The 56276-nt window shown below is 65.7% G+C and carries 50 protein-coding genes and 1 riboswitch (1 of these 51 running past the window's edge); of the genes, 32 read left to right on the top strand and 18 right to left on the bottom strand.

All coding sequences use genetic code 11. From position 1 onward, the window contains the following. Positions 1–10: 10 nt before the first annotated feature. Together A9975_RS16470 and A9975_RS16465 are read right to left on the bottom strand one after the other, a co-directional pair. Positions 11–523, bottom strand: a complete 513-nt coding sequence (locus tag A9975_RS16470; protein ID WP_183033764.1) for a 6,7-dimethyl-8-ribityllumazine synthase — start codon at positions 521–523, stop codon at positions 11–13. Between the two features lie 87 nt (positions 524–610). Beyond that, a riboswitch (FMN riboswitch) is annotated at positions 611–774 on the bottom strand. 108 nt (positions 775–882) lie between these two features. After that, complete coding sequence (locus A9975_RS16465; RefSeq protein WP_183033763.1) at positions 883–1971, bottom strand: MBL fold metallo-hydrolase; 1089 nt, start codon at positions 1969–1971, stop codon at positions 883–885. Positions 1972–2138: 167 nt separating this feature from the next. Here A9975_RS16465 and A9975_RS16460 point away from each other — a divergent pair, with 167 nt between their 5' ends. Then, positions 2139–2756 (top strand): TetR/AcrR family transcriptional regulator, encoded by a 618-nt coding sequence (locus A9975_RS16460; protein WP_183033762.1) that lies wholly within the window; start codon positions 2139–2141, stop codon positions 2754–2756. A gap of 31 nt (positions 2757–2787) precedes the next feature. On the opposite strand, the gene A9975_RS16455 is transcribed toward A9975_RS16460, so the two are convergent. Next, the gene (locus tag A9975_RS16455; RefSeq protein WP_183033761.1) at positions 2788–4230 is read right to left on the bottom strand and encodes a PLP-dependent aminotransferase family protein; all 1443 of its coding nucleotides are present in this window, start codon (positions 4228–4230) and stop codon (positions 2788–2790) included. 209 nt (positions 4231–4439) lie between these two features. Between A9975_RS16455 and A9975_RS16450 the strand changes: the two genes are divergently transcribed. The 4 genes from A9975_RS16450 to A9975_RS16435 all read left to right on the top strand — a co-directional run bounded on the left by A9975_RS16450 (position 4440) and on the right by A9975_RS16435 (position 8917). Beyond that, a complete protein-coding gene (locus A9975_RS16450; RefSeq protein ID WP_255503259.1) occupies positions 4440–5588 on the top strand; it encodes a pyridoxal phosphate-dependent aminotransferase in 1149 nt (382 codons plus the stop codon). A gap of 45 nt (positions 5589–5633) precedes the next feature. After that, complete coding sequence (locus tag A9975_RS16445) at positions 5634–6584, top strand: PhzF family phenazine biosynthesis protein (protein WP_370564777.1); 951 nt, start codon at positions 5634–5636, stop codon at positions 6582–6584. Between the two features lie 198 nt (positions 6585–6782). Further along, positions 6783–8378: an MFS transporter gene (locus A9975_RS16440; protein WP_183033760.1), complete on the top strand. Its 1596-nt coding sequence runs from the start codon at positions 6783–6785 to the stop codon at positions 8376–8378. Between the two features lie 74 nt (positions 8379–8452). Next, a complete protein-coding gene (locus A9975_RS16435) occupies positions 8453–8917 on the top strand; it encodes a MarR family winged helix-turn-helix transcriptional regulator (RefSeq protein ID WP_150987357.1) in 465 nt (154 codons plus the stop codon). Between the two features lie 53 nt (positions 8918–8970). On the opposite strand, the gene A9975_RS16430 is transcribed toward A9975_RS16435, so the two are convergent. Further along, entirely contained in the window at positions 8971–9864 is an 894-nt protein-coding gene (locus A9975_RS16430; protein ID WP_183033759.1) for a DMT family transporter, read from the bottom strand. 126 nt (positions 9865–9990) lie between these two features. Here A9975_RS16430 and A9975_RS16425 point away from each other — a divergent pair, with 126 nt between their 5' ends. Next, positions 9991–10785 carry a helix-turn-helix domain-containing protein gene (locus A9975_RS16425; RefSeq protein ID WP_183033868.1) on the top strand — a complete coding sequence of 265 codons (795 nt, stop codon included), beginning with the start codon at positions 9991–9993 and terminating at the stop codon, positions 10783–10785. 9 nt (positions 10786–10794) lie between these two features. Here A9975_RS16425 and A9975_RS16420 read toward each other — a convergent pair whose 3' ends face one another. The 3 genes from A9975_RS16420 to A9975_RS16410 all read right to left on the bottom strand — a co-directional run bounded on the left by A9975_RS16420 (position 10795) and on the right by A9975_RS16410 (position 14400). Next, positions 10795–12072: a cobyrinate a,c-diamide synthase gene (locus A9975_RS16420; protein ID WP_183033867.1), complete on the bottom strand. Its 1278-nt coding sequence runs from the start codon at positions 12070–12072 to the stop codon at positions 10795–10797. A 260-nt stretch (positions 12073–12332) separates the two neighbouring features. After that, positions 12333–13034 (bottom strand): response regulator, encoded by a 702-nt coding sequence (locus A9975_RS16415; RefSeq protein ID WP_183033758.1) that lies wholly within the window; start codon positions 13032–13034, stop codon positions 12333–12335. A gap of 412 nt (positions 13035–13446) precedes the next feature. Next, the gene (locus tag A9975_RS16410) at positions 13447–14400 is read right to left on the bottom strand and encodes a LysR family transcriptional regulator (RefSeq protein ID WP_183033757.1); all 954 of its coding nucleotides are present in this window, start codon (positions 14398–14400) and stop codon (positions 13447–13449) included. Between the two features lie 851 nt (positions 14401–15251). Between A9975_RS16410 and A9975_RS16405 the strand changes: the two genes are divergently transcribed. After that, positions 15252–15542, top strand: a complete 291-nt coding sequence (locus A9975_RS16405; RefSeq protein WP_150987366.1) for a transposase — start codon at positions 15252–15254, stop codon at positions 15540–15542. 140 nt (positions 15543–15682) lie between these two features. Then, positions 15683–16051, top strand: coding sequence for a hypothetical protein (locus tag A9975_RS16400; RefSeq protein ID WP_255503257.1), 369 nt, complete (start codon positions 15683–15685; stop codon positions 16049–16051). A 3-nt stretch (positions 16052–16054) separates the two neighbouring features. On the opposite strand, the gene A9975_RS16395 is transcribed toward A9975_RS16400, so the two are convergent. Continuing rightward, entirely contained in the window at positions 16055–16585 is a 531-nt protein-coding gene (locus tag A9975_RS16395; RefSeq protein WP_183033755.1) for a hypothetical protein, read from the bottom strand. A 137-nt stretch (positions 16586–16722) separates the two neighbouring features. Further along, on the bottom strand, positions 16723–17550 hold the full coding sequence (locus A9975_RS16390; protein ID WP_183033754.1) for a Crp/Fnr family transcriptional regulator: 828 nt from the start codon (positions 17548–17550) through the stop codon (positions 16723–16725). Positions 17551–17819: 269 nt separating this feature from the next. Between A9975_RS16390 and A9975_RS16385 the strand changes: the two genes are divergently transcribed. Further along, positions 17820–18992: a PHB depolymerase family esterase gene (locus A9975_RS16385; protein WP_183033753.1), complete on the top strand. Its 1173-nt coding sequence runs from the start codon at positions 17820–17822 to the stop codon at positions 18990–18992. A gap of 106 nt (positions 18993–19098) precedes the next feature. Here the strand turns inward: A9975_RS16385 and A9975_RS16380 are convergent, their stop codons facing one another. Continuing rightward, positions 19099–20409, bottom strand: a complete 1311-nt coding sequence (locus A9975_RS16380; RefSeq protein WP_183033752.1) for an MFS transporter — start codon at positions 20407–20409, stop codon at positions 19099–19101. A gap of 408 nt (positions 20410–20817) precedes the next feature. Between A9975_RS16380 and A9975_RS16375 the strand changes: the two genes are divergently transcribed. Next, a complete protein-coding gene (locus A9975_RS16375; protein ID WP_183033751.1) occupies positions 20818–24777 on the top strand; it encodes a DUF748 domain-containing protein in 3960 nt (1319 codons plus the stop codon). A gap of 134 nt (positions 24778–24911) precedes the next feature. After that, positions 24912–25097, top strand: a complete 186-nt coding sequence (locus tag A9975_RS16370; RefSeq protein ID WP_150987378.1) for a rubredoxin — start codon at positions 24912–24914, stop codon at positions 25095–25097. Between the two features lie 85 nt (positions 25098–25182). Here A9975_RS16370 and A9975_RS16365 read toward each other — a convergent pair whose 3' ends face one another. Then, positions 25183–25341 carry a hypothetical protein gene (locus tag A9975_RS16365; RefSeq protein ID WP_170301920.1) on the bottom strand — a complete coding sequence of 53 codons (159 nt, stop codon included), beginning with the start codon at positions 25339–25341 and terminating at the stop codon, positions 25183–25185. Between the two features lie 44 nt (positions 25342–25385). Beyond that, positions 25386–25568, bottom strand: coding sequence for a hypothetical protein (locus tag A9975_RS16360; RefSeq protein WP_006163669.1), 183 nt, complete (start codon positions 25566–25568; stop codon positions 25386–25388). A gap of 311 nt (positions 25569–25879) precedes the next feature. On the opposite strand from A9975_RS16360, the gene A9975_RS16355 reads away from it, so the two are divergent. From A9975_RS16355 to A9975_RS16275, 17 genes are all read left to right on the top strand, one after another. Continuing rightward, positions 25880–26647: a FadR/GntR family transcriptional regulator gene (locus tag A9975_RS16355; RefSeq protein WP_183033750.1), complete on the top strand. Its 768-nt coding sequence runs from the start codon at positions 25880–25882 to the stop codon at positions 26645–26647. Continuing rightward, positions 26647–27675, top strand: a complete 1029-nt coding sequence (locus A9975_RS16350) for an L-idonate 5-dehydrogenase (protein WP_183033866.1) — start codon at positions 26647–26649, stop codon at positions 27673–27675. Before A9975_RS16355 ends, A9975_RS16350 begins: the two co-directional genes overlap by 1 nt. A gap of 79 nt (positions 27676–27754) precedes the next feature. Next, the gene (locus A9975_RS16345; RefSeq protein ID WP_183033749.1) at positions 27755–28756 is read left to right on the top strand and encodes a sialic acid TRAP transporter substrate-binding protein SiaP; all 1002 of its coding nucleotides are present in this window, start codon (positions 27755–27757) and stop codon (positions 28754–28756) included. Between the two features lie 67 nt (positions 28757–28823). Continuing rightward, on the top strand, positions 28824–29456 hold the full coding sequence (locus tag A9975_RS16340; RefSeq protein WP_220810783.1) for a TRAP transporter small permease: 633 nt from the start codon (positions 28824–28826) through the stop codon (positions 29454–29456). Positions 29457–29517: 61 nt separating this feature from the next. Further along, the gene (locus A9975_RS16335) at positions 29518–30921 is read left to right on the top strand and encodes a TRAP transporter large permease (protein WP_183033748.1); all 1404 of its coding nucleotides are present in this window, start codon (positions 29518–29520) and stop codon (positions 30919–30921) included. Next, entirely contained in the window at positions 30918–32024 is a 1107-nt protein-coding gene (locus tag A9975_RS16330) for a mandelate racemase/muconate lactonizing enzyme family protein (RefSeq protein WP_183033747.1), read from the top strand. Before A9975_RS16335 ends, A9975_RS16330 begins: the two co-directional genes overlap by 4 nt. A 52-nt stretch (positions 32025–32076) precedes the next feature. Further along, positions 32077–32832 (top strand): SDR family oxidoreductase, encoded by a 756-nt coding sequence (locus A9975_RS16325; RefSeq protein ID WP_183033746.1) that lies wholly within the window; start codon positions 32077–32079, stop codon positions 32830–32832. Positions 32833–32880: 48 nt separating this feature from the next. Next, positions 32881–34428 carry a UxaA family hydrolase gene (locus tag A9975_RS16320; protein WP_183033745.1) on the top strand — a complete coding sequence of 516 codons (1548 nt, stop codon included), beginning with the start codon at positions 32881–32883 and terminating at the stop codon, positions 34426–34428. 49 nt (positions 34429–34477) lie between these two features. Then, positions 34478–35689: a D-mannonate dehydratase ManD gene (manD, locus tag A9975_RS16315; protein WP_183033744.1), complete on the top strand. Its 1212-nt coding sequence runs from the start codon at positions 34478–34480 to the stop codon at positions 35687–35689. 49 nt (positions 35690–35738) lie between these two features. Next, complete coding sequence (locus A9975_RS16310) at positions 35739–37274, top strand: mannitol dehydrogenase family protein (RefSeq protein ID WP_183033743.1); 1536 nt, start codon at positions 35739–35741, stop codon at positions 37272–37274. Positions 37275–37497: 223 nt separating this feature from the next. Further along, entirely contained in the window at positions 37498–38001 is a 504-nt protein-coding gene (locus A9975_RS16305) for a hypothetical protein (protein WP_183033742.1), read from the top strand. Between the two features lie 353 nt (positions 38002–38354). After that, complete coding sequence (locus A9975_RS16300) at positions 38355–39533, top strand: cytochrome c oxidase subunit II (RefSeq protein ID WP_183033741.1); 1179 nt, start codon at positions 38355–38357, stop codon at positions 39531–39533. A 41-nt stretch (positions 39534–39574) separates the two neighbouring features. After that, complete coding sequence (gene ctaD / locus A9975_RS16295) at positions 39575–41332, top strand: cytochrome c oxidase subunit I (protein ID WP_183033740.1); 1758 nt, start codon at positions 39575–39577, stop codon at positions 41330–41332. Further along, positions 41329–41967: a bb3-type cytochrome oxidase subunit III gene (locus A9975_RS16290; RefSeq protein ID WP_183033739.1), complete on the top strand. Its 639-nt coding sequence runs from the start codon at positions 41329–41331 to the stop codon at positions 41965–41967. Before ctaD ends, A9975_RS16290 begins: the two co-directional genes overlap by 4 nt. Positions 41968–42000: 33 nt before the next feature. Further along, positions 42001–42684 (top strand): heme-copper oxidase subunit III family protein, encoded by a 684-nt coding sequence (locus A9975_RS16285; protein ID WP_183033738.1) that lies wholly within the window; start codon positions 42001–42003, stop codon positions 42682–42684. A gap of 8 nt (positions 42685–42692) precedes the next feature. After that, on the top strand, positions 42693–43106 hold the full coding sequence (locus A9975_RS16280; RefSeq protein WP_255503255.1) for a cytochrome C oxidase subunit IV family protein: 414 nt from the start codon (positions 42693–42695) through the stop codon (positions 43104–43106). Positions 43107–43176: 70 nt separating this feature from the next. After that, positions 43177–44382, top strand: a complete 1206-nt coding sequence (locus A9975_RS16275) for a DUF2252 family protein (RefSeq protein ID WP_183033737.1) — start codon at positions 43177–43179, stop codon at positions 44380–44382. A gap of 75 nt (positions 44383–44457) precedes the next feature. Here A9975_RS16275 and A9975_RS16270 read toward each other — a convergent pair whose 3' ends face one another. Further along, positions 44458–45885 carry an NAD-dependent succinate-semialdehyde dehydrogenase gene (locus tag A9975_RS16270; protein ID WP_174424238.1) on the bottom strand — a complete coding sequence of 476 codons (1428 nt, stop codon included), beginning with the start codon at positions 45883–45885 and terminating at the stop codon, positions 44458–44460. 218 nt (positions 45886–46103) lie between these two features. After that, a complete protein-coding gene (locus A9975_RS16265) occupies positions 46104–46904 on the bottom strand; it encodes an IclR family transcriptional regulator (protein ID WP_150987414.1) in 801 nt (266 codons plus the stop codon). A gap of 165 nt (positions 46905–47069) precedes the next feature. Here A9975_RS16265 and A9975_RS16260 point away from each other — a divergent pair, with 165 nt between their 5' ends. Genes A9975_RS16260 through A9975_RS16250 form a run of 3 tightly spaced genes read left to right on the top strand, consistent with a single transcriptional unit; the run spans position 47070 to position 49659 of the window. Then, positions 47070–48257 carry a CaiB/BaiF CoA-transferase family protein gene (locus A9975_RS16260; RefSeq protein ID WP_183033736.1) on the top strand — a complete coding sequence of 396 codons (1188 nt, stop codon included), beginning with the start codon at positions 47070–47072 and terminating at the stop codon, positions 48255–48257. Positions 48258–48283: 26 nt separating this feature from the next. Then, positions 48284–48907 carry a cysteine dioxygenase gene (locus A9975_RS16255; protein ID WP_183033735.1) on the top strand — a complete coding sequence of 208 codons (624 nt, stop codon included), beginning with the start codon at positions 48284–48286 and terminating at the stop codon, positions 48905–48907. A gap of 2 nt (positions 48908–48909) precedes the next feature. Then, the gene (locus A9975_RS16250) at positions 48910–49659 is read left to right on the top strand and encodes an enoyl-CoA hydratase/isomerase family protein (RefSeq protein WP_370564764.1); all 750 of its coding nucleotides are present in this window, start codon (positions 48910–48912) and stop codon (positions 49657–49659) included. Between the two features lies 1 nt (position 49660). On the opposite strand, the gene A9975_RS16245 is transcribed toward A9975_RS16250, so the two are convergent. The 4 genes from A9975_RS16245 to A9975_RS16230 all read right to left on the bottom strand — a co-directional run bounded on the left by A9975_RS16245 (position 49661) and on the right by A9975_RS16230 (position 54474). Then, a complete protein-coding gene (locus tag A9975_RS16245) occupies positions 49661–50317 on the bottom strand; it encodes a DUF1266 domain-containing protein (protein WP_183033733.1) in 657 nt (218 codons plus the stop codon). A gap of 5 nt (positions 50318–50322) precedes the next feature. Further along, entirely contained in the window at positions 50323–51558 is a 1236-nt protein-coding gene (locus tag A9975_RS16240) for a hypothetical protein (protein WP_183033732.1), read from the bottom strand. Then, positions 51555–53990: a hypothetical protein gene (locus tag A9975_RS16235; protein ID WP_220810782.1), complete on the bottom strand. Its 2436-nt coding sequence runs from the start codon at positions 53988–53990 to the stop codon at positions 51555–51557. Before A9975_RS16235 ends, A9975_RS16240 begins: the two co-directional genes overlap by 4 nt. Positions 53991–54123: 133 nt before the next feature. Continuing rightward, positions 54124–54474 (bottom strand): hypothetical protein, encoded by a 351-nt coding sequence (locus tag A9975_RS16230; protein WP_183033731.1) that lies wholly within the window; start codon positions 54472–54474, stop codon positions 54124–54126. Positions 54475–54804: 330 nt separating this feature from the next. On the opposite strand from A9975_RS16230, the gene A9975_RS16225 reads away from it, so the two are divergent. After that, on the top strand, positions 54805–56276 hold the 5' portion of the coding sequence (locus tag A9975_RS16225) for an MATE family efflux transporter (protein WP_183033730.1). Its footprint extends 55 nt past the window's final position; 1472 of the gene's 1527 nt are visible here — the first part of the coding sequence; it begins with the start codon at positions 54805–54807; its stop codon lies beyond the right edge, outside the window.

The raw sequence follows: 56276 nt of genomic DNA, 5'->3' as shown, positions 1-56276 counted from the left end.
CCCGGTCCGGTCACGCCACCAGCTTGCTCAGGCTTTCCACCGTCTTGATGCAGGCCTGCGCCGCCTCGCGGCCCTTCACGACGAAGTGCTCGCTGAAGAATTTGCGGTGGTCTTCGTGATCGTGGAAGCTCTTCGGCGTCAGCACGGCGGAAAGCACGGGCACCTGCGTATCGAGCTGCACGCGCATCAGGCCGCTGATGACGGCGTCCGCGACAAACTCGTGGCGGTAGATGCCGCCATCGACGACAAAGCCCGACGCCACGATCGCCGCATAACGTGCGGTGTCCGCCAGCTTGCGTGCATGCAGCGGGATCTCGAACGCGCCAGGCACTTCAATCACGTCCACCGCCTCGCGCGCTACGCCGCGCGCGGCCATTTCAGCGAGGAAGGCGTCGCGGGCCTGATGAACGATATCCGCATGCCATTGCGCGTGGATAAACGCAAAGCGCCAGGCCGGATTGACGGGAGCGGTGTCCTGGAGGTCGCGGTGGTCGCGCTGGACAGGAGAAACTAACTGATTCATGGCCTTCTTCAGAAGAGTGGGTTACCAGAATCAGGGCGCACGAGTTTAGTCCCCCGGCGCCGGGAGACGGCGCGGGGAACAGAAACATCGCGCTCTCTTTCATCCGGACTATGACCGTCGGCTTCGGAGTTGCACCGAATCTGCTGACCCCGGCTCTCGGAGACTTCGAGGAGAACCGGGCGCTCGCGGGCTTATGCGAAAAAATCGCCATCACCGCCGGTGGGGACTTTCACCCCGCCCTGAGAACGCTGATGCAGGCGCGAAGCCTGCAACGCAGCGATGATACACCGTGATGCGATTGTGGGTTTGGCGTGGCTCAGGCCAGTCGTTTGGCCGTCATGCGCCCGACATTGTTTTTCTCAGGGCTGTTCGTTGACGATGCGCGGGCTTGCGGCAGGCATCGATTTGCGGTTGCGGCGCGTCTTCACGTCCAGCCACCAGCGATCCGCGTTGTGCGCTTGCAGGATGCTGACGGCCTCGCCCATGCGCGGGGTGGTGACTGTAACGCCGCGTGCGGCGGCCAACGCGATGATGCGGTCGAAGGGCTCGTGCCAGGCGTGCATGGCCAGGTCGAAGGTGCCGTTGTGAATCGGCAGCAGGCAATTGCCATTCAGGTCGATATGCGCCTGCAGGGTCTGCTCAGGCTGCATGTGCACGGCGGGCCAGTTCACGTCGTAGGCGCCGGTTTCCATCAGTGTGAGATCAAATGGGCCATAGCGCTCGCCGATGCGCTTGAAGCCGTCGAAGTAGCCCGTGTCGCCACTGAAGAACACGCGCAGGTCGGTGTGCAGAATCACCCACGACGCCCACAGCGTACGGTTGCCGTCAAACGGCGTTCGCCCGGAAAAATGCTGCGCCGGTGTCGCGACAAAACGCACGCCTTCCACCTCGGTGGTCTGCCACCAGTCGAGCTGCCTCACCTTGCCCGCGTGGATCCCCCAGTCGATCAGGCGATCCCCCACGCCGAGCGGCGTCAGGAAGTGCTCGGCCTTGTCCGCCAGTGCCATGATGGCCGCGCGGTCCAGGTGATCGTAGTGATCATGCGAGAGGATCACCGCCTTGATGGGCGGCAAGGCATCGATGCCGATCGGCGGTTGATGGAAACGCTGCGGGCCAGCCCACTGCACCGGCGAAGCGCGCTCGCTAAAGACCGGATCCGTGATCCAGAAAGCGTTGCCTAGTTTCAGCAGCACGGTCGAATGCCCAAGCCGAAACACCGTGTTGTCCGGCGCGGCGAGCAGGTCAGCCTGCGTCAACGTTTGCACCGGAACCGGGCCGGCGGGCTGGGTGTCCGCGGGTTTGTCGAAGAGAAAGCGCCAGGCGATGCCCAGCGTCTTGAGCAAGCCGCCCTTCGGCGGCCCGGCCAGGGTGCGAGCCTGGCTCGCGCGCGATTCCGGCGACTGGGAGTAGCTCTGGCGGCTGACGGGGCGGGGCGAATGATTGGTCATGATGGCAATCAGGATCCAAGGTGGGGGCAGGGCAAGCGGCGGGGGGCCGTTCCATCCAGCTTCGATTTGCAAAAACTGTACTGCACAGTGTAGTTTCCATTTTCTGGAAAGTAAACTTGTCGGTGTAAAATTACCCGCTTCCCAACGCCAAGGCCCCCAGGAACGCCATGCCCCCAGCCCAACGCCTGACGGATCGCAAACGCGAAGCCATCGTTCAGGCCGCCATCGCCGAGTTCCGCGACAACGGCTTCGAAGCCACCAGTATGGACAAGGTCGCCGCCCGGGCAGCGGTTTCCAAACGCACGGTGTACAACCACTTCGCCAGCAAGGACGAGCTGTTTGCCGAGATCCTTTCCCAGCTATGGGAGAGCAGCCAGGGCGAACTCGACACGGCTTACGCGAGCGACCAGCCGGTGGAAGCGCAGTTGCGCGAGCTGGTGCGCCTGAAGATGAATATGCTCAACAACGCCAGCTTCATGGACCTGGCACGCGTTGCCATCGCCGAGACCATCCACTCGCCGGAGCGGGCGAGGGAAATGGTCGCCAGGCTGGGCGAGCGGGAAGAGGGCATCCATGTCTGGATACGCGCGGCGCAGGCCGACGGCAAGCTGAAAGCGGCGGACCCAGCCTTTGCCGCCTGTCAGCTGCAGGCGCTGATCAAGGCGTTTGCCTTCTGGCCGCAGATCACCATGGGACAGCCGCCGCTGGATGCGGCGATGCAGCGGCAGGTGGTGGATTCGGCGGTTGCGATGTTTCTCGCGCGGTACGGGGTGGCTCGGGCTTGAAGGGCTTTGCCAGTCCACGCCGCTGATGGCGCTACATATCCCAGCGCGCTGCAAGCACGCCTGCAAGCTCTCCCAGGCGCCGGACGCCATTCTCGATGCGATCGTTCCACCCGGATCCAGCGCTCAAGCGCAGGCAATTACGGAATCGTCGGCTCGCAGAAAACACATCGCCGGGCGCAAAGCAGATACCTTGCTCCAGCGCCTCGTCGAACAGCGCGCGCGAATCGAAACCCTTCGGAAGTTCGAGCCAGAGCACGAATCCGCCGTTCGGTCGGCTCACCTTCGTATCGGCTGGAAAGCTCCCCTCGATTGCGTGCGTCATGCGTGCGAGGTTCTCCTCGAATATACGGCGGACACGGCGCAAGTGTGCATCGTAGGCCCCGCTTGCCAGGAAGTCGGCAAGCGCGACTTGGGGTAAGACGGGGCTGCAGAGGCTGAAAGCGAGCTTGCGTTCCATCACCTGCTGCGCATAGGCACCAGCGGTAATCCATCCAACCCGGTATCCGGGCGCCAGGCTTTTTGAGAACGAACTGCAGTAGATCGTATTTGCACCGCCGTCGAGCGCGATGAATGGCTTCGGGCGCTCGCGACCGAAGTAGATGTCGCCGTAGACGTCATCTTCGATCAGTGGCACGGCATGCCGCGCGAGCAATGCGAGAAGCGCACGCTTATCGGCTTCGGCCATCATCGAGCCGAGGGGATTGTTGAAGTTCGACGACAGCACGCAGGCCGCCACCGAGCTCGTATCGAGCAAGCGCGCGAGCACATCGATGTCGATGCCGTGGGTCGGACTGGTCGGCACTTCCAACGCCTTCAGGCCAAGCATTTCGAGAGTATGCAGGAGCCCAAAGTACGTAGGGGATTCAACCGCAATCGTGTCGCCGCGCTTGGCCACAGCGGTAAGGGCGAGCGTCACCGCCTCAGTGCAGCCGCTGGTGATAAGCATGTCGTCGGGCGACAACGCATGTCCGAAGCGCATTGCCCGCTTCGCAATTTCCTGACGCAGTCGTGCATCCCCCTGCGGGGCGCAATAGACGTTGTAGCGCGAGCCGTGTAGGCGTGCGGCACGCGCAAGCGCCAGGTCGAGCCGCTTTGATTGCAACAGCGCCGCGTCGGGCACGGAGCAGCCCAAGGGTACGAGCGCGGAGTTTGACGCGTGCTCGAGCAACCCCGCGACGGCGCCGCTGATCGAAACGGTCGATGCTTTTGCGCGCGCGCGTGAAGCTGACGGCAACGCGAGTGCGCCTCGGCGCTTGCCCGCGACGTAAAAGCCCGACTGCGGCCGTGCGATGAGGATGCCGCGATCTTCGAGCAGGCGGTACGCCCGAAGTGCGGTGAAAACACTGATGTGGTGCTCTTCGCTGACGGCGCGCACGGACGGCAAGCGCTTGCCTGGAGCTAGCGCGCCATTGTCGATCATGCTGACGATGAGCTCGGCCAACTGCAGATAGCGGTACGGGGTGTGCGTGTCCATGAAAGCGGTCCTGCCAAAGGGTCCTTCATTATCGACCTCGCACGTTTTGTTCGCCTAGTGAAATTGTGCTGGTCCATGTGGCAAGAAATTGTGACTGTTATGGGCGGCATGCAGGCGCTACGATGCCTACGTTCCGATGGCATCTGCAGGATTGCTCCCCCGACTGTTTGCAACGAATGGTCCAATGGACCCACAACAGAGGCAAAGACATGACGACTTCTCAGGAATGGCGCGGAAGATTTCCTTACAACGAGATCATTTCTCTGCTCGACGTGAATCGACCGTTCAACCTGGCGGAGAGCACATCTCAAGACTTGACCTTTGGCGAGGTTCTGGACTTGGCTGGGCTTGAGGACATTCGCAGTTTGAAACTCGGTTACGGCAAATCCGCCGGTGCGGTTGCACTTCGGGAGGCCATTGCCGATGCCTGCAAGGTTCCGGCCGAAAACGTCATCACGACGCAAGGCACGGCACTCGGACTCTTTCTTCTCGCTTTCGAAGTTTGCCGACCCGGCGACGAAGCTGTCCTCATGACCCCTTGCTTTCCGCCGAGCCGTGACTGTCTTCTTGGCGCCGGCGTCAATGTTCGCGAGGTCAAGCTAGCGTTCGAGAATGCATATCGGCTGGATCTCGATCCGATTGCGGCCGTCCTGTCGCCGAAGACCAAGCTGGTCAGTCTCGCCTCGCCGCAGAACCCGAGCGGTGTTCAGACGTCGCGCGCTGATATCGAGAAGCTGCTCGTCTTGCTGAACAAGAAGGCTCCGGAAGCCATCCTTTTCATTGATGAGACCTACCGAGAGGCCACTTATGGCGACGATCCCGCGATGGACAGTGTTGCGGGGATCGACCCGCGTATTGTCACCGGTGCGTCTGTCTCGAAAGCGCTCGGCGCGCCGGGGTTGCGTACGGGCTGGCTTACGGTAGCGGACGCAGATCTTCGCTCACGCCTGACAATCGCCAAGATGAACACGGTGATTTCGGGGTCGGTGCTCGATGAAACCCTGGCCGCGGCACTACTACGCAACAGACAAGGTGTGCTCGCGCCGCGGCGTCGATTGCTGGCCAATGCGCTTGACGAACTGACGGCGTGGTGCGAGAGCGAGCGCAAGCGCATCGAATGGGTGCGGCCGGACGCCGGGGCGCTATGTTGCTTGCGCCTGCGATCCGACGCTCTGGACGATGCTGCTGTCTCGCGCTTCTGGGATCTGCTGCCGCGCCATGACTTACAACTGGCGTCCGGCGCATGGTTTGGTGAGAGCAATCGTGCGTTCCGGCTTGGCTTTGGTTATTTGCCTCCCGAACGTCTCGGCGCTGCATTGTCCGAGCTTTCAACGGTCCTGGACGCCGCTGCCGGGTGACAAAGCGGACTTCAGGTCTGCACGGCCCAAGGCATTGAGAAGGGAGTGCACTGCTCTGCCGCCTGGCCGCCGGGCACCGATGCCCTGCGGCAGTCTTTATCCAACGCAATAGAGGTCAATGTGAAACGGTTCTATAAAGTCGTCGATGTCTTTACCAGCCGACCGCTGCTAGGCAACCCGGTCGCCGTAGTGCTAGACGCTGAGGGGTTGTCTACCGATGAGATGCAAGGTATCGCTGGCTGGACCAACCTTTCCGAAACCACATTCGTGCTCCCGCCCACTACGGCCATGGCCGATTATCGGTTGCGGATTTTTACCCCGCGTAGTGAGCTTTCCTTTGCCGGACATCCGACACTTGGCAGTGCGTACGCCCTGCTGGAAGCGGGGCGTGCGACGCCTCGTCGGGACGGTCGATTGATTCAGGAGTGCAGCGTCGGGCTCGTTGACCTGATGGTTGAGGAGCACGGCGGAGAACGCCGGCTGTCCTTCTATCTGCCGCCTGCCAAGGTGTCGCCACTGCAGGCCGAGGATATTGCCGACCTTGAGCAGATCCTCCAGCGCAACGTGGATACCAAGACCACACCGGCCATCGTAAACGTGGGCGCCAACTGGGTCATCGCGCAGATGCCGGATGCAGCGTCCGTACTCGATCTGCAGCCCGACTTCGCGAGATTGGCGGACTTTGAACGCCGTCTCGGCGTGACCGGCCTGACTGTATTTGGCGCACGCGAGCATGGCGACGCAGCAATAGAGGTGCGTACCTTCGCGCCGTCCTGTGGGGTGGAGGAGGATCCGGTCTGCGGGAGCGGCAACGGCAGTGTGGCCGTTTTCCACTGGGAGCGCGGTCTGCTTCCTCCCGGCGGAGGTGACTACGTGGCTGCGCAGGGGCGCCGCGTCGGGCGAGATGGACGAGTCAGGATCCGTGTCGACGAGAACGGACAGGTACGTGTCGGCGGCTCTTGTGTCACGTGTGTGGAAGGCTCGCTCATGCTTTAGAGATTGAGCATTGGATGAACTCACAGTCGACGCTATCTGCCTGCCCGAGAATTGGCAAGATGAAGACTCGAAGTGAATATTTCCGCATTTCCTGTCGATGTATCCCGCGGCTTCATTTCTGTGACCAATTCTCTATCACCGGCCCCCCCAACCCTGTCCTATAATGGTTGACTACACAATCATTGATGGAACAATAAAATGATTTCGCAGCCTCACGAGGCGCATAGCAGCGGGCAGGTGCTGCCATTCCGCGAGTCCCTGCTGGCCATGCTGGGTATCGCGTTCGTGGTGATGTTGGTCGCACTTGACCAGACCGTGGTTGGCACCGCGCTGCCGACCGTGGTGGCGGAACTGCAGGGGTTCGAGTACTACGCCTGGGTGGCGACGGCCTATCTGCTGATGTCGGTGATCACGGTGCCGATCTTCGGGCGGCTGGGCGACTACTATGGGCGAAAGCCCTTCGTGATGGTGTCCATCGTCGTGTTCACGCTGGCTTCCGCGCTGTGCGGCATGGCAACGAGCATGCCGTTCCTGGTGCTTGCGCGCGGCCTGCAGGGCATTGGCGGCGGCATGTTGGTGGGTACTGCCTTTGCTTGTATCCCTGACCTGTTCCCCGACTCGCATGTGCGCTTGCGCTGGCAGGTGATGATGAGCGCGGCGTTCGGCATTGCCAACGCGGTGGGGCCGTCGCTTGGCGGCGTGCTGACCGAGGCCTATGGCTGGCGCTCGGTGTTCTATGTGAACTTGCCGGTGGGCTTGCTGGGGTTGTGGTTTGCCTGGCGCTACCTGCCGCACTTGCGCCAGCAGGCCAATACCGGCGCGATCAAGGTGGATTGGCTCGGCGCGGCGCTGATCGGCGTGGGGCTGGGCGGCTTGCAGTTGTGCGTGGAGTTGATGCCCGAGCGCGGGTTCGGGCTGGTCACCGGCGGCTTGCTGTTGATGTCGGTGTGTGCCTTGGTTGGGTTATGGCAATGGGAGCGCCGCACGCCGAACCCGATCCTGCCGCTGGAGATGTTCCGCAATCCCGGGCTGGCGCCGTTGTTCCTGCTGGCCGTGTTCGTCGGCTTCGCGATGTTCTCGTTGCTGCTGTACGCGCCGCTGCTGTTCCAGGGAGGCTTTGGCTATTCGCCGAAGGAGGCGGGCGTGCTGGTGACCCCGCTGGTGGTGTGCATCACGGTGGGCAGTATCATCAATGGGCGCATCATCACCCGCATCCGCCAGCCTAACAATATGCTGTATGCGGGATTCGGCATGCTGGCGCTGGCTTGCCTTGGGCTGTCCCAGGCGACGCGCGGGATGTCGCACCATGTGTTGCTGGGCTTGATGCTGCTATGTGGCTTCGGGCTCGGCTTCATCATGCCCAACCTGACGGTGTTCGCGCAGCAGACCGCGGGCCGCGAGCATCTGGGCATTGCCACGGCGATGCTGCAGTCGCTGCGCATGGTCGGCGGCATGATCGGTACCGCCGTGGTGGGCACGTTGGTCACGCGCACTTACCTCAGTGGCGTGCACGATGCGCTGCAGAGCGCTGGTGCCGGGCAGTGGCAGGCACGCATGGCGGATCCGCAGATCCTGATCGACCGTGCGGCGCAGGCAAGCCTGCTGTCGCAGTTGGAGGCGGCCGGGCACAATGGCGCCCTGTTGCTGGAGCAGGCCCGGCTGTCGCTGGTTGGGGCCATCCATATGGGGCTGGCGCTGGCCGCGGTGATTGCGGTGCTGGGCCTGTGGCGTTCGCGGCGGGTGCCGCCGATCAAGCTGGAGCGTGCCGTCAAGCCGGTCATGGCAACGGAGTAGGGCGGGGCGCGGGGCTAGCCGATAATGTGGGGAGGTTGCCCGTCGCGTGACGGTGCCCCAAGCAGGAGATTGGAGTGGAATTGGAGCGTCAAAGCCTGGCTGTGCTACAGCAGTTCGGGCGAACTTACCGGGCCTATGCCGCAGCTTTCGAGCAGCGCATCGGCCACCCCTTGCCGCGCTGGCGCATTCTGTCCGCGTTGTACGCCCATGCCGGGCCCATCGCGCAGAAGCCCCTTGCCGACCGCGTCGGCATGGACCCGGGCGCGCTCACGCGCCAGCTCAAGGCGCTGCAGGAGCTCGGCTGGGTAGAGCGCAACACCAGCGAGCGCGACAACCGCGTGACCAACGTCACCCTGTCGGCGCTCGGCCATGGCGTTGTGGAGCAGGCATTGCCGCTGCGCTCGGCATTTCTGCAGGACGTGCTGGAAAACGTCTCCGAGACCACCATGCGCAATCTGTCCAAGGGCCTGGAAGAGCTTGAGGGTGGCATTGCCGAAGCGGTGCTGCGCACACAGCAGGACAAGGCGGACGCCGTGTGAGCGCGGCATCCATGACGACCTTGGTCCAAGCGTCCTGACTACCCCAGCCCTTGCTACGGCCGAGCCGGTTGCAGCCTCAGCGGCGCCGTCCACATCTCGGCCAGCAGCACGCCCAACACCGTGAGCACCCCGCCTACCGCGTGATACGGCGCGAGCGATTCGCCCAGCAAGCCCGCCGCAATCAGCGCGGTGAGCAGGGGGATCAGGTTGAAGAACATGCTCGCACGGCTTGGCCCTATGCGGGCGACGGCGTGCATCCACACCAGCGGTGCAACCATCGACGCCATGAGCCCGGCGAACCCGACCAGAGGGAGATTGGCGGCCGAGAGCCCCATCTTTGGTGTGAGCAGGTATAGCGGCAGCAACGCGATGACGGCGGCGACGATCTGCAGGTAAAGCATTTGCAGTGCCGGCACGTCCTTCATCTTCCAGCGCTTGAGCAAGATCACATAGACCGCGTAGGCCAGCATGGCCAGCAGCATCAGTGCGTCCCCGAGGTTGGCGCCGCTGGTCAGCAGGCTGCCCAGGTCGCCGGACGATACGACCACCAGCACGCCGGTAATCGACAGCACGGATCCCGCCGCGGCCCCGGTGGTCAGGCCCTGCCCCAGTAGCAAGATCGACAATGCCAGCACCATCATCGGCGTGAGCGAGCCGATGATGCCCATGTGCGTGGCCGTGGTCAGGTAGGCGGCATAGTAGGCCAGGCACTGATAGGCCACCATGCCGAGCAGGCCCAGCACGGCGATTCGCCACAATCCGGGCCGGATGGCGGCCCAGTTGCGCAGCACGGGGCGCAGTGCCAGCGGCGTGAAGAGCACGGCGGCCAGCAACCAGCGGTAGAAGCTGATCTCGGCTGGCGCGATGGTGCCGGCGGCCATTTTGCTGACGACGGTGTTGCCCGACCAGATCACGACGGCCAGGAGCGGAAAGGCGTATTGCCACATGAGCGCTTTCTCTGATGTGTATGGAACGCTATCATGAGCGCGTCCGTGTTGATCTATATAGCTCAATCAGGACATATCGACCGGAATTCCGGACTCTGAGTAGCAGCGGACCCAAAGAACATGGCTATGGCCGACAAGTGGCGTTTCCTGCCGATCCTGGATGTCGAAGGGATGGAAGGCCCCTTCTACCTGCGTTACGACGAGTTCGGCGCCGATACCCTGGCGCAGGCGCACAGCCATAGCTGGGGTCACCTGAACTACGCCGCGCACGGCTCGATGCAGATGGAGACTGTAGGCATGCGGCTGCTTTCCCCGCCGCAGTACGCGATATGGATTCCGCCAAAGGTGGTGCACAGCTGCACGTTGCGCCACGCGATCGTTTACCGCTCGATCTACATCGAGCCCGGCCTATGCGCGCAACTGCCGGCCGAGCCCTGCACGGTGCGCATCAGCCCGATCATCAAGAGCGTGCTGGCGGACTTTGCCGCGCGCGACGTGCATGTGCCGCGCACGCCGGCCGATCTTCGGCTGGCGCATGTGGTGGTCGACCAGCTTGCCGTGGCGCCGGTGCAGCGCTGCTACCTCCCGGCGGCAACCTCGCCCGCCCTGGCCGCCGTGCTGGAGGCGCTGCAGGCCACTCCTGGCGACCATCGCACGCTGGCTGAATGGGCCGCCAGCGTACACGTGACCGAACGCACCCTTGCGCGCCGTTGCCAGCACGAGCTGGCCATGTCCTTCGGCGACTGGCGCCAGCGCCTGCGCTTCCTGCGTGCTATCGATGCCCTGGAGGCGGGCCGCAGCGTGCAGGAGATTGCGTTCGAACTCGGCTACAGCACGGCATCCGCGTTTATCGCGATGTTCCAGCGCGAGGCTGGCGCCACGCCGGAGCAGTACCGGCGCGAGTTTTGTGGCATTGCGTGATGTTTGCGCTTACCGCGCGCCGCTGAACAGCGCCGCGATGGCCAACGGGTTGGACGGGAAATACAGATGCGTGTAGGACGCCGTCAGCGCGCCCTGCCGGAACACCGCCTCGCCCCGCGAACCGTCGCGCGGCACGGTGGCGTGGCAGTAGGGCGCCAGCGGGGTTTGCGCGCTGGAGTAATGGAAGGTGTGGCCGCGCAGGGTGCCTTCGGGCAGTGCCAGTTGTTGATGGCCGAGCGCGGCAAGGCGGCGTTGCATTGTCACTGTGCCGGGCAGCAGGCCCGCCACGGCGTGGCTATCCCCGGCCTTGTCGACCAGTGTCTCGAACAAGGCCATCATGCCGCCGCATTCGGCGAGGATCGGCAGTTCGTTGGCATGGGCCTGGCGCAGGGCGGCCAGCATGCCTGTGTTGGCCGACAGGCGCGCGGCGTGCAGTTCGGGGTAGCCGCCGGGCAGCCAGAGCGCATCGCAGGCGGGCAAGGCAGCGTCGTCGAGCGGGGAGAAGAAGGCCAGCCGGGCGCCGAGCGCCTGGAGCGTATCCAGGTTGGCAGGGTAGAGAAAGCGGAACGCGGCATCGCGGGCGATGGCGATGGTCTTGCCGGCCAGCAGCGGCGGCGGCACGGGCAGCGGCGGTGCCGCGGCAATCTCCACGGCCGCGGGCAGGGCGCCGATGGGTTGCCCGGCAAGTGCATCCGCGAGGCGGTCCAGCCGCGTGTTGAGGTCGGGCAGTTCATCGGCCGCCAGCAGGCCCAGGTGCCGCTCGGGCAGCGATGCCGCGTTGTCGCGCGCCAGCGCGCCGGCCCAGGCGATATGCGCTGGCAGGCTCTCTTGCAGCATGCTGGCATGCCGTGGGGAGGCCACGCCGTTGGCAAGCACTTGCATGGAGGCCAGCGGCTGGCCGTAGCCAGCCAGCCCGAAGGCCAGCGCGCCGAACGTCTGCGCCATTGCGCCGGCCTGGATCACGCTAAGCACCGGCAGGCCGAAATGGCGGGCCAGGTCGGCGCTGCTGGGGGTGCCGTCGTGCAGGCCCATGACGCCCTCCACCAGGATCAGGTCGGCTTCGGCCGCTGCCTGGGCAAGGCGTGCCGCGGCGTCTTCGGCGCCGGTCATCCACAAGTCGAGCGAGTGGACCGGCGCGCCGCTGGCAGCCGCGAGAATGGAGGGATCGAGGTAGTCGGGGCCGCTTTTGAAGACGCGAACGGTGCGGCCGGCGCGGCGGTGCAGCCATGCCAGCGCGGCCGTCACGGTGGTTTTGCCCTGGCCCGAGGCCGGCGCCGCCACTAGCATGGCGGGCACGCGCAGGGGCCTTGCCGCATCGGATCGGGTGCCTGGAACGGCGGGTGCAGTGGTTGCGGCAAGGTTGGACATGGAGACGACGTTGGCTGGCTAAGTGGCTATTTCAAAAAGATTCTGGCGTCGTTGCGCGGCCTTGCCGTACCAGTTGTACTGTCTGCGGCCGCGCGCCTAGCCAGAACCGCTTCGCTTCATTTTGAAACAGCCTCCAAGTGGCGGGGCTGGCAGAAACGGCTGCCTGCGCGGCGCTGCGATTATAGCCAGTCGGACTGGCTGGCCGGCTGGCTCTCCTGAGCACGATCCGGGTTCGGCAGCACCAGCCCCTGTTGCGCCGCGAAGTCGAACAGCTCGCGCTCATTGCTGGCCCCAAGCTTGCGCATGGCGCTGTTTTTCTGGCGGCTGATGGTCTTGACGCTGCGGCTCAGCTGCCCGGCAATCCCGGTGATCGAGTTGCCACTGAGGTAGAGCCGCATGACTTCGGACTCGCGTACCGACAGGCACAGGGCGCCGGCGCGGCCGGGTGCGTAGTGGGCGCCGGACTGATCCAGCACGCGCGCGGCGGAGTCGCCGATAAAGCGCAGCCCGCGCTCGACGCGGATGATGGCGGTGACCAGTTCGTCCAGTTGCGAGTCCTTGAGCAGGAGGCCATGGGCGCCCGCGTTCAGGATGGCGCGCAGGACCAGCGGGTTGGTGATCATGGTGAGCACCACCACGCCTAGCGCCGGAAAGTGCCGCCGCAGGCTGGCTAGCAGGCGGATGCCATCGCTCGCGTTGCTGCAGGGCATGTGGTAATCGGTGACGACGATATCGGGCCGGAATGCGCGCACGGCCTGCAGCAGCTCGGCGGAGCTGTGGACATCGGCGCAGACCTCCCAGCCGGTTTGGTTCCGCAACTGGCTCCTGACTGCTAGCGTAATGGCGGGATGGTCATCGGCAATCAAGATTTTCAAAGGCATGGCAATGCTCCTGCGCAAGCGCAGGCATGCGCGGTGTCCGGGCCGCATATGCCTGGCGCGAGCTGGAAGGACTTGCGGCACGGATGCCGCGAACATGAAAAGGGAGTGCTTCGATTCGCGCTGGGCGGCGCTTGCCGCAATTGGATCGCGCCCTTGAAAAAACGCGCCGCGCGGCTTTTCGCCGGCGGCGCGAACAGCACAGGAACAAAGCACCTCCAGGCGCATGCTTTGCTCGGACGAACAGGAAGCAGGAGGTGCCCACGAAGCATAAGCGTTGGCTTCGGCGCCAGGACTGAGACTATTCTCAATTTTGAGAGGAGGGCGCGGAAGCTCTCACTGGCCAGCGGGCGTGGCTGGCCGTAAGCCGACACGCCGCGGCGCGGCGTGCATCAGGGGCACAGTGGCAGCAGGGTCAGGCTGCGTAAGCAGCTGTGCGCGTCTCGTGCGACAGGTGACGACGGTCGATGGCGGTGACGGGATCATGCAGCACGGCGCTGCCGATCTCCATGATGCCGCGCAGTGCATTGCCGGCGCGGACCGGCGCCCAGAAATGCACGGCAGCCCATTCCGGGAAGCTGCTGGGCGGCGCCAACAGGCGTGTTTTGTGTTTGCGTGTCACTAGTGGCACGTTGAAATCCAGCAGCGGACAGATGCCGCCCGCGGCAAGCAGCAGCGCAACTTGCGTGTGCCACGACGGCACCACGGTTTCCCGATAGGCGGGATCGTGCGCGAGCCGGTTCAGGAAACCCTGCAGCGGGCTGCCGGGCTCGGTGTCTTCCTGCAGCAGGATCCACTCATGCCGGCCTTCCGCATCCTCGACGCCGCCTGGCCGCACCACGCTGACCAGGCGGCGCGGCGTGGCCATGATGTTGTGCAGCACGACGTCGTCTGGCACGAAGTGGCTATCGACCACGAAGGCACAGTCCAGCTCGCCGCTGCCAAGCTGGGCGGCCAGCGCGGCGTCGGCAAAGACCGGCCGCGTCATGAAGCGGTCATCCGGGAACTGCTCGCACAAGGCCGTGAGGATCTCGGTGATGACCGGATCGCCGATCGACGGCGAAAACCCGATGGAGATGCGGCGGTGCGGGCTTGTCTCCTCGGCGACGGAGGCGAGCGGGCGTACCAGGTGCGCCCATTTTGACAAGATCTGGCGGGCGGTCTGCTCCAGCCGCAAGGCATGCGCGGTAGGTTCCAGCGTGCCATTGCGCTTGATAAAAAGGGGGTCGCCGGTGATTTCGCGCAGCCGCGCGAGGCTGTAGGCAATGGTCGGAACCCGGCCTTGCGTGCAGGCGGCGACGGCGCTTAGGTCACGATATTCCATCAACAAAACAAAAACGTGCAAGAGCTTGGTGCTGACATGCCGCATGGTGACTTCTCCCGATTCGACGCTTGTTTTTGTTTTCTTCTCTGCCTCTCCGCCAGAGCCCCTCGCAGCGCCATTGCGCTCGTGAGGCGTGGCGGTCTTCAAAATCTACCGGCTAACTGGGGAAATGACGACGCAGTGCGGCTTGTATGTGGCCCGGCATATAGAAGCAACGCTGAAAAATGACCAGCCGACCGGCTACGCGTTGCGCTTATCGTCGCCAGTCTGTGCCGGGGCGCGAGGCCCGGTTGCTGGAGATCGAAATTTAGTTAATGCTAGACAAGATTAATACAGAACTTTGAAACTTGCCAGTAGTCTTCTGGAAGTCATTTCATAAAATCAAGTCAAAAAGAACTCTTTGTTGTGACATAAAGACATTAAAAATATTTGTGTCATTCGATTCATAACTTTGTGCGGTCGGGTGCGTTTCGCGACGCAAAATCGGCTTTTTTTCTCTTATCAGGATTTCTTTTCGGTTGCGTGACAGTAAAAAAGCAAATCGTGGAATCGGGAAATGGACTATCAAATTTTGTCAATTCGATCTAGTTTTTTTATGATTTTTTCCAGCTTGGAACGTGATGGCGCTAGATTTCAAAATTGTTTTTATCGATAAATTAAAATGCTGAATTGCTTTTTTTGTCATGGATGATATGCTCAAAGGTTCGCTTGCGCGGCCGTAGGTTGCCGGTCAGACGGGGGGCCGCCTCGCGGCGGGTTGCCTCTCCAATTTGCTTAACTCGCGGCTTGAACACACTGAATTGCCTTTTTCGGTGCGGATGGTAACTTTGCGGCAGGGGTAGAAGTGGTCACGCTCGGGCATTGGCACGAGCGGCCTTTGCTAGCGGAGGCAGTCAGTGAACAGACGTTTCTCGGAGGAGCAGATCCGCGGCTACCTGGCGGAAGCCGCCACCGGCGTGCCGGTGCGCGAGCTATGCGCGCGCTATGGTTTTAGCGACGCTTCCTTCTACGGCTGGCGCATCAAGTACGGCCAGGGCGCTGGCAGCGAAGCGCGCGACAGCCGTAAGTTGCGAGACCTGCAGGAGGAAAACACCCGCCTCAAGAGTATGCTTGCAGATGCGCTGCTCAAGCTTGAGTTGCTGCGCAATCGCACGGGTCGGGCTGGCAACGGCAAGGAACGAAGCTAAGTCTGGTTCGTCCCGCATTGTCGGCGTCTGCCGCCACCTGAGGAGGGACATCGGAAACATGCGGTTTTTCGAGCCGGCAGGGCGACCCCTGGAACATCGTCATGGAAGGCGCAATGCGTCCCCGCTGTGGAGAACTGAACATGAAACGGGCTTCGATCATCATGGCTGCCGCACTGGGCCTGGGGCTGCTTGCGGGCCGGGCTGCCACCGCGGCCGAGTTGGAAGTGCCCGCGCCGATGGTCGCGCCGCCGCCGCCCCGGCTCTTGCTGGATACCGCCACCGACAATGTCGGGCCGGCGGCGGACGGCACCCTCACGCCATCCCAGCGCACCCGTTGCCAGGGCTTGCTCGACAAGATCAACGCACTGCCCGCGGGAGCGCAATGGACCACCGGCAAAGCCACGGTGACCAGCGCGGATGGCAGCACCCATCCCAATATCGAGCGGCAAGCGGAACGCAAGAAGCTCGATGAGGCGTATCGTCAGGAATGCGCGCAGGAAAGAAAGTAATCTCTATTTTGCGCGGCAGCGGTCTGGCGTAATCGTGACTTCTCCCAGCGCACGGTTGCCGATTCCCGCGTAGCGATAGTTCAGCGTGACACCCAACTGGCCCAGCACCGGCACGTCCGGGTTGCGGCAGATGCCGCGCTCGAGCACGGGGCGGGCGCTCGCCATGAACGCCACGGTACCCTCGCGGGTCGCATCCACGCCAACCAGGCTGAGGCGGAACTGAACGCGCTTGCCTGGCGAGACGCTGCATCCCTCCAGTCGCGTCGCGGCGTCCAGCGTGAATGGCCCGGCGCGAGTCAGTTCCTGGCAAGCCGTGTTGAGTTCCGCATCTGAGCTGGCCACACTGCCGGTAAGGCGTGTCACGCCACTCATGCCGGTGCTTCTGCCATCCACCGTGCCTAGCAGCAGTCTCGCCAGCGTTGACAGCGAGGCTGGTGCGTTGGCCTGCGCGGCGGCCGCAGGCGTCAGTCCGGTCACCATCAGGAAGCCAAGCGGCGCCAGGCCTGCGCGCACGGCAAAAGGAAAGTCCCGCATAGAGATACAGGTACCGGAAGCGATGTCGAGCGCCAGCGGCATGGCCGCAGGGTGATGTCCCCCTGAGGGCTAGCCCGCATACGGCGGCATAGTCTGAACATAGCCGCGATTGCACGGCCTTGCTGTCGGAGTCTGTCCTACGCAACCGAGGCGTCCGCGGTGCGGATGCCTCTGGGGGTGTCTAGCCGGGACTGGCCCGGAGTGCAGGCGGAGGGGCTATCCGTCGCCGGTTCGGGTGGGCGTAGCGGCACCCGCTCGGGGTCTTCATAGACGGAGCCCAGCCCTGCCGGATCGACGATGCGCAATTGCCGCTGCCGCACGGTGATCAGCCCGACCGTGGCAAAACGCGCCAGCAGGCGGGATACGGTTTCCAGGGTCAGTCCCAGGTAGCTGGCTATATCGTTGCGCGACATCGCCAGGGTCAGCGTCGCTCCGGCATTGCCCCGGCGGCGTTGTTCGCCAGCGAGGTCGAGCAGCAGCATAGCCAGCCGCTGGGCGGCTTTCATCGACCCGATCGCGACCAGCAGCGTCCGCTCGCGCTCGGCATTGCGGCGCAACGTGCTGAGCATCGGCTCGCGGTACTCGGCGCTGAGCAGGTGCGCGCGTGCCGTCTCCACCGGCACCACGCAGCAGCGCGTGTCCTGCATGGCCACTGCGCTGGTGCAATGGGCCTGGCCATCGAGATCTTCCAGCCCGAGCACTTCGCCCGGGTGCGCGAAGGCGGTGACCTGGCGCCAGCCAAGCGGTGACTCGAACACGGATTTGGCGCTGCCGTCGCGCACGGGAAACACGGCCAGTACTGGCCGGCCCTGGCGGTGCACCGTTTCTCCGGCGCGCCAGAGCATGCTGGCCGGGGCCAGGCTGCGCTGCCGCCGATCGTTTGCAACTGACGCTTCCGAGTTGCGGCAGATTGGCTGGAACAAGCACAGCGAGCAGCCTGGAAACGCTGCGTCGGGCGTGGTCATGACATTCTCCGTTTGCCTGCGATACACGCAAACGCAGTATAACCGCGCGCCTTTTGCCGCTATCTCTTAGTGATCTGCATTCTTTCGTTGGCTGAATTCAGTGTTTTGGTAATTGTGGGCGCGAACGGAAGTGCATCTGCGGGCGCATGCCGGATTAGATGAAAGAATCTAATGTCTTGCTTTCATAACATGTGATGGAAAAGCGACAGCAAGCGCCGGGTTGTCGTGTGCTATGCTGCATCGCAACAATATCGATAGCAGGAGTCTTCATGACCAAAAGCCTTTCGGCGGACTGGCATGCGCAGCTCCGGCAGATCAGCCGGGCGCAACCCCAGTCCGCGCACCATCTCAAAACGTGGTTCAACCGTATCGCAACCCTTAATCCCGCAGCGCCCCGTCTTCGGGCGCGTTCGCCGGCGCCGCTGCCTTTGCCGCCGCGCCACCCCTTGCCCGGAGAATGGGCTCCCCACCATCACCGCCTCGCGCCGCTGCCGGGTGAGCTGGTGCCTCGCTTGCCCTACTGGCTATACGTGCCTTCCGGCGCGCCCAAGCGGCCCATGCCGCTGGTGGTGATGCTGCATGGTTGCCGGCAGACGCCGGAAGATCTCGCGGCGGGCACGCGCATGAACGCGCTTGCCGAGCGCGAAGGCTTCATGGTGGCCTATCCCCAGCAGCCCCTGCGGCGCCAGATGCAGCGCTGCTGGCAGTGGTTCGACCTGGGGGCCACGGAAGGCGGCCGCGAGGCGCAGGCGCTGGCGGTATTGATCGATGCGTTGGCGGCCAGGCGGGACGTCCGTGCGGACCAGGTGTATCTGGCGGGCTTGTCTGCGGGCGCCAGCATGGCGGCGGTAGTGGCCTTGCGCTATCCCGAGAAGATTGCCGCCGTGGGCCTGCATTCCGGGGTCGTGATCGGTGCGGGCCACACGGCCAGCGACGGCTTGCGTGCCATGCAGCATGGCACGCAAGCCGACCCGGCGATGTTGCTGGATGCCGCCGGCGTGACGCCGGGCGGACCGAAGATGCCGGCCATCGTGCTGCACGGCATGGACGACGGCGCGGTGCATCCCATCAACGCCCGCTTGCTTGCGCGCCAGTTCCTGGCCTACAACGGCATGAACGACCGGGTCGAGGAGCGGATGAACGGCGCCGCGGTGCGGCACCTCGCCGGCGCGGAGCAGGAAGCCGGCGCGGCGGCGGAGGCTGATGCCGGTGTGGCGCAGGCTGACAGCGCCAACGGCCAGCCAGCCAGTGCCCTGCTGCCGGCCGGGGACTACCTGGAAGCCAGCTTTGGCACCTGGAACCGCGAACTGGTCGAGCTGTGCGAGGTTGCCGGCCTCGATCACGCCTGGAGCGGCGGCGATGGCGACTACCCTTACCATGCGCCGATCGGCCCCGATGCCAGCGCGTTGATGTGGGAATTTTTCAAGCAGCATCGCCGCTAGCGCTGGCCAGCGCATGGGCGTAAAAAAGGAGGGCGCGGATGCGGCCCTCCTTTTTCTTTCACGGCCGGCGTGTGCCTTAACGCCGGCGCAGCAGTTGCCATCAGGCTCAGGCGAGCGAGCGGTCCTTGACGAACAGCGCCGTGGCCATGCCCAGCAGGCACAGCGCCACCACGTAGTAGGCGGGGGCCAGCGGATCGTTCTTGAGCATCAGCGTCACGATCATCGGGGTCAGCCCGCCGAAAATCGCGTACGACAGGTTGTACGAGAATGACAGCCCGGAAAACCGCACCTGGGCCGGGAACGCCTTGACCAGCACATACGGCACCGCGCCGATGGTGCCCACGAAGAAGCCGGCCACCGCGTACAGCGGGATCAGCAGGTCCGGGCGAGTGTGCAGGGTGCTGTAGAACACGTACGAGCTGATCGCCAGCAGCAGGCCGCCAACGAACAGGGTGACCCGCGGGCCTACCTTGTCGGCCATCAGGCCGGCCACCACGCAGCCGACCGTCAGGCACAGCGTGGCCACGCTATTGGCCACCAGCGCGGTGCGCGCATCGAAGCCATAGATCTTCTGCAGGAAGGTGGGCGTCATCAGGATCACCACCACGATGCCCGCGGACAGCATCCACGTCAGCAGCATCGATACCGCTACCGCGCCGCGGTGATCGCGCACCACCGTCTTGAGCGGCATTTCCGCGGCCAGCGCCTTGCGCTTCTGCAGCTCGGCGAACACCGGGGTTTCGTGCAGCCAGCGGCGCAGGTACATGGAACCGATGCCGAACACACCGCCCAGCAGGAAAGGCATGCGCCAGCCCCAGTCGACAAGCTCGGCCGGGGTGAAGATGGTATTGACGCCGGTGGCCACCAGGGAGCCCAGCAGGATGCCGGCCGTCAAGCCTGCGGTCAGCGTGCCGCAGGCATAGCCGGTGCGGCGCGCGGGCACGTGCTCGGAGACGAACACCCAGGCGCCGGGCACTTCGCCGCCAACCGCCGCACCCTGCATCACGCGCAGCAGCAGCAGTGCCAGGGGCGCCAGCAGGCCGATCGCATGGTAAGTCGGCAGCAGGCCCATCAGCAGTGTCGGCACCGACATCAGCAGGATGGAAAGCGTGAACATCTTCTTGCGGCCAAGCAGGTCGCCGAAGTGGGCCATGATGATGCCGCCCAGCGGGCGCGCCAGGTAGCCGGCGGCAAAGATGCCGAAGGTCTGCAGCTGGCGCAGCCAGTCCGGCACCGACGGCGGGAAGAACAACTGCCCGATGACGGTGGCGAAGAAGACAAAGATGATGAAGTCGTAGAACTCGAGCGCCCCCCCGAGGGCGGCAAGGGCAAGCGTCTTGTAATCCTGTCCGGTCAGCGGGCGCGCTTGCTGGCTGTGCGCGCTATCTGCTCCGGCAGTACTGCTGATGGTAGACATGAGGAGACTCGCATGGAAATGGTTCGCATGCGAAGCGCGCAACACGGTTGACGTGGAGGGTTCTGGCCGGAGGATACAGCGCGGGAGAAGCAGGCACTAAGTGGCGGATAAGCCGCTGGCATGCGACGAGACGCTTCGCAAAGGCGTGACGATACCAGATCGGCGTTGAACCGGCGCCAGACGGCGCGCTTGAATTCCTTTCCGGGCCGTCCTGAAATCCTTTTTAAATCCCTTTGAATGCCTTTGCTTTGCCCCCAAGCGTTGCGATAATGTCGTTAAAAAGTGAAATCCGGGCCACAAAGTGGCCGATCCGTCTGGCGACACCGTGTGGAATGCTTGCACCATCGTGCTCTCCAGCGGGTTCGCATAGCGGACGCGGGTAGTTGGGGTCGAATCTTCTGGGATCACATGGCAATCAAGTTCTCCATGCAGGCGGCAACTGCAACGCCACGTCGCCGGGCCGGCTTGCGGGTGGCCGGCGGCATTGTGGCCGCGCTGGCGGTGTTTGGCCTGGCCGGGTATTTTGGCGGGCCACCGCTGATCAAATCGCTTGCAGCCAAACAGGCCAGCGAAGCGCTGGGGCGCAAGGTCACGATTGGGGGTGCCGAGGTGCATCCGTTCTCGCTGGCCGTCGATGTTTCCGACATTACCATCTACGAGCCCGACGGCACCACGCCCATGCTGACCTTGGGCGAAGCCAAGATCGATGGCGCCATCGCGTCACTGTGGCACTTCGCCCCGGTGGTGGATGCCGTGCATATCGACCGGCCCGCGCTGCATCTTGCGCGCGACGCCAACGGCCGCATGAACTACGCCGACATCGAGGAGCGCTTCGCGGCCAAGCCGCCTGCGCCAAAATCCGAGCCGGCGCGCTTCTCGGTCAACAATATCGCGCTGACCGGCGGCAGCCTGGTGTTCGACGACAAGCTGCTCAACCAGACGCAGCGCGTGGACAACCTGACCATCACGCTGCCGTTCCTGTCCAACTTGCCGCATGACGTGGAGATCGTCACCCGGCCCACGCTGAGCGCGAACATCAACGGCTCCGCGCTGGAGCTGGACGGCACCATGCTGCCGTTCGCGGCATCGCGCGAGACCCACCTCAATATCAACCTCGATGCCCTGGAGCTGGCGCGCTACATGCCGTTCGCGCCGAAGCTCAAGGATGCGGATATCAAGGGCGGGCTGCTGGATTCACGGCTGACGCTGGGCTTTATCCAGGACAAGGACAAGCAGGACGTCTTCCTGGCAGGCACCGCGGCGCTGCGCGAAGCCGATATCCGCAAGCATGATGGATCGCCCCTGGTGAAGGCCGGGCGGGTAGCAGTGGACATCGCGCGCATTGAACCGCTGGGGCGGATGGCCCACCTGCGCAGCCTCTCCGTGGAGGGCCTGGCCGTGCAGGCAGTGCGGCGCGCCGATGGCTCGCTCGACCTGGCGGACGCGTTCCTGCCGGAAGCCGCCAAGGTCGAGAAGCTGGCCCACGCGCCGGCTGCAACCGCATCGGCAGCCGCAGCGGCGCCCGCATCCGCGCCGGCCGTAGCCAAGGCTGGCCCTGCTTCGGCACCCGCCGCCGCCGGCATTGCGCCGGTGCCTGAAAAGCCGTGGCGCTATGCGATCGACCAGATCACCGTCAAAGAGGCCCGCCTGGGCCTGCGCGACGACTCGGCGCCTTCCGGGCCCGGCACGCTCGCGCTCGGGCCGCTTGACGCCGACGTGGCGGGTCTCTCCGGCGACAGCGACAAGCCGGCCAAGGTGCAGGCCAGGCTGGCGATCGGTGAAGGCCAGACGCTCAGCCATGAGGGCGAGCTGTCCCTGCGTGGCGGCACCATGCACGGCACGCTGCAAGCCAGCGGCGTCAAGCCCCAAGCGTTTGCCGCATGGTGGCCGGCGCAACTCCAGACCCGGTTTGGCGACACTGCCATCAATGCCGAGCTGCACTACAAGATGGCGTGGGGCGGCCCCGCTTTTGCCTTCTCGCTGGAAAAGTCCCGCGTCGAACTGGCGCCGCTCTACCTGACCACCCGGGAGCCGGTGACAGTGGCACAAGTGGTAGCCGCCACGACTGGCGCAAGCCAACCTGCCGCTGCCGATAGCGACCGCCGGCGCGACGCGCGCCGCGCGCGCGCGCGCGACGACAGCGACACCGCCAACCTGCCGGTGATGCTCGCCGAGCGCGTGGCGCTGGAGGACATCGCGTTCGATCTTGGCGCGCATTCCTTCCAGGCCGGCCAGTTGGTGGTCGCCAAGCCGCAGATCGCCATCACGCGTGACTTCCGCGGCGAATTGCTCGAAGGCGCGCGCCTGTGGGCTGTGCAATCCAGGCAGAAGTCCGCCCAACGCAGCACCGCCGTCCAGGCCAAGGCTGTCCAGCCCGAGAGCGCGGCGGCCGCCAAGCCATTGCCCTGGAAGGCGCAGCTTGGCAAGTTCACGCTCGATGGGGGCAGCCTGCGCGTGACCGACTATGCGCCCGCGGCCGCCAACCGCGACCGCCCCGTGATCCATCAATTCCGCAATATCAGCCTCGGCACGGGAGCGCTCAACTGGCCGATGGCGGCCGGGGCCATCCCGGTGAAGTTCAAGGCCGATGTGGGCCGGCGCGGCGCGATGGCGCTCGACGGCACCGTGCTGCCTACCGGGCCCGCGGCGCAATTTCAGGTCGACGTCCGAGAGCTGGACCTCGCGCCGCTGCAGCCCTACCTGGCTGACCGCTTCAACGCGGCGTTGCGTGGCGGCGCCGCTACCGTCAAGGGCCGCCTCGGCGTGGAGGCACCCGCCGGCAAGCCAATCGCCGCGCGCTTCACCGGCAATGCGCTGCTCGGCAATGTGCGCAGTGTCGACCGGGTGACCGGTGACGACTTCCTGCGCTGGCGCTCGCTCGCGGTGAACGGCATCGATTTCGCCATGGATGAGGCCAAGGGGCCGATGAAGGTCGGCGTGGCCGGTGTCGCGCTGTCGGATTTCTACGCGCGGGTGATCCTGAATGCCAACGGCCGCCTGAACCTGCAGGATGTGATGGCCGGCGGCGCTGCCAAGGGCGAGGCCGCGCCCAGCACCAGCCTGACGCAAGCCAATCCCGCCTCGCCGAGCGCCGCCAGCGCACCGGCCCCGGTGCCCGCGCCTGTGGCTTCCGCCGCGGCCAAGCCGCAGATCCGGATTGGCGGCGTGACGGTGGAGAAAGGCAACATCAATTTCTCGGACTTCTTCATCAAGCCGAACTACACCGCCAACCTGACCGACATGAAGGGCTCGGTCTCCAAGGTGTCCTCGACGGAGCCGGCGCCCGCCGACCTCACGCTGGCAGGCCGCATCGACGATGATGCGCCGGTCACGATCGACGGCAAGCTCAACCCGCTGGCCGATACGCTCTACCTCGATATCGCCGCCAAGGCCGCGGGCGTGGAGCTGACCCGGCTGACCCCGTACGCGGCCAAGTACGCCGGCTACCCGATCACCAAGGGCAAGCTCACGGTCGATGTGGCGTACAAGATCGAGAACGGCAAGCTGGACGCGCGCAACCACCTCTACCTGGACCAGCTGACCTTTGGCGACAAGGTCGACAGCCCTAGCGCGACCAAGCTGCCGGTGCTGCTGGCGGTCTCGCTGCTGAAGGACCGCAATGGTGTGATCGACATCAACCTGCCGGTGTCGGGCTCCTTGTCCGACCCGGAGTTCAGCATCGGTGGCGTGATCGTGCGGGTGATCGTCAACCTGCTCACCAAGGCCATCACCTCGCCGTTCTCGTTGATTGCCTCCGCCTTTGGCGGTGGTGACGAGCTGGGCTATGTGGAGTTTGCGCCCGGTACCTCCACGCTCACACCGGCGGCCACGCAGAAGATCGCGACACTGGGCAAGGCCCTGGCCGACCGCCCGGCGCTGCGCCTGGAGATCAGCGGCCGCATCGATCCCGCCACCGATACCGCCGGTGCCAAGCGCGCCTGGCTGGACGCGCGCGTGGCCGAGCAAAAGTCGCGCGAGATGCGCGCCAGCGCGAAGGCGGGCGCCGTGGCCGAAGAGAACGAAGAGGGAGAACAAGGAGCCAAGGTGACGGTGTCGCCGCAGGAATATCCGAAGTACCTGGAAGCGGTCTACAAGCGCGCCTCCTTCAAGAAGCCGCGCAATATGGTCGGGTTGTCGAAATCCCTGCCCACCAAGGAGATGGAGGCGCTGCTGCTGGAGAATGCGCCGGTGACCGAGGTGGAACTCCGGCAATTGGCCGAGCAGCGTGCGCTGGCGGTCAAGCAGGCGCTGGAGCGCGATGCCAAGGTGCCAGAAAGCCGCCTGTTCCTGACCGCCTCGAAGCTCAACGCCGATGGCATCAAGGACAAGGGCGCACCCAACCGGGTCGACTTCACCATTCGGCAGTGAATCGCCGGTAAACCTGGCCTTGCCCGCGCAGGGGTGGCGTTGCCGTCCCCTGCGCCCTGCGGCCCGGCCCAATCGGCGGGGCACGAGCAAAAAACGCTGTATCATTTCGCCCGGAATCGATACAGGAGTGCGTTTTGCAGCAGGAAGCCGTTGTTTACAAGACTTGGGTTTGCTTGATTTGCGGATGGGTCTACGACGAAGAGCAGGGCTGGCCGGACGATGGCATTGCCCCGGGCACGCGCTGGGATGACATTCCGGATGACTGGCGTTGCCCCGAATGTGACGTGGGCAAGGGCGAATTCGCGATGATCGAGATCTGATCGGCCGGGCGGGCAAACGCAGCCAGCCAAACGATCAGCGACCGGGCGCTTCCGGCCCGGATCACGATATCTCACAAAGGGCGGCTTAGTGCCGCTGCATTTGCCGGCAGATGCCGGCGCGCTTGCGCTGCTCGGCGCAGCGCCGATAGCGCATGCGGTAGGGGTGGCTACAGCGCCAGATCGCCGTGGCCACGGTGACCAGCAGGAACGCCGCCATCAAGACAGCCAACAGGCTCAGTGTCATAGCGGCCCCCTTTTTCACAAGCAAGCCGGGAACGCTCGAAGCGTTCAGATAAGCAACGGAAGCGCCTCCAGCAAGGCCACCGCCAGCAGAGCCCCGAAGATCGCACCCGCCGCGCGGCAACTGATGCGCAAGGCCCGGGCCGTGAAGGGGATCCCGCCGAAGGCAATCATGCCGACCAGCGCCATCGGAATCAGGAACACAAGATCATGTGACGTGAAGTGCAGCATTGCCGTCTCCTGTCTCTCTGCTTGTGCTTCCAGTATAGAAAGTGTCGCAGGGAGGCCAAGGACGATGACATTGGGGTTGTCCCGTAAGCTGCATTTCGTCGGGCCGCGTGCACAAGCCGCCTCGCCACATCCCTTGCTGCAGCCGCCGCCCATGCCATATTGGCCCCTGGCGCGGGCGCCAGGGCAGTCACTGCCGCCGGCCTGCTGCAGCGCTGCATAAATTCCCCTTGTAGCGCGCGTAAAAACTTCCTAAAAATTGGTCAGGCCACTTTACCTCCTGGCCCAAATCATTTTCGGGACCGCGCGCCGACATGCCCCTGCAGCAGATCGAACCCCGCCGCCTTTACCGCCAGATTGCCGACCAGTTGCGCCGGCTGATCGAGAACGGGGAGTTTCCCGTGGGCGCGCGCCTGCCGCCGGAGCGAGACCTTGCGGTGCAACTGGGCGTGTCGCGGCCGTCGGTGCGCGAAGCTCTGATTGCGCTGGAGGTGGAGGGGCTGGTGGAGGTTCGGATGGGCTCGGGCATCTACGCCTGTCCGCCGGACCGTGCGCGCGCTGCCAGCGTGATGGCCGAGCCGCCGCTGGATGTGATCCGCGCGCGCCAGACCATCGAAGGCGAGATGGCGGCCAACGCCGCGCGGCATGCCACGCCGGCCTTGCTGGACGCGCTGGAAGAATCGATTGCCATCATGCAGGAGGAGGCCGGCGCCGGACAGATTCCGGTCAAGGGCGATCGCCTGTTCCATTTGCGGATTACCGAAGTCTCCGGCAATGCCGTGCTGCAGCGCCTGGTGGCCGAGCTGTTCGACGAGCGCCATAACCCGCTCTTTGCCCGCTTCGGCAGCCATTTCGAGAACGCGTCCAGCTGGCACGCGGCCATTGCCGAGCACCGCGCCGTGGTGGCAGCCATCGCCTCGGGCTCGCCGGACGCCGCGCGCGACGCCATGTGCCTGCACCTGGAAGCCTCGCACAGCCGTTTCTACGCGGCATGGCCCGCAGGCGCGCCAACCGAGCTATCCGAGCCAACCGAGCCAACCCCAACGCGCCGCAAGCCGCGCAAGCTTGCCGAGGAGTCATGATGTCCCTGGTCTGCCATATCCATGCGAGCGAAGACCTGCGTTTCACGCAGGTGGAGCCTGCCGCTCCCGGGCCGTTCGAGGTCGAGGTGCGCCTCGGCGCGGCCGGCATCTGCGGCTCGGATCTGCACTACTACTTCCATGGCAAGGTCGGCGCCTTCGTGATCCGCGAGCCGCTGACGCCAGGCCACGAAGCGGCTGGCATCGTCTCCCGCGTTGGCAGCGGTGTCACGCGCGTCGCACCGGGCAACAAGGTGGCGATCAATCCCTCGCATGCGTGCGGGCAATGCGACTACTGCCGGGCCGGGCGCGACAACCTTTGCCGGAACATGCGCTTTCTCGGCAGCGCCAGCATCTATCCGCATGTGCAGGGCATGTTCCGCGAGCACTTCCTGATGCACGAGCGCCAGCTGACGCCGGTGGACAGCGATATCTCGCTGGGTGAGCTGGCGTTTGCCGAGCCGCTCTCGGTCGCGCTGCATGGTGTGAACCGCGCGGGGGAGCTGCTGGGCAAGACCGTGCTGGTCACTGGCGGGGGCACCATCGGCAGCCTGGCGGTGATGGCCGCGCGCCTGGCCGGCGCCGCGCACATCATCGCCTGCGATATCGCGGACCGCCCGCTCGAAGTGGCATTGCAGGTCGGCGCCGACCAGGTGATCCGCACCGACCGGGAGCCGCCGCAGGCTCTGCAGGACCTCGCCGATGTCTGCCTGGAAGCCGCCGGCAGCGGCGCGGCGCTGGAAACCTGCCTGCTGGCCGCGCGGCGTGGTGCGCGCATCGTGCAGATCGGCACGTTGCCGGCCGAGGGCCTGCACTTTCCGGCCAACAACATCATGGCGCGCGAGCTGGAGTATGTCGGCGCGTTCCGCTTCGGGCGCGAGTTCGACTGGGCCGTGCGCTACCTCACGCAAGGCCGCCTCGACGTGCGCCCGCTGCTGTCGGCGCAGCTGCCGCTGGCGCAGGCCGTGGCGGCATTCACGCTGGCCGCCGACAAGACGCGCAGCACCAAGGTACAGCTCACCGCCGCATAGATCCATCCACGCAGCACCTGACTGCCGCAAGCGCATCCGCAAGAGAGCGCAAGGCCCACCACACCGAAGGAGACGAAGCATGAAGCCATTTTCCCTGCGCCTGCCGTCAACGCTGCTGCCGGCCGCCCTTGTGCTGGCAACCTGCGTGGCCGGCCTGGCCTGCGGCAGCGCGCTGGCCCAGACCAAGCTCAAATGGGCGCACGTGTATGAGACCTCGGAGCCCTTTCACAAGTGGTCGGTGTGGGCCGCCGAGGAGATCAAGAAGCGCAGCAACGGCAGGTACCAGATCGATGTGTTCCCCGCCTCCCAGCTCGGCAAGGAAAACGACATCAACCAGGGCCTGGCGATGGGCTCGGTCGATATCATCATCTCGGGCTCCAGCTTTGCCGCCAAGTCGTTCCCGCGCATTGGCGTGACCTACTACCCCTACACCTTCCGCGACGCCAACCACCTGCTGGCCTATACCAAGAGCGATATCTACAAGGAGCTCACGCGGGGCTACGAGGAAAAATCGGGCAACCATATCGTCGCAACGACTTACTACGGGACGCGCCAGTCCACCTCCAACAAGCCCTTCTCGCACTGTGCCGAGATGAAGGGCCTGAAGATGCGCGTGCCCGATGTGCCGGCCTACCTTGCCATGCCGCGCGCCTGCGGTGTGAATACCTCGCCGATTGCCTTTGCCGAGGTGTACCTGGCGCTGCAGAACGGCACCGTGGAGGCGCAGGAGAACCCGCTGCCCACCATCGAAGCCAAGAAATTCTATGAGGTGCAGAAGTACATCGTGCTCACGGGCCATATCGTCGACCACCTCAACACGGTGATCTCGGGCGGCCTGTGGAAGAAGCTCTCCGAGGCCGACCGCAAGATGTTCAGCGACGTGGCGCAGGAAGCCGCCACGCGCGCCACCGCCGACGTGGTGGCGCGCGAGAAGGAACTGGTGGCGGTATTCAGGCAAAAGGGCCTGACGGTTACCGACATCAATGTACAGGAGTACCGCGACGCGGTGCTGAAGAACGTGAGCTTTGAATCGCAGGGTTATCGCAAGGCCGACTGGGACAAGATCCAGGCCGTGCAGTGACCCCGGCGGCAGACGCCAGATGGCAGATCAAAGATCAGGCAGATCGCAGTCTTTGCGGAGCAACACCATGGAAATGCGTTCCCGACTTGCCGACGACCTGCCCGCGCAGGCCGTCGCCGGCGAGACCTCAGGCAGTGCGCCGCAACTGGCCACCGTCGCGGAGCTGGCGCACAGCTTCGAGGAGGCGGACAACAAGCAGGTGGAGCTTGCCGGCTACGCCGCCGAGGACTGGTTCACGCTGGGCTTGTTCTGGCTCATGACCGCGCTGGTCTTCCTGCAGTTCTTCACCCGCTACGTGATGAACGACTCGCTGGCCTGGACCGAGGAGCTGGCCACCTACTGCCTGATCGGCGTGGTGTTCATCGGCGCGGCCATGTGCGTGCGCAAGAGCCGGCATATCCAGGTGGACCTGATCTACCGCTACCTGCCGCATGCGCCGGCACGCGTGCTGTCCACGCTGGTGGACATTGTGCGCACCGCCTTTCTTGGCTATGCGGGCTGGCTGGTCTGGCGCTACATCCTGGTGGTGGGCGACGAGCCGATGACCACCATCGAGTGGAACAAGAGCTGGATCTACTACCTGGTGCTGGCCGGATTCGTCCTGATGTGCCTGCGCTCCTGCCAGGTGAGCTGGCTGAACTGGACGCAGGGTTTCTCCATCCTGGAGCGCCCCGAAGCGTTCGAGGCCAGCGACGACTGACGACACGAGTGACGAAAACCGACGACCGACGATCGACGACCAACCCGGAGCGCGCCCCGCCATGTGGATCCTGATTGTTTCCTTCCTGCTGCTGATGCTGGTAGGCCTGCCGGTCGCCATTGCGATGGCGGTGGCTTCGCTGCTGTATATCTGGGCCTCCGGCACGGTGCCGGACGTGATCCTGGCGCAGCGCATGATTGCCGGCGTGGAGAGCTTCCCGCTCCTGGCCGTGCCCTTCTTCATCCTCGCCGGCAACCTGATGAACGTGGCCGGCATCACCGGGCGCATCTATAACTTCGCCGTGGCGCTGGTGGGCTGGATGCGCGGTGGCCTTGGGCACGTCAACATCATCGGCTCGGTGATTTTCTCCGGCATGTCGGGCACCGCCATTGCCGATGCGGCGGGCCTGGGCACCATCGAGATCAAGGCCATGCAGGACCATGGCTACGAGACCGAGTTCGCGGTGGGTGTGACGGCGGCCTCGGCCACGCTCGGGCCGATCATCCCGCCGTCGCTGCCGTTCGTGATCTACGGCATGATGGCCAATGTGTCGATCGGCTCGCTGTTCCTGGCTGGCATCGTGCCGGGCCTGGTGCTGACCTTGTTCATGATGGGCACGGTGGCGTGGTTTGCCCACCGCCGCGGCTGGGGCAGCGATACGGCGTTCTCCTGGAAGCTGCTGGGCAATGCCAGCGTCGAGATCGCGGTGGTGCTGGCCTTTCCGCTGGCGATCTGGCTGATGACGCGCTTTGGCGTGTCCACCAACGTGGCCGCGCTGATCGCGCTGGTGGTGCTGCTGGCGCTGGACTGGTACTTCGACTTTTCCGCGGTGATGGCGCTGATGGCGCCGGTGATCCTGATCGGCGGCATGACGCTGGGCTGGTTCACGCCGACTGAAGCCGCGGTGGCGGCGGTGATCTGGGCACTATTCCTCGGGCTGGTGCGCTACCGCTCCATGACGCTGCGCTCGCTGGCCAAGGCCACGCTCGACACCATCGAGACCACCGCATCGGTGCTGTTCATCGTCACCGCGGCATCGATCTTCGCCTGGCTGCTCACCACCAGCCAGGCCGCGCAGATGCTGTCCGACGCCATCCTTGGCTTCACCCACAACAAATGGGTGTTCCTGCTGCTGGCCAATGTGCTGATCCTGATCGTGGGCTGCTTTATCGACACCACGGCGGCGATCACCATCCTGGTCCCGATCCTGCTGCCCATCGTGCTCAAGCTCGGCATCGACCCGATCCACTTCGGGCTGGTGATGACGCTCAACCTGATGATCGGCCTGCTGCATCCACCGCTGGGAATGGTGCTGTTCGTGCTGGCGCGCGTGGCCAAGCTGTCGGTGGAGCGCACCACCGTGGCCATCCTGCCGTGGCTGGTGCCATTGTTCCTGACGTTGATCGCCATCACCTATTTCCCGGCGATCACGCTGTGGCTGCCGAACCTGGTGGGCAGCAAATGAGCGCCACCATCGTCGAGGTCGAACTGCTGCAGGTGGACCTGCCGCCGCGCGTGCCGCGCTCCGACGCCATCCAGTCCTTCGTCACGCAGGAAACGCCCATGGTGCGCATCCGCTGCGACGATGGCACCGAGGGCACGGGCTACGCCTACACCATCGGCACTGGCGGCTCATCGGTGATGGCGCTGCTGCGCGATCACCTGGCGCCGCGCCTGATCGGGCGCGATCCCGCCCAGATCGAGGCAATCTGGCGCGAGCTGCTGTTCGCCACGCACGCCACCTCGGTCGGCGCCATCACCAGCCTGGCGCTGGCCGCCATCGATACCGCGCTGTGGGACTGGCGCTGCCGGCGCGACGGCCAGCCCCTGTGGCTCGCCGCCGGCGGGGCACAACCGCGTGTGCCGGTCTACACCACCGAAGGCGGCTGGCTGCACCTGGATGCCGATACGCTGGTGAGCGAGGCCGTGGCGGCGCGCGAGGCGGGTTTTCGCGGCGCCAAGCTGAAGGTGGGCCGCGCGCGGGCGAGCGAAGACGTGGCGCGCCTGGCAGCGGTGCGTGCTGCCGTAGGTGACGGCTTCGAGCTGATGGTGGACGCCAACCAGTGCTTCACCGCTGCCGAGGCCATCCGGCGCGCGCCGCGCTACGCCGAGCTGGGCATCGCGTGGTTCGAGGAGCCGCTGCCGGCCGACGATATCGGCGGGCACGTGCGGCTGGCCGCATCCACCTCGGTGCCCATCGCGGTGGGCGAATCGCTGTACTCGCCCGGCCAGTTTGCCGAGTACGTGCGCCAGGGCGCCTGCGGCATCGTGCAGGCCGATGTGGCGCGCATTGGCGGCATTACGCCCTGGCTCAAGGTGGCGCACCTGGCCGAAGCCCACAACCTTTCGATCTGCCCGCACTTCCTGATGGAGCTGCATGTGTCGCTATGCGCCGCGGTGCCCAACGCGGCCTGGGTGGAGTACATCCCGCAGCTCGACGAGATTGCCGCCAGCAGCGTGCGCATCGAGGCTGGCCATGCCATCGCCCCGGACGCGCCGGGCCTTGGCATTGAATGGGACTGGGCCGCGATCGGGCGCCGCACAGTGGCGCGCGCGCTGGTTTCCTGATGATTTCACCGACTACGCAAACGTGGCCGGAACCGCTCATGGAGAATGACTGATGACGCAACGACTCGCCGGCAAGCTGGCCCTCGTCACCGCGGCCGGGCAGGGCATTGGCCGCGCCACCGCCGAAGCCTATCTGCGTGAAGGCGCGCGCGTGATCGCCGCCGATATCAACGAACGCTTGCTCGAGGCGCTGGCCGGCCAGCCCGGCTGCACCACGCTGCGGCTGGACGTGACGGACGCCGCCGCGGTGCACGCCGCGGCGAAGCAGGCCGGCGCGCTCGATATCCTGTTCAACGGCGCGGGCTTCGTGCACCACGGCACCATCCTGGAATGCGACGAAGCGGCTTTCGATTTCTCGATGAACCTGAACGTGCGCGCCATGTACAGCATGATGCGCGCCTTCCTGCCCGCCATGGTGGCGCAGCGCCGCGGCTCGATCGTCAACATGGCGTCGGTGGCAGGCAGCATCAAGGGCGCGCCCAACCGCTTCGTCTACGGCGCCACCAAGGCGGCGGTGATCGGCATGACCAAGTCGGTGGCGGCGGACTACATCGGCCACGGCATCCGCTGCAATGCGATCTGTCCCGGCACGGTGGAGTCGCCCTCGCTGCGCCAGCGTATCGCGGACCAGGCGCGGGATGGCGGCAGGAGCCTGGCCGAGGTGGAGGCCGCCTTTGTGGCCCGCCAGCCGATGGGGCGCATCGGCAGCGCCGCAGAGATCGCCGCGCTGGCGGTGTACCTCGGCTCGGACGAATCGGCATTCACCACCGGCACGGCGCAGGTGATCGACGGTGGCTGGTCCAACTGAGGCGGCACATCCCGCTCGTCCTCTCTCAGCCACCCGCCCGGAGCCAGCATGCCAGCCGATAACATCCTCAATGTCATCCGCATACATCCCGCCGACGACATCGTCATCGCCTGCCGCCAATTGGTGCCGGGCACCGTCATCGCCGCCGAGGGCGTGACCGTCGCCAGCCTGGTGCCGCCCGGGCACAAGCTGGCCGTGCGCGCCATCGCCGCGGGCGCGCCGGTGCGGCGCTACAACCAGATCATTGGCTTTGCGCGCCAGCCGATCGCGCCGGGCCAGCACGTGCATACGCATAACCTGGCCATGGGCGAGTTCGCACGCGAACACGCTGCCGGCGCCGATGCGCGCGCTACCGAATACGTTGACGCACCTGCCAGCTTCGATGGCATCATGCGCGCCGACGGCAGCGTGGCCACCCGCAACTACATCGGCATCCTTACCTCGGTGAACTGCTCGGCCACGGTGGCGCGTGCCATTGCCGATCACTTCCGGCGCGAGCTTCGCCCCGAGGCGCTGGCCGCGTTTCCCAACGTGGATGGCGTGGTGGCGCTCACGCATGGCGCGGGCTGCGCCACCGATAGCGAGGGCGAGAACCTGCGGGTGTTGCGCCGCACGCTGGCGGGCTACGCGCGCCACCCGAACTTTGCCGCGGTGCTGGTGGTGGGGCTGGGCTGCGAGGCCAACCAGATCGATGGCCTGCTGGCAGAGGAAGATCTCACTGGCATGGCCGGCGGCCCGCGCCTGCATGCGTTCAACATCCAGGACAGCGGCGGCACCGCTGGCGCGGTGGCGCGCGGCGTGGCCATCGTGCAGGACCTGCTTGCCGATGCCAATCGCGTGCACCGGCAAGCCATGCCGGCGAGCCACATCACGGTGGGCCTGCAATGCGGCGGCTCGGATGGCTACTCCGGGCTGACTGCCAACCCGGCGCTGGGCGCGGCCGTGGATCTGCTGGTACGCCATGGCGGCGGCGCCATTTTGTCCGAGACGCCCGAGATCTACGGCGCCGAGCATCTGCTGACGCGCCGCGCGGCGTCGCCGGCGGTGGCCGCGCGCCTGCTGGCGCGGATCCGCTGGTGGGAAGACTATTGCGCGCGCAACCACGGCAGCATGGACAACAACCCCTCGGCCGGCAACAAGGCCGGCGGGCTCACCACCATCCTGGAGAAGTCGCTAGGCGCGGTGGCCAAGAGCGGCACCACCAACCTGGTGGAGGTCTATGAGTTCGCGCAGCCGGTGCGCGCGCGCGGCCTGGTCTTCATGGACACGCCCGGCTACGACCCGGTCTCGGCCACTGGCCAGGTGGCGGGCGGCGCCAACCTGATCTGCTTTACCACCGGGCGCGGCTCGGCCTATGGCTGCGCGCCATCGCCCTCGCTCAAGCTGTCGACCAACAGCGCGTTGTGGCAAAGGCAGGCCGACGACATCGACATCAACTGCGGCGACATCGTCGATGGCGGCGCCAGCATCGCGCACAAGGGCGAGCAGATTTTCCGGCTGATGCTGGAGACCGCATCGGGGCGAAAGACCAAAAGCGAGCTGCATGGCTACGGGCAGAACGAGTTCGTGCCGTGGTCGCTGGGCGCGGTCATGTAAGCGCGAGGCAGGCGCAGCGAACAATCGAAAAAACCACGCAGGAGAGAGCATGAAGATCACCGCCGCGCGCGTCATCGTGTGTTCCCCGGGACGCAACTTCGTCACGCTGAAGATCGAGACCGACGAGGGCCTGACCGGCATTGGCGACGCCACGCTCAACGGCCGCGAGCTGGCCGTGGCGAGCTACCTGGAGGATCACGTGGCGCCCTGCCTGATCGGGCGCGACCCGCACCAGGTGGAGGACATCTGGCAGTACCTGTATCGTGGCGCGTACTGGCGGCGCGGGCCGGTCACCATGAGCGCGATCGCCGCCGTCGATACCGCGCTGTGGGACATCAAGGCCAAGGCAGCGGGCATGCCGCTTTACCAGTTGCTGGGCGGCAAGAGTCGCACCGGCGTGATGGTGTATGGGCACGCCAATGGCAGCGATATCGAGGCCACGGTGGACGAGGTGCTGCGCTACAAGGAACTGGGCTACCGCGCGGTACGCGCGCAATCGGGCGTGCCGGGGCTTAACAAGGTGTATGGCGTGTCGTCGGACCGCCTGTTCTACGAGCCGGCCGATGCCTCGCTGCCGTCGGAGCACGACTGGAGCACGGAGCGCTACCTGGACCACACGCCGCGCCTGTTCGAGAAGGTACGCGACGCGGCTGGCTGGGATCTGCACCTGCTGCACGACGTGCACCACCGGCTCACGCCGATCGAGGCGGCTCGCCTGGGCAAGTCGCTGGAGCCGTTCCGCCTGTTCTGGATGGAAGACGCCACGCCCGCGGAGCACCAGGAGAGCTTCCGGCTGATCCGCCAGCACACCACCACGCCGCTGGCGGTGGGCGAGGTCTTCAACACCATCTGGGACTGCAAGACGCTGATCCAGGAGCAGTTGATCGACTACATCCGCGCCACCGTGGTCCATGCGGGAGGCATCACGCACCTGCGCCGCATCGCTGACTTCGCCGCGATGCACCAGGTGCGCACCGGCTCGCATGGGGCGACCGACCTCTCGCCGGTGTGCATGGGCGCCGCGCTGCATTTTGACCTGTGGGTGCCCAACTTTGGCATCCAGGAATACATGCGCCACAGCGAGCAGACCGATGCGGTGTTCCCGCACGCCTACACCTTTGCCAACGGCATGCTGTATCCGGGCGACGCACCGGGACATGGCGTGGATATCGATGAGACGCTGGCGGCCAGGTATCCCTATCAACGCGCTTACCTGCCGGTGAATCGCCTTGCCCACGATGGCACGCTGTGGCACTGGTAGCCTTAATAGCCCCAATAGCCCCAATGCCAGGCAAACACAGGCAGGCACCATGACGACGCCAAGACTGCACCCCGACACGCTCGCGCGACTTCCGCATGACGTACTGCGCCCGCGCTATCCGCGCGAACGCCTGCGTGGCGGCATCGTCCACCTGGGCATCGGCGCCTTTCACCGCGCGCACCAGGCGGCGGCGACGGAGGCCGCGCTGCACGCTGATGGCACCGACGCGCACACGCTAGACTGGGGCATCGTCGGCGTCTCGCTGCGCCGGCCTGACACGCGCGACGCGTTGGCGCCACAGCAAGGCCTGTACACGCTGGCGCTGCGCGGGGTGCGGGACGACGGCAGCCGCTTCGCGCAGTTGCAGGTGATCGGCGCGGTGATTGCGGTGCTGGTGGCCGCCGATGATCCCGATGCCGTGCTGGAGCGGATCGCGCATGTGGACGCGCGCATCGTCAGCCTGACGGTGACGGAGAAGGGTTACTGCCATGACCCCGCTACCGGCACATTGAACTTCGGCGACCCGGGCATCGCGCATGACCTGCTGCACGCCGGCGCCCCGGTGACCGCCATCGGCTATCTGGCGCGCGGCCTGCAACGGCGCATGGCACGCGGCCTGCCGCCGCTGACCTTGCTCAGCTGCGACAACATCGCCGCCAACGGCGACACGCTGCGCGGCTTGCTGCTGGCCTTCTGCGCGCGCGTGGATGGCGCGCTGCACGATTGGGTGGCCGAACGCTGCGGCTTTCCCAACGCCATGGTCGACCGCATCGTGCCCAAGACCACCGTGGACGATGCCGCGCGCATCAGTGCCGCGCTTGGCGTGGAGGACGCATGGCCCGTGGTGGGCGAGCCCTTCCTGCAATGGGTGATGGAGGACCGCTTCGTGGCCGGCCGGCCGCGCTGGGAGGCGGGCGGCGCGCAGTTTGTCGAACACGCGCACCCGTTCGAGACGCTCAAGCATCGCCTGGTCAACGGCAGCCATTCGACCATGGCCTACCTGGGCATGGTGGCCGGGTGGGCCACCACCGACCGCGCCATCGCCGTGCCGGCTGTGCGCGCGCTGGTGGACGGCATGATGGAGCAGGAAATGCTGCCAACCTTGCCCGCGCTGCCGGGGCTGGACACCGCGGCCTATCGGCGCGACCTGCTGGCGCGCTTTGCCAATCCCGCGCTGCAGCATAAGACCAGCCAGATTGCCATGGACGGCTCGCAGAAGATCCCGCAGCGCCTGCTGGCGCCGATCCGCGAGCGTTTGCGTGCCGGTGCCCCGTTCCCGCGCCTGGCGCTGGGCGTGGCCGGCTGGCTGCATTTCCTGCGCGGCCGGGACGAGCACGGCGCCGAGTACCGTATCGAAGACCCGCTGGCATCTTCGCTGCATGCCTTGCTGGCCGAGGCCGATGCCCGGCATGCAGGGGAAGCGGATCGCATCGCGGCCATCGCGTCGTTCGCGCCGGTGTTCGGGGATCTGGCTGCTTCGCGCGTGTTCGTCGAAACGCTGGCCACGCATACGCGCATGCTGCGCGAGCGCGGCGTGCTGGCGACACTCGCGGCGGTCGCCGGCACGCAGGCCAGCATCGCCTGAACGGATCGCCGAGCGCCAAGTACCGATCCTGCCACCCGCGCGTGGCACGTTGCGGCGCCAACGTGGCGCCGGCCCGCCTCCAGCACTTATTTGCGCGTGTGCGGTCAAACGATCAGGCCGGCGTGTCCTATGCTGTGCAGATACGCAGGCCTGATCAGCAATCGAGTCGCAACTTGCGTATTACGAGCGCAACAGCAGCGCAACAGCATATCCGGAGGTGGCTATGGAACTTCACATGCAATCGCACCACTACGTGCGCCGCATGCCAGACTGGACCGCGGCAGCGGTGTCGGGGCTGGCGGCCGGGGCGCTGCTGATGGTGATCGAGCTGTTCTGGTCGACGATGGTGGCGGGCATCAACCCGTGGGGCACGACGCGGATGATCGCGGCGATCCTGATGGGGCAGGACGTGCTCCAGACTTCGTTGTTCAGTGTGAGTACCGTGGCCGCGGCGCTGATGATCCACTTTGTGCTCGGCGCGGTGCTGGGCATGATCCTGGCAGCGATCATCGCGCCATTTCACCTGGATTCGAGCACGGGCCTGGCGTTGCTCACCGGCGCGGTATTCGGCATTGCCGTGTACCTGCTCAACTTCTACGGCATGACGCGCTTTTTCACCTGGTTCGCCGATGCGCGTGGCTGGCATACGCTGGTTGGCCACATGATCTTCGGCATGACGGCGGCCATTGCCTACTGGAAGCTCGAAAGCAAGGATGTATCTCACTGAGCACGCAAAGCGGAGGAAATAACAGACAATCCATCAGCAAATCCATCGACGCGTGCCGCGGCGCATCCTTGTTTTCATTGCCCTGCGTCTACGCGTTGTTTAGCGGTTTAGCGGTTTAGACCCGCGCATTGCCACTACACGGGCCGTGCGGGCTGGCGGCGGCGGATGAAAGCATCGGCTTTCTCCGCCGCTTTTTGTTTTGCCGCTGGTGGCGCGTGACCGGGCCGATCTTGTGTGGCATCGCACCCAAAGCGCTGTCAAGGCCGCCTTGCCGGTGGCGGACCAGATGCACTAGTCTTATCTCAGCTTGCGTGTAGTTCGCATCCATCTGTACGCAAGCGGGGAGGGTCGGTATGGCGATAGCCATTGCAATCGTGATCATCGTCGTTGCTTCGGTGCTCTTCCATTTTTTGAGCCCGTGGTGGGCGACGCCGCTTGCCTCCAACTGGAAGCAGATGGACGATACGCTGACCATCACGCTGGTCATCACCGGCATCTTCTTCGTCATCATCAACCTGTTCGTCGCCTACATCGTCTGGCGCTACCGCCATCGCGACGGCGCGCGCGCGGCCTATCAGCCGGAGAACCGCAGGCTGGAGCTGTGGCTGACCGCCGGCACCACGCTTGGGGTGATTGCGCTGCTCGCGCCGGGCCTGTTCGTCTATGCCGAGTACGTGCGCCCGCCTGGCGACGCCATGGTCCTGGAGGTGGTGGGCCAGCAGTGGCAGTGGGGCTTTCGCTTTCCAGGCCGGGGCGGCCAGCTCGGCACCTCGGACCCGCGCTTTGTCTCGCCCGCCAATCCGCTGGGCGTGAACCCGGACGACCCGCGCGGGCAGGACGACATCATCGTCGCCGGCCAGGAAGTCCATCTGCCGCTGAATCGTCCGGTCAAGGTGCTGCTGCGTTCCAAGGACGTGCTCCACGACTTCTACGTGCCGCCGTTTCGCGCCCGCATGAACATGGTGCCAGGCACCGTCACGTCGTTCTGGTTCACGCCGACCAAGGCGGGTACGTACGAGATCCTGTGCGCGCAACTGTGCGGGGTCGGCCACTACAACATGCGCGGCCATGTGGTGGTGGAGGACGAGGCGGCGTTCCAGGCATGGCTCGCGCGCCAGCCGACGTTCGCGCTGACCATGGTGAAGACGCCGGCTGCGGCGGCAGGGGCTGCGCTGGCTGGCGCGCCGGCGGCCGATACGCTCGCCGAGCAGGGCCGCGCGCTGGCACAGAGCAAGGGCTGCGTGGGCTGCCACAGCATGGATGGCTCCGTTGGCGTGGGGCCAAGCTGGAAGGGCTTGTATGGCAGTACGGGGACCTTTGCCGACGGCAGCAGCGCGAAGGTCGACGACGCTTACCTGAAGACGGAGATCACCGATCCGCAGGCGCGCCTGGTCAAGGGTTTCGGCCCGCTCATGCCGAAGATGGCCCTGAGCGACGAGGAGGTGAGCGCGCTGATTGCCTACATCCGCGCCAACGGCGCGCCCGGCGCGGCAACGCAGGCGGGCGCCGCGTCCGGCGCCGCCGCCAGGTAGATCGCAGGCAGGTTGCAAGGAAGGCTACAGGAGGGAGTGCAATGGCATACGCCGACGAGGCCGCCCACGACGGACCGCAGAGCTTCTTTACCCGCTACATCTGGAGCCAGGATCACAAGGTGATCGCGGTGCAGTACACGCTGGTTGCCATCTTCGTGGGGCTGGTGGGCGTGGTGCTCTCCAACCTGATGCGCCTGCAACTGGGCTTTCCCGGGCATTTCACGTTTATCAATGCCAACCGCTACTACCAGTTCGTGACCATGCACGGGATGATCATGGTGATCTACCTGCTCACGGCGCTCTTTCTCGGCGGCTTCGGCAATTTCCTGATCCCGCTGATGGTGGGGGCGCGCGACATGGTGTTCCCGTACCTCAACATGCTGAGCTTCTGGGTCTACTTCCTCTCGGTGCTGGTGCTGCTGTCGAGCTTCTTCGTGCCGGGCGGGCCCACCGGCGCCGGCTGGACGCTGTATCCGCCGCAGGCCATCCTGCCGGGCACGCCCGGCTATGAGTGGGGCATCATCCTGATGCTGGTGTCGCTGGTGATCTTCATCGTGGCCGCCACCATGGGCGGGCTCAACTACGTGACCACCGTGCTGCAGGCGCGTACCGAGGGCATGACGCTGATGCGCATGCCGCTGTCCGTGTGGGGCATCTTCATGGCCACCATCCTGGCGTTGCTGGCCTTTCCGGCGCTGTTCGTGTCAGGCGTGATGATGCTGCTGGACCGCACGCTGGGCACGAGCTTCTTCATGCCGGCGATCGTTTCGCTGGGCCAGCAGCTGAACTACAAGGGCGGCAGCCCGCTGCTGTTCCAGCACCTGTTCTGGTTCTTCGGCCATCCGGAGGTGTACATCGTCGCGTTGCCGGCGTTCGGCATCGTCTCCGACCTGGTCAGCGTGCATTCGCGCAAGAGCATCTTCGGCTATCGCACCATGGTGTGGGCCATCCTGGCCATCGGCGTGCTGTCGGTGGTGGTGTGGGCGCACCATATGTTCGTGAGCGGGATGAACCCGTACTTCGGCTTCTTCTTTGCCACCACCACGCTGATCATCGCCATTCCCACCGCCATCAAGGTCTATAACTGGGTCATCACGTTGTGGCGGGGCGACATCCATTTCTCGGTGCCGATGCTGTTTGCCATCGCCTTTATCAGCACCTTCGTGATCGGCGGGCTGACCGGGCTGTTCCTGGGCAATGTCAGCGTGGACATTCCGCTGTCGAACACGTATTTCGTGGTCGCGCACTTCCATATGGTGATGGGCGTTTCGCCGATCCTGGTGGTGTTTGGCGGGATCTATCACTGGTACCCCAAGGTCACCGGCCGCATGCTCAACGACAAGCTGGGGCACATCCATTTCTGGGTGACGTTCGTCGGCACCTATGCCATCTTCTTCCCGATGCACTACCTGGGGATCCTCGGCATGCCGCGGCGCTACTACGCCTACGACAACTACGCCTTCATCCCCGAGTCGGCGCACACCATGAACGCCTATATCTCCGTGGCGGCGTTTATCGTGGCGGCGGCGCAGTTGCTGTTCATCTTCAACCTGGCCTGGAGCGTCAGGCACGGCAGGCCGGCGGGGTCCAATCCCTGGCGCGCGGCCTCGCTGGAGTGGCAAACGCCGGACACGCCGCCCGTGCACGGCAACTGGGGCGCGGAGCAGCCGGTAGTGCATCGCTGGGCCTATGCCTATAGCGTGCCGGGCGCGAGCGAGGATTTCATTGCGCAGAACGCGCCACCGGAGGCCGGGGGCGCCGAGCCCGAGCCGCACACCAGCCATGGAGCGGTGGCATGAACGCGAACCTGGTCTATCGCACCGGTGCCGACGGCGAGCGGCGCCCGGGCCCCGGCCCCGGCGATGTGGGCAGGCAGCGCGCGGGGCCCGCGCCGGCCAGCATCGGGCTGTGGGTGTTCATGGGCGTGGTGAGTTCGCTGTTTGGTTTGTTTATCGCCGCGTACGCCATGCGCATGGATTCGCCGGACTGGCACGCGGTGGCGTTGCCGTGGCAGGTGTGGCTGTCCACGGCCTTGCTGGCTGCGGGTAGCGGGGTGATGCTGGTGGCCGCGCGCGCGGCCCGCGCCGGACGTGTGACGGTGGCGCACCGCGCGCTGTGCTGCGGCGGACTGGCGGCGGCGGCGTTCGTGGCTTCGCAGTTGTGGGCATGGCAGGCCCTGCTCGCCATTCACGTGGTGCCTGCCAATAACCCGTCCGGCAGCTTCTTCTACTTGTTGACCGCGATGCATGGCCTGCATGTGCTGGGCGGCCTGGCTGGCTGGGCGATGGCCATGCGCGCCGGGCCGGGCAGCGCGCTGCGCATTCGCCTGTGCGCGCGCTACTGGCATTTCCTGCTGGCCGTGTGGCTGGTGCTGCTGGCCGCGCTTGGCTGGCTCACGCCGGAGTTCGTTCGCTTTATCTGCGGCCGCGGCTAGGCGGCCCGGCCGACTCTCGAAGGAGACGTGCCCATGTCTTCGCTACCCACTTCATCCGCACCGGCGGTGACCGGCTTGCGCGGGCTGGTGGCCGACTGGTCCTCGGACCAGCAGGCCTTCAAGGTGTCGTGGGGCAAGGCGATGATGTGGATCTTCCTGCTGTCCGACACCTTCATCTTCAGCTGCTTCCTGACCGGGTACATGACGGTCAGGATCGCCAGCACGGCGCCCTGGCCGAACCCCAGCATCGTGTTCGGGCTCAAGGTGGGCGCAACCGAGGTGCCGTTGCTGCTGATCGCCATCATGACCTTCGTGCTGATCAGCAGCAGCGGGACGATGGCGATGGCCGTCAACTTTGCCTACCGGCGCGATCGCGTGAAATGCGCGTTGCTGATGTTTGCCACGGCGCTGTTCGGCGTGGCCTTCGTCAGCATGCAGGCCTTTGAATGGACCAAGCTGATCGTGACCGAGGGCGTGCGCCCGTGGGGCAACCCGATGGGCGCGCCGCAGTTCGGCTCCGCGTTCTTCATGATCACCGGCTTCCATGGCCTGCATGTGAGCTGCGGCGTGATCTACCTGCTGATCGTCGCCACCAAGGTGCTGCGGGGCCGCTACGAGCGCACGGGCAACTACCAGATCGTGGAAATCGCCGGGCTCTACTGGCACTTCGTGGACCTGGTGTGGGTGTTTATCTTCGCGCTGTTCTATCTCTGGTGAGGCCCCTCATGGCTGCGTCGACCCCGTCTCCCGAATTGCCCGCGCAGGCCCCCGCCGTTGCCGGCTCGCACGGCGATTTGCCGCACGGGCAACCGCACGGGCAACCGCATGGGCAGCAACATGGGCAGCAACACCCCATTGGCCTGTACCTGAAGATCTGGGCACTGCTGTTCGTGCTGTCCACGCTGTCGTACCTGGTGGACTACTTCCATTTCGAGGGCTATCTGCGCTGGACCCTGATCCTGCTTTTCATGGTGATGAAGGCCGGATTGATCGTGGCCGTGTTCATGCACATGGCCTGGGAGCGGCTGGCGCTGATCTGCGCCATCCTGCTGCCGCCGCTCTGCCTGCTGGTGCTGGTGGGCCTCATGGCGGCCGAGGCGGACTACACGTTCCTCTTGCGTGGGGTTTTCTTCCGCTGAGCGTGCGGTGCATGTTCCGTGCGGGCCATCCGGGTACACTTGCCCGGTTGCCCGCCATTACGAGGAAACCATGCACCCAGCTACGGAAGCCATCCTGATCTATAACCATGGCCGCGATCCCGAGCGGCTGACCCGCAAGCTCGCCGCCATCGCCGCCGATCCGTTCGCTTTCCTGCGCGGCACCAACCATCTCTACGCCGCCTCGGTGGGCACCGAGGCCGCGCTGATGGAAGCACCCACCACCTATGTCTGCGGCGATCTCCATCTGGAGAACCTGGGCAGCTTCAAGGGCGACAACGGCCTGGTTTATTTCGATCTGAACGACTTCGACGACGCGATGGTCGCACCGCTGACGGTGGACCTTGTGCGCCTGCTGTCCAGCCTGATGATCGCGGCGCCGCAGCTTGGCCTGTCGGCTGCCGACGCGCGCGCGGGCGCCGAGCGCATGCTCGATACCTACGCGGCGGTGCTGGCCAGCGGCAAGCCGCGCTGGGTGGAGCGCGCCACCGCCACCGGGCTGGTGGCGACGCTGCTGCGCCGCGTCAAACGCCGCCGCCGCGGCGAGGTCCTGGCGGCGCGCACCGTGCGGCGTGGCGGGAGGCGGCGCCTGCTGATCGACAACGTCCATGCGCTGGCCCCGCTCAAGGGGGAGCGCAAGCGCGCTGGCGCCATCCTGCGCGAGTTCGCGCGGCAGGCCCATCACGGCCAGTTCGTGGCCGACGACGCCGCGCGGCGGGTGGCGGGCGTGGGCAGCCTGGGGCTGGAGCGCTATGTGGTGCTCGCGCATGCGCCCGGCACGCCCACCGCCCAGCGGCTTATCGACATCAAGCGCGCCGCGCCCAGCGCGTGGCAAGGCTTGCCGTATGGCGCGCAACCCGCGTGGGGCAGCGACGCGTCGCGCGTGGTGCATATCCAGCACGCCATGCAGGCGGCTTCGCCTGCGCTGCTCTCGGCGGTGACGATGGGTTCCGGGTCAGGCAGCCCGTCCTATATCGTCAAGAGCCTGCAGCCAACGGCCGACCGCGTGAACCTTGGGCCTCACACCGATCGCGCCAGCCTGAATGAGGTGCTTCTCACGATGGCGCGCTCGGCGGCCTGGGCGCACCTGCGCGGCTGCGGACATGAAGCCGCCGACCGGATCGAGGCGTTGCAGGAATTCGCTGCCGGTACGCGCTGGCGCGCGCCAGTGCTGCGCCTGGCGCGGCATGGCTGCGAGATGGCGCAGGCGCAGTGGAAGGACTTTGCCGAGGATTACCACAAGGCCCGGGGGAAATAAGCCTGGTTTGCGCGCTCGCTAGCCGTCGCCAACCAATTTTTCCTGGCCGGGCGGTTGCCCGGCCAGGACGGTACATCAGACCTGCGTGATGAACTTGGTCACCAGGTAGCCATCGAAGGTTTCCTGGCCGCCTTCGCTGCCGATGCCGGAATCCTTGATGCCGCCAAACGGCGTCTCGGCCAGCGCCATGCCGAAGTGGTTGATGTTGACCATGCCGGCTTCCAGGCCGTTGGACACCAGCGTCGCGGTCTTCAGCGAGTTGGTGAACACGTAGGAGGCCAGGCCGAAGGGCAGGCTGTTGGCGCGGCGCAGCACTTCTTCCACGTCCTTGAAGCGCGTCACCGGCGCTACCGGGCCGAAGGGCTCGTCGACCATCAGCTTGGCGTCGTCGGGCAGGTCGGTGACCACGGTCGGGGCAAAGAAGAAGCCCTTGTCGCCGATGCGCTTGCCGCCCGCCACCACCTTGCCGCCGCGATGATTGGCGTCGTCCAGGAACTGCTCCATCGAGGCGATGCGGCGCTCATGCGCCAGCGGACCCATCTGGGTGCCGTCGTCCAGGCCGTCGCCAACCTTGATCGAGCCGATCACTTCAGTAAAGCGCGCCAGGAACTTGTCGTAGGCTTTTTCCTGCACGTAGAAGCGCGTGGGCGACACGCACACCTGGCCGGCGTTGCGCAGCTTGAAGCGCGCCAGCATTTCCGCTGCCGGCTCGATGTCGGCGTCGTCAAACACCAGCACCGGCGAGTGCCCGCCCAGCTCCATGGTCACGCGCTTCATATGGGCGCCGGCCAGCGCGGCCAGCTGCTTGCCCACCGGCACCGAACCGGTGAAGGAGATCTTGCGCACGATCGGCGATTCGATCAGGTAGGTGGAGATCTCGCCCGGCACGCCCCAGACGATGTTCAGCACGCCCGGGGGCAGGCCTGCATCGTGGAACAGCTGGGCCAGCGCGACCACCGCGCTGGGCGAGTCTTCCGGGCCCTTGAGGATCAGCGTGCAGCCGGCGCCGATGGCCGAGACCATCTTGCGGATCGCCTGGTTGAAGGGGAAGTTCCACGGCGTAAAGGCAGCGCACACGCCGATCGGCTCGCGCACCACGATCTGGCGCACGTTGGGCTGGCGCGGCGGGATCACGCGGCCGTAGATGCGCCGGCATTCCTCGGCGTGCCATTCGGCGTGCTCGGCGCAGATCATGACTTCGCCGATGGCCTCGGCCAGCGGCTTGCCCTGGTCCAGCGTGATGTTGCGGCCGATGTCCTTGGCGCGCTCGCGGGTCAGCTCAGCCACGCGGCGCAGGATCTTGGAGCGCTCCAGCGGCGAGGTCTTCTTCCAGCTCTCAAAGGCGCGCTGCGCGGCGGCCAGGGCGCGGTCCAGATCGCCGCGGTTGGCATGCGGCAGCTTGCCCAGCAATTCCTGGGTGGCGGGGTTGATGACGTCTTGCTCGCGTCGGTCCCCTCCCTTGACGAATTCCCCGTCGATGTAGAGGGCGAGATCCTGGTACATGCCTTTCTCCTGAAGAAGGTTGCGTGCGACAAGCGCAGCCGGTGCCGCCGCGGTGGGGGTGCCGCGCGTGGGCGCGGCGGCCAAACCGCAAGCTTAACGCGTCGGCCGGTTTTGTGCATCGGCAGGCGCCGGCGTTTCCGATGGGGCGGGGAAAGTGCTGCACAGGCCACCGTCCGTGCCCACTCACGGGCCAGGAAGAATGGCTGATGCCCCGGGGCTCAGCCGCGCCGCATTGCCACCATGCTGCGCGTAGCCAGCGCTAGTGCGTTGTGCCGGTTGCCGCCGCCCAGGTCATCGGAGATCGCCGTGGCCGCGTTCAGCACCAGCGCGGCAAAGCCCTTGATCTTGTGCGGCTTGAACCGCTCGGCGGGCCCCGACAGCCCGATGGCGGCGATGACGTGCCCGTTGCCGTCGCAGATCGGCGCGGCCACGCCGTAGACGGTCTCGCGCCACTCGCCGCGGTTGACCGCATAGCCCTCTTTGCGCACCTTGGCCATCTCCCGCAGGAAACGCTCAGGCTCGACGATGCTGTTAGGTGTGGACGGCACCAGCGTGGTGAACATGCGCTGCAACGCGGTGTCCGGCTGGAAGGCCAGCATCGCCTTGCCGGTGGCCACGCAGTGCGCCAGCGCCCGCCCGCCGATCTGGGTATAGGCGCGCACGGGGTTGGGGCTGTCGATCTTGTGCACGTAGACCACCTCGGCGCGGTCCAGCACGGACAGGTGCACGCTCTCGCCGCTGGCGTGCATCAGCTTGTCCATCCACGCTTGGGCATGGCGGCGCAGGTCCAGTCGCGAGAGCACCGCCGAGCCCAGCTCCCAGAGCTTGATGGACGCGCTGTAGCCGGTGCCGGAGGCGTCGCGAATCACATAGTTGAGCTCGGTCAGCGCTTGCAGCAGCCGATGCACATTGCTCTTGGCCAGGCCCAGGTGGGTGGCGATCTCGGTGAGGCCCAGCGGCCGGTCGCTGTGCGCCAGCAACTCGATCACGCCGAGGCCCTTGATCAAGGTGTTGTTCATTGAAGCGATGTCTGAATGCGGATGGCGCGACCCTGTTCTCAAATGTGGAACGATAGTATCGTATTTTGCAACTCCCTATAATCGTCGCAACGCGGCAGGCAGCCTGCCGAAGAGGTCGGCTGATTCACTGCGCCGCCTCTCTCTCCTTCCCTGTGGATGCTTCCCATGCGTGATCTCGACCAACAGGACCTGCCGCTGCAAGGCGTGCGGGTCGTGGAATTCTGTACCGTTGCCGCCGGGCCCTTTTGCGCCATGTTGCTGGCCGATATGGGCGCCGAGGTGATCAAGGTGGAAGCGCCCGAGGGCGACACCTTGCGGCAGTGGCCGCCGCTGTCCGATGGCTTCTCCGAGAATTTCGCCTCGCTCAACCGCAACAAGGAGTCGGTGGCGCTGAACCTGAAGGATGCCGCCGACGTGGCGCTGGCGCGTGCACTGATCCTGGATGCCGACGTGGTGATCGAGAACAACCGTCCCGGCGTGATGGACCGGCTCGGGCTGGGCTACGCCAGCTTTCGCGAGCAAAAGCCAGGGCTGGTGTATTGCTCGGTGTCCGCCTACGGCCAGAGCGGCCCGCGCGCAGGCGAGGGCGGGTTCGACCTCACCATCCAGGCTGCCGCCGGCGTGATGAGCGTGACCGGTGAGCCCGATGGCGCGCCGGTGAAATGCGGCGTGCCGCTGGCGGACTTTGCTTCGGGGCTGTACGGCGCCTTTGCCATTGCCAGCGCGCTCACCCGGGTGCGGGCCGGCGGCGCGGGCGCGCATATCGATGTGCCGATGTACGGCTGCACGCTTGGCATTGCCGCACTACAGACCAGCGAGTACTTCGGCACCGGCAGGAGCCCGGCCAAGCTGGGCTCCGCGCATCCGCGCAATGCGCCCTACCAGGCATTCCAGGCCGCCGATGGCTACTTTGCCATCGCCGCGGGCAACCAGAAGCTGTGGCTCGAAGTGGTGCGCGTGGTGGCACTGCCCGCGCTGGCGCAGGACGCGCGCTTTGCCACCACGCGCGACCGTGCGGCCAACCAGGCCGCGCTGAAGATCCTGCTGGAAGAGCGCTTTGCCACCGCTGGCGTGGCGCACTGGATTGCCGCCTTCAATGCCGCCGGCGTGCCGCATGCGCGCATCAACGACTATGCCGCCGCGCTGGACGATCCGCAGGTGGCGCATATGGATTGGGTGCGCCCGCTGACGCTGCCTGGCGGCCACCAGACCCGCACCTTCGCCTCGCCGCTGCGTTTCGACGGGCTGGGCTTGCCGATCCGCCGCGACCCGCCGGCGCTGGGCGAGCACAACGCCGCCGTGCGCGCCCGCTACCCGGCGGGCAGGGCAGCCACGGAACAAGGCCCTACGTAAAGTCAAAGACAGATAGAGGAACCATCATGAGCGACAAGACCGGCAACATCGATCGGCTGCGCGCGTTCGTTGCCACCATCAGCCGCGTGGTCACGCAGGCGGAACTTGAGGGCAGCAGCGAGCCGGACATCCTCGCGCAAGCCAGCGCCGCGCTGAGCGAACTGGTGGCGCACGACGACTGGCTGCCTGAGGCCATGGCGCGCCCGCATCCGGTCTACTACCAGCAGCATCTGCTCTATGGCGATCCGCTCGATCGTTTTTCGCTGGTCAGCTTCGTCTGGGGGCCGGGCCAGCAAACGCCCGTGCACGACCACACGGTGTGGGGCCTGATCGGCATGCTGCGCGGCGCCGAGGTGGACCAGCACTACCGCGTGGAAGGCGGCCGGCTGGTGGAGGATGGCGATGGCGTGGTGCTGAGCGCCGGCCAGGTGGCCGCGGTCTCGCCCACGCTGGGCGATGTGCACCGCGTGCGCAATGCGCATGACGACCGGGTGTCGATCAGCGTGCATCTCTATGGCGGCAATATCGGCCGCATACAGCGCCACGTGTATGACGCCGCCAGCGGCGCCACCAAGCCGTTTGTATCCGGCTACTCCAACGCGCTGGTGCCCAACCTGTGGGCGCCAGTGGCACCACCGGCGCAGGGGTGAACGTGGAACAAGCCGGTCTGCTGGTTGACAAGCAAGGCGACGTCACCCGATTGACGCTGAACCGGCCCGAGCGCGGCAATGCGCTGTCGGCCGGGCTGGTGGAGGCGCTCGCGGCGGCGGTGCTGGCGTGCTACCACGATGGCACCCGCCTGCTTGCCATTGACGGCGCCGGCGCGCATTTCTGCACGGGGTTCGACCTGGGTGAGCTGGATGGCGAGAGCGACGATTCGCTGCTGGCGCGTTTCGTGCGCGTCGAGCTGCTGCTGCAAAGCGTGCACGGCGCGCCCTTTACCACCGTAGCGCTGGTCCAGGGCCGCGCCATGGGCGCGGGCGCCGACCTGATGGTGGCTTGCGAGCAGCATTGGATCGCGCCGGGCAGCACGCTGGCTTTCCCCGGCGCGGCCTTCGGCCTGGTGCTGGGCAGCGCGCGGCTGGCGCAGCTGGTGGGCGTGGCGACGGCGCGGGACTGGATCGCGAGCGGACGGGCGGTCCAGGCCGAGGAAGCGCTGGCCTGCGACATGGCCGGCAATTTGGTGGCGCCGCAGGCGCGCGCCGCTGCGCTTGCCACGCTGGCGCAGCGTGCACGCCGGCTGGATGCGCCAACCCATGCCGCTATCCAGGCCGCCACGCAGGGCGGCCACGCCATGGCCGAAGCGGCGCGCGCGGCGCAGCTGGCCGAGCTGGTGCGCTCCGCCGCCCGGCCGGGACTCAAGGCGCGCATCGCCGCCTACCGGGCGGCGTCCAGGCGCTGACTCAGCGCGGCTCGGGGCTGAACGCCGGCAGGTCCGGCCATGCCAGCGCCGCCCAGGGGCCCTTGGGCGGTGCCAGCAGCTGGCGCAAGCTGGCTGCATCGAAGGCCTTGCCCAGCGGGTCGGCGCGGAATGCGGCAAGCCATTGCTGGCGGCCGGCGATAAAGGCATGGCCGAAGTCTTCCCAGCTGGCAAAGCAGTCCTGCGCACGCTGCGCGTTGAGCAGGAGCACGCGCCAGGCGGCCATCGGCTCGACCCAGCCCATCAGCATGACGGTGCGTGCAAAAAAGGCCATCCGGACGCAGGCGAAGGCCAGCGCGGCGCGCGGATCGTCGGTCGGCAGCAGCGCATGCAGGTCGGCGCGAAACCACCGGGATTCGAACACCTGGGCGAGGTGCTGGCGCACTTCGTCATCCGTGGCATTGGCGCGGAACTCCATCTGATGCAGCAACTGCACGCGGAACAACGCGCGCTCCGCGTCGGTCATGTGGTCCGAGGCGGGGTTGAAAAACCCCGTCATGCTGGTGGCATCGACCATGGGCTGCGCCAACGTCAATGCCCATTGTTTGCGCGGCGTGAACACAGCGGGACGCTTGGGGCGCAGGAAGCGGTAGACCCGCCATAGCACGAAGGCCCCGAGGAGCAGGTAGAAGACACTCATTCCATTCATCCGACCTGGCGCTGCGTGACACCTCGCGAAGGCGAAGCCTGGATCTGAGCCGCGTGCGACAGCGAGATGTCTGGCCATGGCACCCCTTCGGTGGCGACAACCGCCTCGGCGTCACCCGGGCCTGGCGTTTTCCGAGTGGCATACCGGACCGATGCCGCCATTGGCGAACGCTCCGCCAGCAAGCCAGGCTGGCGCGCGGCGACCAGCCACTCCACCATTGGCGTCGGCGCGCTGAGCCTGACAAAGAGCTGTGGGTAGCGGGCGACCAAGCGGGTCTGCGTCGTGGCGTCGGCCACGTCTTCAATGCGCGCCCAGCCGGCTGGCGTGCGTACCACGCCGATGGCGATGCAATCGTCGGGGGTTTCCTCGTCGGTACCCAGGGCGTTCAGGCAGGCCAGCACATCTTCCACGTAGCGCGCGATGGGCGGCCTGTTCTGCTTGCCCTTGACCTGGTCGACGGTGAGCGCGCCGTTGGCCAGCACATGCACGCTGATGGTGATATGCGGCTGCCCGCTGGCATCGCGGAAACTCAGCAGGCGCAGGCGCTGCTGCGCCACCGCTTCGGCATAGCGCTCGCCGTAGCCGCCCGACAGCGCGCGCCGGTCGGAAAACTGCCCCAGGCAATGCCGCATGACATAGCTCTCAAAGGCCATTTCCGCGCGCAGCAGCACGCTGTCGGGCAGCAACTCCACGAACACGCCATGCGACGTCGGCAGCAAGGTGCGCAGCGCTTCGGGCTGGCTCTGGCGCCAGCCGCGCTCGATGCGCGTGGCCATCTCGGCATGTTCCTTGTCCCACAGCGCCAGCGCTTGCGGGCAGGTGATGCGGTCCAGCTTGCCGTCGAGAGTGGTGCCCTTGCGCGAGGTCAGGAATTCGACGAGCCGCGCTTCCAGCGCCAGCAGGCGCGGCTCGACAGGATCCACCCAGACGACCGGGGCCGGTGGCGTTGCTGCTTCACCGCCGCTCGCCTTGGCCGGCGCGCCAAAGCGCGCCGCAACCCACTGCGGCATCGCCTCGGATCTCAGGGCCTGCCGTGCAGCGTCGAGCGAATCAATCTTGACGGCCGGCTCGAAGTTGGCGACGAGATGGCGATAGAAGTGGTTGAGCAGCCAGGCGCGCACCGCCGCATCGTCGCCGCGCGCCTGGCTGCGCGCGGCGATGCCCGCCTTCAGGGCGCCGGCATTGAGGGCGTTGCGCGGCGCGTAGCCCGTCGTCCGCCTGGCGGTACTCATTTCCAGACTTGCCACCAGCTCTTGCTCTTGCCGGCGGGGTTGGCTTGCGCGCGGTAGAGCGCCACTTTTTCCTCCATCGCCTTGACATCGGCGAGCTCATATTCGTTGCTGCGCGGATTGAGTGCGATGGCACGCTCGAAGAGCGCGGCGGCCTCGGCGTGGCGCTGCAGCCCACTGAGCGTGTCGGCCGCCAGGCTGACCATCCAGGATTCCGAGCAACCATCGACGTGGCGCGCGATGCGGCTCCACAGGGCCGCGGCTTCTTCCGGGCAGTTATGGGCCAGGTTGAAGGCCATTTGCAGGCGCACGCCCAAGTCCTTGCTCGACAGGTTGCTGCCGTCCTGGCCTTCTTCCCGCTCCCATTTCACCAGGCGCTCCAGCCAGATAGGAATCTCGCGGTCGCGATCGAGCTTGTACAGGGCCTGCGACACCTCGCTCAGGTAGTCGTTGGGGTCATGCCGGCTGTAGCCAAATTCGGCGGCGTAGTGCCAGAGCTGCTCGGCGGCGCTGATGATCCCCTCGGAATCCTGCATTGCGAGCCGCACGCTCAGCAGGCCGGCATAGTGTTCGGCAAACGGGCTGGCGGCGATGCCGCGCCTGTGCAGCTCGACGGCATCCTCGTAGCGCCGCTCGTCGTACCGATAGATGATGGCCAGGTTGTTGCACAGCATGGAGTAGAGGTGCGCGCAGGCATCGTACGGATGGCCGGCACCGCTCTCGAAATAGCGCTCCAGGCACGCCTGCCCTTGTTCGTAGGCGGCAATCTGCAGCTTGATGAAATCGCTGTAGGTTTCGTTGCGCGACTCGGCGGGGACGCGGTCCAGGTGTTCCGTGAGCAAATCGCCAAGCGCGACCCCGAAGTTGTACGCCCACAGCCCGCTTGGCAGCGAGAAGGCCGGCAGCTTCAGCGTCTGGATCACCCCAAGCGATTGCACCCGTGCCTCGAACAGGGCATAGGCCGTGCGGTTGTCGTGCATGCCGCCTTCCTGCGCCGCCGCATACAGCCGCGCCGCTTGCGTAGTGGCATCGATGCGGCCCGCCGCGCCGTCGTTGACTGCCGCCAGTCTTGCGATCCATGGATGGCCCGGCGAACGCTGCTCGGCCAGCGCGCGTGCTGCGTCGAATACCGCCTGCAAGGCCTGCGCGTCCACTTGCTCACCCACGGCGCCAAAGAGCGCTTCATGGGTCGGGGAGAGGGTCCGCAGATCCTGTTCTCCCTCTTGCGCTTTTGACAGGAAGGCTGCCAGCGTCTCTTCCGTGTTGCAGGCCCGCATGGCGCACAATGGCCACCAGGCCGAGTCGTCGGCCGCATCGGCCAGCCGCGCGTGAACCAGCTGCGCGGCGCCGTCCCACATGTCGTCCTCGACCTGATAGATGTGCAGGAACGCCCGGCGGCCGGCATCGTCAATGCGCCGGGCTTCCATCAGCCACGGCAGCTCGTATTCGATGAAGTCATCGCTGCCGTTCGACGACAGGCTATGGCGCGCGGCGGAGCAGGCGTCCAGCGCGCCGGGCAAATCGCCTTGCGCGTACAAGGCGCGCGCCGCGAGCCGGGACAGCCGGACTTCCAGCTCACGGCGCTGCGGCAAGGACCATTGCGCGCTCAGCGCCCTCGCGGCCTTCTGGAAGTCGGCAAGGCGCTCGGGCGCGATGCCGATCAGGGCGCTGCCCAGGCGCAGCCAGTCGTTTTCGTCGACGTCCTGTTCCGCGTCGGCCGTCTGCAGCGCCAGGATGGCCGCGCCAGCCGCCGCGCGGGCCTCGTCGTTGCTGTCATGGCGCGACAGCGCCCAGGCGCGCCGCCGCTGATAGTCGGCGAGGTCCCATGCGCGGAACGGCGCACGTTCCGCGATGGCCCCGTTCAATGCATGGCGCAGGTCAATCGTCTCCAGCGCAATGCCCAGTTTGCGCAGCTCCAGGCTATCGAACACGCGAAGCTGCCGAAATCGGTCCGCATTCAGCTCCGGCATCCCTGCCACGATGGCGCGCATCTCGGCGAGGGCACGCAGGATGCTCTCTTCCTCGTTGATGTGGTTGGCTATCTGGAGGCGATAGAGCGCCAGGTGCATGCGCAGCTCGGCCTGGGCTTCGCGCGGCGTGGCTTCCAGCGTGCCGGCGCCGTCTGCGTTGACCACCGCCAGCGCCGCCGCCGGATCCCCCGCGCGCATCCATAGCGTATGCAGCCGGTCGATAGACTCAAGGGAATCGGCCCGCAAAGGCTTGGCGCGCAATCTGGCCAGCAAATCGGCGGCTTCGCTTGAGTTGCCTTCCTCGAGATCGGCTTCGAGGCGATCCAGTAACTGTTCCAGCTGAACACCGGTCAATGCGTTGCCATTGCTATCCACGGATCTTTCCATAATGTGATCTAGTTTGCACCTAACGCGCGATTCTACCCGGAGACGCCACGGACCCGGAAATTGCGCTCCATGGCTCACCCAACGGCGTCGCGGTTCAAGCGATCACCACGGTAAAACGCCCCGCCTCCTTGGGGGAGGCGGGGCGTTTTACCGTGGTTGCCCGTACGGGGCAATGGGTAAGGCGTCAGGCGCAGGGGGCGGGCGTATGCGCCTAGTTCTTCTGCGCGTCGGCGGGCGCGGCCGACATCTCCTGTTTCATGGTGTCGTTGTTGGCCTTCTTCTCGGCGCTCTTTTGCTGCTTGGCGGACTTCACATCCTGCTTGTACTCAGTCTTGGCGGCTTTTTTCTTGGCCTTGTATTCGTCCGAGGCCTGCTTGTTGGCATCGCGGCGCTGGACCAGCGGATCCTTCGGCGGCTCGATCTGTGTCATGCCGGCCGGCACCGCGGCGTTGCCGCTATCGGCAGGAACGGCGGGCGTCTGGGCAAAGGCGGCCGCACATAGCAGGCCAGCAGCCAGGGCGGTGGAAGCTTGCAAAAAGCGAATCGGCTTGTTCTTCGTCATATCGGACCTCACGGTTCATGGATGAAAACGGCGCTTGGACGCCATGGCGGGGAAACCGCCATGGCCGCTCTGCGAGACACCAAGTGCCACTTGCGTATTGCGTTTCGCCAATGTTTGACTCCTCGCGCGAAGAGCCCGTGCCCTGATCCAAACAACTGCTTACAATTGGCTTTCTGTCTGACAGACGACTACCGACAAGGGCTGTCAGCAAGGTGTGACATAGTGGCGAACGTGAGCATCGCGCATGGCATTGCCCCGCGGTTTCCGACGATCCCAGGCGCAACAAGAACACGATAAAAGCACGATAAAAACACGAGACCACCCCCGAACATGCCAACAAAATCCAAAGCCCAGCTGACCACGGGGCCGATCGGCCGCACGTTGCTGCTGTTTTCGCTGCCGGTGCTGGGCAGCAATATCCTGCAGTCACTCAACGCCTCGATCAATTCCGTATGGGTGGGGCATTTCCTCGGCGAGGCGGCGCTGACGGCCACCTCAAATGCCAACATCATCCTGTTCTTCCTGCTCGGCGTGGTGTTCGGCATCAGCATGGCCAACACCATCATGATCGGGCAAGCCGTGGGCGCGCGCGACCTGGTCGAGGCGCGCCGCGTGGTGGGCACCAGCACTACCTTCTTCATCCTGCTGTCGGTGCTGGCAGCGGCGCTGGGCTACGCCTTCACGCCCGACATCCTTGCCGCGATGGGCACGCCGGCCGATGCCAGGGCGCTTGCCATCAGCTACCTGCGCATCATTTTCCTGGCGCTGCCTTTCATGTATTTCTACAACTTCGTGATGATGACGCTGCGCGGCGCGGGAGACTCGCGCACGCCGTTCTATTTCATGCTGTTGTCGGTGGGGCTGGACGTGGTGCTCAATCCGCTGCTGATCTTTGGCATCGGCCCGTTCCCGGAGCTCGGCATCGCAGGCTCGGCGCTGTCCACGCTGATCGCGCAGTTGGCGAGCCTGGCCGCGATGCTGATCGTGCTCTACCGCCGCCACCACTTCCTCGCGTTGCGGCGCCACCAGCTCGCCTACCTGAGGCCCGATACCGCGATCCTGCGCGCGCTGGTGGCCAAGGGCTTGCCGATGGGGCTGCAGATGGTGGTGATCTCGTCGTCGGCGATCGTGATGATGTCGCTGGTCAATCGCTACGGCTCGCAGACCACCGCCGCCTATGGCGTGGCTTCGCAGTTGTGGACCTACGTGCAGATGCCCGCGCTGGCGGTTGGCGCCAGCGTGTCGTCGATGGTGGCGCAGAATGTTGGCGCCGGGCTGTGGGACCGCGTGACGCGCATCACACGTGTAGGGCTGCTGTTCAACCTGCTGATGACTGGTACGCTGGTTGCCCTGATCTACCTGTTCAACCGTCACTCGCTGGGCTTGTTCCTGCCCGATGACGGCACGGCCATCGGTATTGCGCAGCATATCAATGCCATCGTGCTGTGGTCCTTCATCCTGTTCGGCTTCACCATCGTGCTGTTCGGCACGGTGCGCGCCACCGGCGCGGTGATGGCACCCCTGGTGATCCTGTTCCTGTCGATGTGGGTGGTGCGCCTGCCATTTGCCTGGGTGCTCGAGCGCACCGTCGGCGCCGACGCGATCTGGTGGAGCTTTCCGCTGGGCTCGGTGGTCTCGGTCACGCTGGCCGTGGCGTATTACCGCTTTGGCAACTGGCGCGCCGCCCATATCCTGCCGGTCGCGCCCGGGCCGGCCCCGGAGCCGGAGTTCGCGCCCCAGGCGCCCGATACCAGCATGGGCACAGCGTGCGAGGAAGCCCTGAGCACGGCCGGCGCCGCCGG

Origin of the sequence: Cupriavidus sp. UME77, from assembly GCF_014170355.1 — a bacterium.
GTDB classification, from domain to species: domain Bacteria; phylum Pseudomonadota; class Gammaproteobacteria; order Burkholderiales; family Burkholderiaceae; genus Cupriavidus; species Cupriavidus basilensis.
This window is presented reverse-complemented; position numbering and strand designations above follow the sequence as displayed.

What these genes read in the sequence shown, in the direction of transcription:
- A9975_RS16395 (WP_183033755.1), bottom strand. Translation starts at nt 16,585, where the DNA reads ATGCGGGACTTTCCTTTTGCCGTGCGCGCAGGCCTGGCGCCGCTTGGC.
- A9975_RS16265 (WP_150987414.1), bottom strand. Translation starts at nt 46,904, where the DNA reads ATGAACAACACCTTGATCAAGGGCCTCGGCGTGATCGAGTTGCTGGCG.
- A9975_RS16410 (WP_183033757.1), bottom strand. Translation starts at nt 14,400, where the DNA reads ATGCGGCATGTCAGCACCAAGCTCTTGCACGTTTTTGTTTTGTTGATG.
- A9975_RS16375 (WP_183033751.1), top strand. Translation starts at nt 20,818, where the DNA reads ATGGCAATCAAGTTCTCCATGCAGGCGGCAACTGCAACGCCACGTCGC.
- A9975_RS16320 (WP_183033745.1), top strand. Translation starts at nt 32,881, where the DNA reads ATGCCAGCCGATAACATCCTCAATGTCATCCGCATACATCCCGCCGAC.
- A9975_RS16385 (WP_183033753.1), top strand. Translation starts at nt 17,820, where the DNA reads ATGACCAAAAGCCTTTCGGCGGACTGGCATGCGCAGCTCCGGCAGATC.
- A9975_RS16450 (WP_255503259.1), top strand. Translation starts at nt 4,440, where the DNA reads ATGACGACTTCTCAGGAATGGCGCGGAAGATTTCCTTACAACGAGATC.
- manD (WP_183033744.1), top strand. Translation starts at nt 34,478, where the DNA reads ATGAAGATCACCGCCGCGCGCGTCATCGTGTGTTCCCCGGGACGCAAC.
- A9975_RS16245 (WP_183033733.1), bottom strand. Translation starts at nt 50,317, where the DNA reads ATGAGTGTCTTCTACCTGCTCCTCGGGGCCTTCGTGCTATGGCGGGTC.
- A9975_RS16425 (WP_183033868.1), top strand. Translation starts at nt 9,991, where the DNA reads ATGGCCGACAAGTGGCGTTTCCTGCCGATCCTGGATGTCGAAGGGATG.
- A9975_RS16300 (WP_183033741.1), top strand. Translation starts at nt 38,355, where the DNA reads ATGGCGATAGCCATTGCAATCGTGATCATCGTCGTTGCTTCGGTGCTC.
- A9975_RS16360 (WP_006163669.1), bottom strand. Translation starts at nt 25,568, where the DNA reads ATGCTGCACTTCACGTCACATGATCTTGTGTTCCTGATTCCGATGGCG.
- A9975_RS16470 (WP_183033764.1), bottom strand. Translation starts at nt 523, where the DNA reads ATGAATCAGTTAGTTTCTCCTGTCCAGCGCGACCACCGCGACCTCCAG.
- A9975_RS16390 (WP_183033754.1), bottom strand. Translation starts at nt 17,550, where the DNA reads ATGACCACGCCCGACGCAGCGTTTCCAGGCTGCTCGCTGTGCTTGTTC.
- A9975_RS16350 (WP_183033866.1), top strand. Translation starts at nt 26,647, where the DNA reads ATGTCCCTGGTCTGCCATATCCATGCGAGCGAAGACCTGCGTTTCACG.
- A9975_RS16400 (WP_255503257.1), top strand. Translation starts at nt 15,683, where the DNA reads ATGAAACGGGCTTCGATCATCATGGCTGCCGCACTGGGCCTGGGGCTG.
- A9975_RS16340 (WP_220810783.1), top strand. Translation starts at nt 28,824, where the DNA reads ATGGAAATGCGTTCCCGACTTGCCGACGACCTGCCCGCGCAGGCCGTC.
- A9975_RS16415 (WP_183033758.1), bottom strand. Translation starts at nt 13,034, where the DNA reads ATGCCTTTGAAAATCTTGATTGCCGATGACCATCCCGCCATTACGCTA.
- A9975_RS16440 (WP_183033760.1), top strand. Translation starts at nt 6,783, where the DNA reads ATGATTTCGCAGCCTCACGAGGCGCATAGCAGCGGGCAGGTGCTGCCA.
- A9975_RS16240 (WP_183033732.1), bottom strand. Translation starts at nt 51,558, where the DNA reads ATGAGTACCGCCAGGCGGACGACGGGCTACGCGCCGCGCAACGCCCTC.
- A9975_RS16460 (WP_183033762.1), top strand. Translation starts at nt 2,139, where the DNA reads ATGCCCCCAGCCCAACGCCTGACGGATCGCAAACGCGAAGCCATCGTT.
- A9975_RS16345 (WP_183033749.1), top strand. Translation starts at nt 27,755, where the DNA reads ATGAAGCCATTTTCCCTGCGCCTGCCGTCAACGCTGCTGCCGGCCGCC.
- A9975_RS16275 (WP_183033737.1), top strand. Translation starts at nt 43,177, where the DNA reads ATGCACCCAGCTACGGAAGCCATCCTGATCTATAACCATGGCCGCGAT.
- A9975_RS16290 (WP_183033739.1), top strand. Translation starts at nt 41,329, where the DNA reads ATGAACGCGAACCTGGTCTATCGCACCGGTGCCGACGGCGAGCGGCGC.
- A9975_RS16325 (WP_183033746.1), top strand. Translation starts at nt 32,077, where the DNA reads ATGACGCAACGACTCGCCGGCAAGCTGGCCCTCGTCACCGCGGCCGGG.
- A9975_RS16330 (WP_183033747.1), top strand. Translation starts at nt 30,918, where the DNA reads ATGAGCGCCACCATCGTCGAGGTCGAACTGCTGCAGGTGGACCTGCCG.
- A9975_RS16465 (WP_183033763.1), bottom strand. Translation starts at nt 1,971, where the DNA reads ATGACCAATCATTCGCCCCGCCCCGTCAGCCGCCAGAGCTACTCCCAG.
- A9975_RS16260 (WP_183033736.1), top strand. Translation starts at nt 47,070, where the DNA reads ATGCGTGATCTCGACCAACAGGACCTGCCGCTGCAAGGCGTGCGGGTC.
- A9975_RS16380 (WP_183033752.1), bottom strand. Translation starts at nt 20,409, where the DNA reads ATGTCTACCATCAGCAGTACTGCCGGAGCAGATAGCGCGCACAGCCAG.
- A9975_RS16420 (WP_183033867.1), bottom strand. Translation starts at nt 12,072, where the DNA reads ATGCTAGTGGCGGCGCCGGCCTCGGGCCAGGGCAAAACCACCGTGACG.
- A9975_RS16270 (WP_174424238.1), bottom strand. Translation starts at nt 45,885, where the DNA reads ATGTACCAGGATCTCGCCCTCTACATCGACGGGGAATTCGTCAAGGGA.
- A9975_RS16355 (WP_183033750.1), top strand. Translation starts at nt 25,880, where the DNA reads ATGCCCCTGCAGCAGATCGAACCCCGCCGCCTTTACCGCCAGATTGCC.
- A9975_RS16285 (WP_183033738.1), top strand. Translation starts at nt 42,001, where the DNA reads ATGTCTTCGCTACCCACTTCATCCGCACCGGCGGTGACCGGCTTGCGC.
- A9975_RS16455 (WP_183033761.1), bottom strand. Translation starts at nt 4,230, where the DNA reads ATGGACACGCACACCCCGTACCGCTATCTGCAGTTGGCCGAGCTCATC.
- A9975_RS16230 (WP_183033731.1), bottom strand. Translation starts at nt 54,474, where the DNA reads ATGACGAAGAACAAGCCGATTCGCTTTTTGCAAGCTTCCACCGCCCTG.
- A9975_RS16305 (WP_183033742.1), top strand. Translation starts at nt 37,498, where the DNA reads ATGGAACTTCACATGCAATCGCACCACTACGTGCGCCGCATGCCAGAC.
- A9975_RS16365 (WP_170301920.1), bottom strand. Translation starts at nt 25,341, where the DNA reads ATGACACTGAGCCTGTTGGCTGTCTTGATGGCGGCGTTCCTGCTGGTC.
- A9975_RS16310 (WP_183033743.1), top strand. Translation starts at nt 35,739, where the DNA reads ATGACGACGCCAAGACTGCACCCCGACACGCTCGCGCGACTTCCGCAT.
- A9975_RS16280 (WP_255503255.1), top strand. Translation starts at nt 42,693, where the DNA reads ATGGCTGCGTCGACCCCGTCTCCCGAATTGCCCGCGCAGGCCCCCGCC.
- A9975_RS16430 (WP_183033759.1), bottom strand. Translation starts at nt 9,864, where the DNA reads ATGTGGCAATACGCCTTTCCGCTCCTGGCCGTCGTGATCTGGTCGGGC.
- ctaD (WP_183033740.1), top strand. Translation starts at nt 39,575, where the DNA reads ATGGCATACGCCGACGAGGCCGCCCACGACGGACCGCAGAGCTTCTTT.
- A9975_RS16255 (WP_183033735.1), top strand. Translation starts at nt 48,284, where the DNA reads ATGAGCGACAAGACCGGCAACATCGATCGGCTGCGCGCGTTCGTTGCC.
- A9975_RS16335 (WP_183033748.1), top strand. Translation starts at nt 29,518, where the DNA reads ATGTGGATCCTGATTGTTTCCTTCCTGCTGCTGATGCTGGTAGGCCTG.